The sequence below is a fragment of the Desulfovibrio desulfuricans DSM 642 genome (genome assembly GCF_000420465.1).
GTDB lineage: Bacteria > Desulfobacterota > Desulfovibrionia > Desulfovibrionales > Desulfovibrionaceae > Desulfovibrio > Desulfovibrio desulfuricans.
The window spans coordinates 570,184-626,027 of the sequence record NZ_ATUZ01000011.1 but is presented as its reverse complement, the minus strand read 5'-3'; the positions used below and the strand labels follow the sequence as shown (position 1 = coordinate 626,027).

Annotated in this window: 59 protein-coding genes and 1 tRNA gene (2 of these 60 only partly in view); 36 read left to right on the top strand and 24 right to left on the bottom strand. The window is 60.6% G+C overall.

All coding sequences use genetic code 11. The features are described 5' to 3' along the window. On the top strand, positions 1–209 hold the 3' portion of the coding sequence (locus G449_RS0104505) for a hypothetical protein (protein ID WP_027180708.1). It extends 37 nt beyond the left edge of the window; only the last 209 of its 246 coding nucleotides appear in the window; its start codon lies off the left edge, out of view; the stop codon is at positions 207–209. A gap of 174 nt (positions 210–383) precedes the next feature. Here the strand turns inward: G449_RS0104505 and G449_RS0104500 are convergent, their stop codons facing one another. Then, positions 384–1,058, bottom strand: coding sequence for a S24 family peptidase (locus G449_RS0104500; RefSeq protein WP_022658120.1), 675 nt, complete (start codon positions 1,056–1,058; stop codon positions 384–386). A 329-nt stretch (positions 1,059–1,387) separates the two neighbouring features. Between G449_RS0104500 and G449_RS0104495 the strand changes: the two genes are divergently transcribed. From G449_RS0104495 to clpB, 22 genes are all read left to right on the top strand, one after another. After that, positions 1,388–1,642, top strand: a complete 255-nt coding sequence (locus G449_RS0104495) for a hypothetical protein (protein WP_022658119.1) — start codon at positions 1,388–1,390, stop codon at positions 1,640–1,642. Then, the gene (locus tag G449_RS17710; RefSeq protein WP_022658118.1) at positions 1,632–2,264 is read left to right on the top strand and encodes a Mor transcription activator family protein; all 633 of its coding nucleotides are present in this window, start codon (positions 1,632–1,634) and stop codon (positions 2,262–2,264) included. The genes G449_RS0104495 and G449_RS17710 overlap by 11 nt, the downstream gene beginning before the upstream one ends. Before the next feature lie 224 nt (positions 2,265–2,488). After that, positions 2,489–3,172, top strand: a complete 684-nt coding sequence (locus G449_RS0104485) for a glycoside hydrolase family 108 protein (RefSeq protein ID WP_022658117.1) — start codon at positions 2,489–2,491, stop codon at positions 3,170–3,172. A 1-nt stretch (position 3,173) separates the two neighbouring features. Further along, a complete protein-coding gene (locus G449_RS0104480) occupies positions 3,174–3,485 on the top strand; it encodes a hypothetical protein (RefSeq protein ID WP_022658116.1) in 312 nt (103 codons plus the stop codon). Between the two features lie 81 nt (positions 3,486–3,566). After that, a complete protein-coding gene (locus G449_RS0104475; RefSeq protein WP_022658115.1) occupies positions 3,567–3,980 on the top strand; it encodes a DUF2730 family protein in 414 nt (137 codons plus the stop codon). Then, entirely contained in the window at positions 3,980–4,336 is a 357-nt protein-coding gene (locus G449_RS0104470) for a hypothetical protein (protein WP_022658114.1), read from the top strand. The genes G449_RS0104475 and G449_RS0104470 overlap by 1 nt, the downstream gene beginning before the upstream one ends. 29 nt (positions 4,337–4,365) lie before the next feature. Beyond that, a complete protein-coding gene (locus tag G449_RS0104465; RefSeq protein ID WP_022658113.1) occupies positions 4,366–5,742 on the top strand; it encodes a terminase large subunit domain-containing protein in 1,377 nt (458 codons plus the stop codon). Continuing rightward, entirely contained in the window at positions 5,742–6,524 is a 783-nt protein-coding gene (locus tag G449_RS0104460) for a GNAT family N-acetyltransferase (RefSeq protein WP_022658112.1), read from the top strand. The genes G449_RS0104465 and G449_RS0104460 overlap by 1 nt, the downstream gene beginning before the upstream one ends. Before the next feature lies 1 nt (position 6,525). Next, complete coding sequence (locus G449_RS15985) at positions 6,526–8,406, top strand: portal protein (RefSeq protein ID WP_022658111.1); 1,881 nt, start codon at positions 6,526–6,528, stop codon at positions 8,404–8,406. Further along, positions 8,406–8,771, top strand: coding sequence for a hypothetical protein (locus G449_RS0104450; protein WP_022658110.1), 366 nt, complete (start codon positions 8,406–8,408; stop codon positions 8,769–8,771). Before G449_RS15985 ends, G449_RS0104450 begins: the two co-directional genes overlap by 1 nt. After that, on the top strand, positions 8,752–9,306 hold the full coding sequence (locus G449_RS18575; protein WP_022658109.1) for a hypothetical protein: 555 nt from the start codon (positions 8,752–8,754) through the stop codon (positions 9,304–9,306). Before G449_RS0104450 ends, G449_RS18575 begins: the two co-directional genes overlap by 20 nt. 71 nt (positions 9,307–9,377) lie before the next feature. Further along, entirely contained in the window at positions 9,378–10,370 is a 993-nt protein-coding gene (locus G449_RS0104440) for a major capsid protein (protein ID WP_027180707.1), read from the top strand. A gap of 101 nt (positions 10,371–10,471) precedes the next feature. Continuing rightward, positions 10,472–10,915, top strand: a complete 444-nt coding sequence (locus G449_RS0104435; RefSeq protein ID WP_022658107.1) for a hypothetical protein — start codon at positions 10,472–10,474, stop codon at positions 10,913–10,915. Positions 10,916–10,997: 82 nt separating this feature from the next. Then, on the top strand, positions 10,998–11,588 hold the full coding sequence (locus G449_RS0104430; protein WP_022658106.1) for a phage connector family protein: 591 nt from the start codon (positions 10,998–11,000) through the stop codon (positions 11,586–11,588). Between the two features lie 41 nt (positions 11,589–11,629). Next, positions 11,630–13,300, top strand: coding sequence for a hypothetical protein (locus G449_RS0104425; RefSeq protein ID WP_022658105.1), 1,671 nt, complete (start codon positions 11,630–11,632; stop codon positions 13,298–13,300). Continuing rightward, the gene (locus G449_RS15975; protein ID WP_022658104.1) at positions 13,300–13,683 is read left to right on the top strand and encodes a phage tail assembly chaperone; all 384 of its coding nucleotides are present in this window, start codon (positions 13,300–13,302) and stop codon (positions 13,681–13,683) included. The genes G449_RS0104425 and G449_RS15975 overlap by 1 nt, the downstream gene beginning before the upstream one ends. After that, positions 13,674–15,716, top strand: coding sequence for a phage tail protein (locus G449_RS0104415; protein WP_022658103.1), 2,043 nt, complete (start codon positions 13,674–13,676; stop codon positions 15,714–15,716). Before G449_RS15975 ends, G449_RS0104415 begins: the two co-directional genes overlap by 10 nt. A gap of 20 nt (positions 15,717–15,736) precedes the next feature. Then, positions 15,737–16,273, top strand: coding sequence for an N-acetyltransferase (locus tag G449_RS15970; RefSeq protein WP_022658102.1), 537 nt, complete (start codon positions 15,737–15,739; stop codon positions 16,271–16,273). Then, positions 16,273–16,848, top strand: coding sequence for a flotillin family protein (locus G449_RS0104405; protein WP_022658101.1), 576 nt, complete (start codon positions 16,273–16,275; stop codon positions 16,846–16,848). Before G449_RS15970 ends, G449_RS0104405 begins: the two co-directional genes overlap by 1 nt. A 222-nt stretch (positions 16,849–17,070) precedes the next feature. Next, a complete protein-coding gene (locus G449_RS0104400) occupies positions 17,071–18,045 on the top strand; it encodes a DnaJ C-terminal domain-containing protein (RefSeq protein ID WP_022658100.1) in 975 nt (324 codons plus the stop codon). 115 nt (positions 18,046–18,160) lie between these two features. Then, a complete protein-coding gene (locus G449_RS0104395; protein WP_022658099.1) occupies positions 18,161–18,478 on the top strand; it encodes a chaperone modulator CbpM in 318 nt (105 codons plus the stop codon). Positions 18,479–18,559: 81 nt separating this feature from the next. Further along, entirely contained in the window at positions 18,560–21,163 is a 2,604-nt protein-coding gene (clpB, locus tag G449_RS0104390) for an ATP-dependent chaperone ClpB (RefSeq protein WP_022658098.1), read from the top strand. 105 nt (positions 21,164–21,268) lie between these two features. Here clpB and G449_RS0104385 read toward each other — a convergent pair whose 3' ends face one another. The 5 genes from G449_RS0104385 to queF form a co-directional block, all read right to left on the bottom strand. After that, complete coding sequence (locus tag G449_RS0104385; protein WP_027180706.1) at positions 21,269–22,393, bottom strand: glycerol dehydrogenase; 1,125 nt, start codon at positions 22,391–22,393, stop codon at positions 21,269–21,271. Positions 22,394–22,450: 57 nt separating this feature from the next. Then, a complete protein-coding gene (gene ftsY / locus G449_RS0104380) occupies positions 22,451–23,830 on the bottom strand; it encodes a signal recognition particle-docking protein FtsY (protein ID WP_022658096.1) in 1,380 nt (459 codons plus the stop codon). Between the two features lie 9 nt (positions 23,831–23,839). Further along, on the bottom strand, positions 23,840–24,985 hold the full coding sequence (locus tag G449_RS15965) for a hypothetical protein (protein ID WP_022658095.1): 1,146 nt from the start codon (positions 24,983–24,985) through the stop codon (positions 23,840–23,842). Between the two features lie 34 nt (positions 24,986–25,019). Further along, positions 25,020–26,783 (bottom strand): lipid II flippase MurJ, encoded by a 1,764-nt coding sequence (locus G449_RS15960; RefSeq protein ID WP_022658094.1) that lies wholly within the window; start codon positions 26,781–26,783, stop codon positions 25,020–25,022. A 171-nt stretch (positions 26,784–26,954) separates the two neighbouring features. Beyond that, positions 26,955–27,458, bottom strand: coding sequence for a preQ(1) synthase (gene queF / locus G449_RS0104365; protein WP_022658093.1), 504 nt, complete (start codon positions 27,456–27,458; stop codon positions 26,955–26,957). Positions 27,459–27,671: 213 nt separating this feature from the next. On the opposite strand from queF, the gene G449_RS18045 reads away from it, so the two are divergent. The 4 genes from G449_RS18045 to G449_RS0104345 all read left to right on the top strand — a co-directional run bounded on the left by G449_RS18045 (position 27,672) and on the right by G449_RS0104345 (position 30,199). Continuing rightward, positions 27,672–28,505 carry a MogA/MoaB family molybdenum cofactor biosynthesis protein gene (locus G449_RS18045; RefSeq protein WP_022658092.1) on the top strand — a complete coding sequence of 278 codons (834 nt, stop codon included), beginning with the start codon at positions 27,672–27,674 and terminating at the stop codon, positions 28,503–28,505. 9 nt (positions 28,506–28,514) lie between these two features. Beyond that, positions 28,515–29,408 (top strand): UbiA-like polyprenyltransferase, encoded by an 894-nt coding sequence (locus G449_RS0104355; RefSeq protein ID WP_022658091.1) that lies wholly within the window; start codon positions 28,515–28,517, stop codon positions 29,406–29,408. Between the two features lie 10 nt (positions 29,409–29,418). Beyond that, a complete protein-coding gene (yjgA, locus tag G449_RS15950; RefSeq protein ID WP_022658090.1) occupies positions 29,419–30,012 on the top strand; it encodes a ribosome biogenesis factor YjgA in 594 nt (197 codons plus the stop codon). A 111-nt stretch (positions 30,013–30,123) separates the two neighbouring features. Further along, positions 30,124–30,199, top strand: a tRNA-Thr gene (locus G449_RS0104345). 120 nt (positions 30,200–30,319) lie between these two features. On the opposite strand, the gene G449_RS0104340 is transcribed toward G449_RS0104345, so the two are convergent. Further along, positions 30,320–30,811, bottom strand: coding sequence for a hypothetical protein (locus tag G449_RS0104340; protein WP_245559812.1), 492 nt, complete (start codon positions 30,809–30,811; stop codon positions 30,320–30,322). Between the two features lie 152 nt (positions 30,812–30,963). On the opposite strand from G449_RS0104340, the gene G449_RS0104335 reads away from it, so the two are divergent. Then, positions 30,964–31,707 (top strand): potassium channel family protein, encoded by a 744-nt coding sequence (locus tag G449_RS0104335; RefSeq protein WP_022658088.1) that lies wholly within the window; start codon positions 30,964–30,966, stop codon positions 31,705–31,707. 79 nt (positions 31,708–31,786) lie between these two features. Here the strand turns inward: G449_RS0104335 and G449_RS0104330 are convergent, their stop codons facing one another. The 4 genes from G449_RS0104330 to G449_RS0104315 all read right to left on the bottom strand — a co-directional run bounded on the left by G449_RS0104330 (position 31,787) and on the right by G449_RS0104315 (position 36,968). Further along, positions 31,787–32,944: an ABC transporter permease gene (locus G449_RS0104330; RefSeq protein WP_022658087.1), complete on the bottom strand. Its 1,158-nt coding sequence runs from the start codon at positions 32,942–32,944 to the stop codon at positions 31,787–31,789. Further along, positions 32,944–34,071 (bottom strand): ABC transporter permease, encoded by a 1,128-nt coding sequence (locus G449_RS0104325; protein ID WP_022658086.1) that lies wholly within the window; start codon positions 34,069–34,071, stop codon positions 32,944–32,946. Before G449_RS0104325 ends, G449_RS0104330 begins: the two co-directional genes overlap by 1 nt. Positions 34,072–34,134: 63 nt before the next feature. Beyond that, on the bottom strand, positions 34,135–35,976 hold the full coding sequence (locus tag G449_RS0104320) for an ATP-binding cassette domain-containing protein (RefSeq protein WP_022658085.1): 1,842 nt from the start codon (positions 35,974–35,976) through the stop codon (positions 34,135–34,137). After that, positions 35,973–36,968: an HlyD family secretion protein gene (locus G449_RS0104315; protein ID WP_022658084.1), complete on the bottom strand. Its 996-nt coding sequence runs from the start codon at positions 36,966–36,968 to the stop codon at positions 35,973–35,975. Before G449_RS0104315 ends, G449_RS0104320 begins: the two co-directional genes overlap by 4 nt. Before the next feature lie 108 nt (positions 36,969–37,076). Here G449_RS0104315 and G449_RS15945 point away from each other — a divergent pair, with 108 nt between their 5' ends. Together G449_RS15945 and G449_RS0104305 are read left to right on the top strand one after the other, a co-directional pair. Then, a complete protein-coding gene (locus G449_RS15945; protein ID WP_022658083.1) occupies positions 37,077–38,645 on the top strand; it encodes a DUF1254 domain-containing protein in 1,569 nt (522 codons plus the stop codon). 22 nt (positions 38,646–38,667) lie between these two features. Continuing rightward, positions 38,668–39,210 carry a hypothetical protein gene (locus G449_RS0104305; RefSeq protein WP_022658082.1) on the top strand — a complete coding sequence of 181 codons (543 nt, stop codon included), beginning with the start codon at positions 38,668–38,670 and terminating at the stop codon, positions 39,208–39,210. Between the two features lie 34 nt (positions 39,211–39,244). Here the strand turns inward: G449_RS0104305 and G449_RS0104300 are convergent, their stop codons facing one another. After that, the gene (locus G449_RS0104300; protein WP_022658081.1) at positions 39,245–40,012 is read right to left on the bottom strand and encodes an SPOR domain-containing protein; all 768 of its coding nucleotides are present in this window, start codon (positions 40,010–40,012) and stop codon (positions 39,245–39,247) included. 242 nt (positions 40,013–40,254) lie between these two features. On the opposite strand from G449_RS0104300, the gene G449_RS15940 reads away from it, so the two are divergent. Further along, positions 40,255–41,250: a hypothetical protein gene (locus G449_RS15940; protein ID WP_022658080.1), complete on the top strand. Its 996-nt coding sequence runs from the start codon at positions 40,255–40,257 to the stop codon at positions 41,248–41,250. Positions 41,251–41,364: 114 nt separating this feature from the next. Here G449_RS15940 and hypB read toward each other — a convergent pair whose 3' ends face one another. Then, on the bottom strand, positions 41,365–42,030 hold the full coding sequence (gene hypB / locus G449_RS0104290) for a hydrogenase nickel incorporation protein HypB (protein ID WP_022658079.1): 666 nt from the start codon (positions 42,028–42,030) through the stop codon (positions 41,365–41,367). A 118-nt stretch (positions 42,031–42,148) separates the two neighbouring features. Beyond that, the gene (locus G449_RS0104285; RefSeq protein WP_022658078.1) at positions 42,149–42,502 is read right to left on the bottom strand and encodes a hydrogenase maturation nickel metallochaperone HypA/HybF; all 354 of its coding nucleotides are present in this window, start codon (positions 42,500–42,502) and stop codon (positions 42,149–42,151) included. A gap of 192 nt (positions 42,503–42,694) precedes the next feature. On the opposite strand from G449_RS0104285, the gene G449_RS0104280 reads away from it, so the two are divergent. After that, the gene (locus tag G449_RS0104280) at positions 42,695–43,543 is read left to right on the top strand and encodes a tetratricopeptide repeat protein (RefSeq protein ID WP_159060428.1); all 849 of its coding nucleotides are present in this window, start codon (positions 42,695–42,697) and stop codon (positions 43,541–43,543) included. A 40-nt stretch (positions 43,544–43,583) separates the two neighbouring features. After that, positions 43,584–44,324, top strand: coding sequence for an AMIN domain-containing protein (locus G449_RS0104275; protein WP_022658076.1), 741 nt, complete (start codon positions 43,584–43,586; stop codon positions 44,322–44,324). Between the two features lie 143 nt (positions 44,325–44,467). On the opposite strand, the gene proC is transcribed toward G449_RS0104275, so the two are convergent. From proC to G449_RS15930, 5 genes are all read right to left on the bottom strand, one after another. Next, positions 44,468–45,265, bottom strand: a complete 798-nt coding sequence (gene proC / locus G449_RS0104270) for a pyrroline-5-carboxylate reductase (RefSeq protein WP_022658075.1) — start codon at positions 45,263–45,265, stop codon at positions 44,468–44,470. A 4-nt stretch (positions 45,266–45,269) separates the two neighbouring features. After that, on the bottom strand, positions 45,270–45,686 hold the full coding sequence (ndk, locus tag G449_RS0104265) for a nucleoside-diphosphate kinase (protein ID WP_022658074.1): 417 nt from the start codon (positions 45,684–45,686) through the stop codon (positions 45,270–45,272). 2 nt (positions 45,687–45,688) lie between these two features. Then, a complete protein-coding gene (locus G449_RS15935; protein WP_051135385.1) occupies positions 45,689–47,104 on the bottom strand; it encodes a divergent polysaccharide deacetylase family protein in 1,416 nt (471 codons plus the stop codon). Positions 47,105–47,153: 49 nt separating this feature from the next. Beyond that, positions 47,154–48,482, bottom strand: a complete 1,329-nt coding sequence (locus G449_RS0104255) for a S41 family peptidase (protein ID WP_027180701.1) — start codon at positions 48,480–48,482, stop codon at positions 47,154–47,156. A gap of 329 nt (positions 48,483–48,811) precedes the next feature. After that, positions 48,812–49,330: a rubrerythrin family protein gene (locus G449_RS15930; RefSeq protein ID WP_022658071.1), complete on the bottom strand. Its 519-nt coding sequence runs from the start codon at positions 49,328–49,330 to the stop codon at positions 48,812–48,814. Between the two features lie 165 nt (positions 49,331–49,495). Here G449_RS15930 and G449_RS15925 point away from each other — a divergent pair, with 165 nt between their 5' ends. Next, positions 49,496–50,044: a cupin domain-containing protein gene (locus G449_RS15925; RefSeq protein ID WP_022658070.1), complete on the top strand. Its 549-nt coding sequence runs from the start codon at positions 49,496–49,498 to the stop codon at positions 50,042–50,044. Beyond that, a complete protein-coding gene (locus G449_RS0104240) occupies positions 50,041–50,679 on the top strand; it encodes a YigZ family protein (protein ID WP_022658069.1) in 639 nt (212 codons plus the stop codon). The genes G449_RS15925 and G449_RS0104240 overlap by 4 nt, the downstream gene beginning before the upstream one ends. Positions 50,680–50,838: 159 nt before the next feature. Here the strand turns inward: G449_RS0104240 and G449_RS0104235 are convergent, their stop codons facing one another. The 5 genes from G449_RS0104235 to G449_RS0104215 all read right to left on the bottom strand — a co-directional run bounded on the left by G449_RS0104235 (position 50,839) and on the right by G449_RS0104215 (position 54,695). Next, positions 50,839–51,465: a tetratricopeptide repeat protein gene (locus tag G449_RS0104235; protein ID WP_022658068.1), complete on the bottom strand. Its 627-nt coding sequence runs from the start codon at positions 51,463–51,465 to the stop codon at positions 50,839–50,841. Continuing rightward, positions 51,462–51,854 (bottom strand): hypothetical protein, encoded by a 393-nt coding sequence (locus G449_RS0104230; protein WP_022658067.1) that lies wholly within the window; start codon positions 51,852–51,854, stop codon positions 51,462–51,464. Before G449_RS0104230 ends, G449_RS0104235 begins: the two co-directional genes overlap by 4 nt. Positions 51,855–51,876: 22 nt before the next feature. Next, on the bottom strand, positions 51,877–52,548 hold the full coding sequence (locus tag G449_RS0104225) for a hypothetical protein (protein ID WP_022658066.1): 672 nt from the start codon (positions 52,546–52,548) through the stop codon (positions 51,877–51,879). A gap of 300 nt (positions 52,549–52,848) precedes the next feature. Further along, positions 52,849–53,037, bottom strand: coding sequence for a ferredoxin (locus G449_RS0104220; protein WP_022658065.1), 189 nt, complete (start codon positions 53,035–53,037; stop codon positions 52,849–52,851). A 218-nt stretch (positions 53,038–53,255) separates the two neighbouring features. Next, complete coding sequence (locus tag G449_RS0104215; RefSeq protein WP_022658064.1) at positions 53,256–54,695, bottom strand: trypsin-like peptidase domain-containing protein; 1,440 nt, start codon at positions 54,693–54,695, stop codon at positions 53,256–53,258. Positions 54,696–54,826: 131 nt separating this feature from the next. Between G449_RS0104215 and cobT the strand changes: the two genes are divergently transcribed. After that, on the top strand, positions 54,827–55,844 hold the 5' portion of the coding sequence (gene cobT, locus G449_RS0104210) for a nicotinate-nucleotide--dimethylbenzimidazole phosphoribosyltransferase (protein WP_022658063.1). It continues 89 nt past the right edge of the window; 1,018 of the gene's 1,107 nt are visible here — the first part of the coding sequence; its start codon is at positions 54,827–54,829; its stop codon lies off the right edge, out of view.

The window sequence follows — 55,844 nt, the reverse complement described above, 5'->3', positions numbered from 1 at the left end:
TTGCATGCGGCGGCACCAATGTCCATCTGGAATCCATGCTTCCCCCTGGTCGCAGGCAAGAGGTATGGCGCGTTGTCTGTTCTTGCGGGCAAACCTCGCAGCAGTGGTCGGTATCGCAGGGAGCAGCCATCCGCGCATGGAACCGCAACCTTGCCAGCGAACACGACATGGATAAAATCGCCGCCCCAGGCGTAGCCCTCAAGAACTGATAGCAGGCGGCCCTGTGGCTACCCCGTAGTTGCCCCGCCCTAAGGCTCAGGCTTTGTTTTGCCAGGCTGTGTTGGTGGGGCAGATATTTGTCGGGCAGCGCATGGCCGTGCGGTATGCCAGCCGAGGTCAAAGCCCTACGTGCGCCTGCCGTGATCGCATGTGGGCTGATTGGCTCAGTCCAGCTCCCGCCCCACCCATACGGCCCTGCCGATGATACGCACCAGCCCGCCCAGTTGCTCGCTGGTGTCGGCTTCGATAGGGGCGAAATCCGGGTTTATGCTCGTAAGTATAAGCTTGCCCGGCATGGCATCCAGCACCTTGAGATAGACCATATCTTCCACGCCCACTGCGTATATGCGCCCCGGCACAGGCTCACGCTGGCTCTGGTCTATCAGCACCACGTCATTGTTCACAATACGGGGCTGCATGCTGTCGCCAGAGACGCGTAACAGCACCATTTGCGCAGGGTTGCCCTTACGCCGCAAAAAATCCCACCTGAACGCATAGTGCCGCAGCACCTCGCCGCCAGTTTCAAAACTTCCTGTCCCGGCAGAGAGCCGGGCCTCGGCCATGGGAACCATCATAAGCCGCGCTTCAGGCGTGTGTACCATACCGTTGCCGCAATCGCCGCGCCCGGCCAGCAGCCAGTCCAGCGAACACTCAAGGGCATCGGCAAGCCGCACGGCATGGCTGCCCTTGGGCATCTGCCCGTTCTCATACTGCTGAATTGTCGTCAGGCTCAGCCCTACCGTGTCTGCCAGTACCTGCTTGTGCAAACCCAAGTTTTCTCTGCGCTGACGCATACGCGCGCCAAATGCTGATACCAGGGGCGCTTGTGCTTTCTTCATGTTTTTCCCTTGTTGTTTGCTGCCCTGAAGTGCCGGGGCCGTAGATGGCCGACCAGCACGGACCATATTTTTCATAAAAAAAACGAGCTGTTTGTACACATCTATATTTGTTTTTAGGTAATTTCAAGTTTTCCTTGAAGTTCAAAGAAAACTTTTAAATCTATGTTAAAAAATGGCATTATTTTCTGTAAATTTTTAAATTTATGTAAATAAATTCATATTGTTAAAACTTTTCTTATAAATAAAACTTTTCCTTGACTATCCTCGCGAATAGTGATTTTTCTATTTTACGGCCCGTTAAATTAAATTTCCTATTTCTGGAGCATAGCATGTCCGCATTTCCTGACGACATCCGTAACTTGAGCGCTGTGCTGGATTCCTTACACTCTGGCGAGTGCGCCATCCAGCAGCCCATACTGCGCCTCGTCATCGAACACCTGCATCTTCTGGCCTGCCAGATGGATCAGGAATTCCCCGCACAGTTCCGCAGCACCTCGCAAATATCGCCCGCAACGCCAGAATCGCCCGCAATCAACATATCCGCGCGTGCCTGCCAAACAGTGGAGACGCGCCATGACCAATAGGCTCATTGACCCGGCAAAGCCCGACAACAATCAACCAGAACTTGCCAAATCTTCGGCAAAAGCCTCTGCCCCAGAGGGTGATTCGCGTATAGGCCGCAAAAATAATCCCGCATGGGGCCATGCCCTGCATATGGCCGAAACAGAAGAACAATGGCGCGAACTTATCAACCACTTGCCCGACAATGCCCGTCAGATATGGAGGGCCCTGAACGATATGAAACAATTCTGGGGGGTGCTGCACGCGTTTGGTGGGCAATGCATACGCGTACCGCGCAATGTGCCCAAGGACAGAACGCATCCGTTGCGCAAAACTCTTGGCCTTAAATGCCTGCGCAAGCTCATGGCGACCTTTGGCGGCACAAGCCTGTATGTACCTCGCTGCACAGCGATTATGACCCGCCTCCGGCAGCATGAGATCGTCAAAGGTTTCTCACGCAGCACAGGGCGCGGTTCAAGCAGTACATCTGCGGTGTCCAGCCTGGCGCGCCGCCACGGCATATCAGACCGCCGCGTATGGCAAATTCTGAAAAAAGAAAGTTCCGTCCCCTCGCAGGCCAGACTGCTGCTGATGCTTGGCGATTCCGCGCAAATTTCTGCCCAGAAGCGCGATAATGCGCTGTAAATTAAGCCAAAAACGGCAGACTGCCTGCCCTTAAAAAATTTAAGCCAGCGTTTATGCTGGCTTTTTTTGCCACAATCTCCTCATTTTCCGCTAAAATTCTGCAAAAATAACGCATCCTGCGCTTTTGACACTACTGAATCCTTTCAGTCTTACGTGCGCCCGACTTTTTGGCATGTTCTCCTCACGCCGCTGATTGCGGTCACATCATGCCAAGGAGCCTCATCATGCCCAATCTGTTTGATACTGCCCACGCCTTCACCGCCAGATGGGAAGGCGGCCTCACTGACCATCCCGCTGATCCAGGCGGTCTGACCAAGTACGGAGTTTCCCTGCGCTGGGTGCAGGATCTTGCCCATCAGGCCCGGCAGGAATGCCTGCGCCAGCACAAAAGCTGCGATGGTTGCTCTGCTGCACGCACCCCCCATTGTACGTACAACGGCCTTGATCTGGATATGGACGGCGATGTGGACGCTGACGACATCCGCGCCTGCACCATGCAGCAGGCCGCCGCGCTGTTCAAAAAACACTTCTGGGATGCCCTTGGCTGCGCCGCTCTGCCTCTGCCCCTTGCCGTGGCCCTGTATGATGGCGCGGTCAACATGGGCCCAGCCAGATCCGTGCGCCAGTTGCAGCAGGGCATGAACGCCGTTGGCGAAGCCCAGCTCGACCACTACCGGCCCATTGCCGAGGACGGCATCTCCGGCCCGCGCACGGCAGAACTGGCCGAAGCCTTGGAATCGGCCAACCTCCAGTGGTTTGCCGCCCGGCAGATACTGCGCCTGCGCGATGCCTTTTACCGTGATCTGGCTGCCCGCCGCCCGTCCCTCAAAGTGTTTCTTGAAGGCTGGCGCAACAGGGTAAAGGCCCTGGCCCAGTATCTTGCTGAACTTGAACGGGAGGCAAACTGACATGTGGGCACTGCTAGGGAATCTGCTGGGCGGTATCACCGGCGCTGTGGGCAAAATTCTGCCCGACCGCAACCGGCAGAACGATGCGCAAAGCCGCATCAACGAGGCTGAGGTGGGCGGCGCGCCCGCAAGCATGTTGCGGCTGTGGCGCTCCTTCCTCGGTTGGATGCTCTCCCTGTTGTTCTGCTGGGAGGTTGCGGGGAGGCTCATCATTATTCCCCTGCTTTTTCCGGGCTGGTGCGACCACCTGCCACCCTCGGCCCTGAACCAGATTATGACCCTGCTGTTGGGCATGCTGGGGCTGGGATTTTAGGCCGGTCATACTCGCAGCTTTCTGCCAACACGCTGAGCCAATTTATTTTTGAGCAGGTCAACTGACCTGGAGGTTACTGTAATGATGGACATTTTCTCTTCCACAGGGGCAAGCCTGCTTGTTTTGCTTGTGCAGGGGCTGTTTGCCTGGGCCTTGTGGAGCCTGCGCCGGGCCTTTGTGCGGCAGGAGGACTACCTGCTGCACGTACAGCGCGATACCCGGCGTGAGGCCGCAACCACCCGCAGGCTTAGCGCCATAGAAGACAACCTGCGGCTCGCCCCCGATACCGCAGACATGGCAGGCCTGCACAACGAGCTGGCGGCCCTGCGCGGTGAAATTCAGGCGCTCAATGTGCGCATTTCTGGTCTGGACAGGCTGCTTGAACGGCTTGAACACAGCTTTGAGCGGCAGGAAGACCGCCTCCGCCTTGTGCCTCAGGGTGGTGCGGCTTTCGCCTGCCGCACCGGCGCCGATGCTGCGGGAGGCTGCAACTGATGCCCCCTGCAAAACGTAAAGGCACTTGTCGCAACTCCACCTTGCTCGACAGCCTTGGGCAGCGGCTTGACCTGCTCACCAGCACCCTCAGCGCAGCTGATATTGCGGAGAAAAGCATCGATATTGTCAAAGAAATAAAAGAACTGCACGCCATCCTGCGCTCCCTCCGCGATGAAGCCTCGCCCGATGCCCCGCCCAGGATGGTGGTTGTGTGGGGCGGTCCCCCAAGCGCGGCATCCGGCAGACTGCCCGCAGATTTATCCGGAGCATCGCCCCGGTCATCATCCAAGGCGTCGGGCGCATCCGGCAAAGCGCTCGCGCAGAAAATTTTGCCGCAGTACAGTTCAAGCAACTAACGTTTACCCAAAAAGCAAGGATATTTTCCATGTCCCAGCCTGCCCCCCACGTCATCCCCTACTGCCCCCGCCCTTTGCAGTGGCGCTTTCACGAGGAGCGCACCCGCTTCTGCGTGCTGCTCTGCCACAGGCGCTTCGGCAAAACGGTGGCGGCGGTCAATGATCTGGTGCGTCAGGCACTGCGCGTGGGCAAGCACGACTGGCGGGCAGCCTATGCCGCGCCCTTTCTGGGGCAGGCCAAGGCGGTCGCATGGGACTACTGCAAACAGTTTGCCGGGGCCGTGCCCGGTACGCGATTTCTGGAAAGCGAGCTTGTCTGCGTGCTGCCCACCGGGGGCCGCATCCGTCTGCTGGGAACGGAAAACGCGCAAGCCCTGCGCGGCCTGTATCTGGATGATCTGGTGCTGGACGAACCGGCGGACATGCCCCGCGAGGTATGGACGCAGGTGCTGCGCCCCATGCTGGCCGACCGTCAGGGACGCGCGCTTTTCTGCGGCACGCCTCAAGGCACGGACAACCTGCTCTATGACGTATGGCAGCAGGCAGGCGCTGATGAAGAAGGCGTCTGGTCGCGCTTTCGCTTTCCCGCCTCAGAAACCGGTTATCTGCCGCAGCAGGAGCTGGCAGCGGCGCGCCGGGGCATGGACGAGGCCGAATATCTTCAGGAGTTTGAATGCTCGTTTGCAGCGGCAGTGCGCGGTGCTTATTACGCGCCTCTGCTGGATACAGCAGAACGCGAGGGGCGCATCCGCCCCCTGCCCCACGCGCCGGAGCTTCCCGTGCATACAGCCTGGGATCTGGGCATGGATGACGCCACGGCCATCTGGTTTTTTCAGGTGGAGCCCTCGGGCTGCTGGCGCATCCTCGACTACTACGAAGCTTCCGGCGAGGGGCTGGCGCATTATGCGCAGGTGCTGGCCGCCAAGGCCCGCCCTGCTGAAACTGCGGAAGCCGCCGCTCATAATGTCCATGATGGAACCATTGCCGGACGCGGATTTGTTTACGGCACCCACATTGCCCCGCACGACATCCGCGTACGCGAACTGGGCACCGGGCTGAGCCGCTGGGAAAGCGCCGCCCAACTTGGCATACGTTTTACCCTGGCCCCGGCTCTGTCGCTGGCTGACGGCATAGATGCCCTGCGCCGCCAGTTGCCGCGCTTCTGGTTTGATGCGGCAGCCTGCGCCCAGGGCGTAAAGGCCCTGCGGGCCTACAGGCGGCGCTGGAAGGCTGGCTCCGGGCAAGGCTCGCAGGCCGCGCAGGCCGGTTCCGGCCCCTTGCACGACTGGGCAAGCCACGCGGCAGACGCCCTGCGGTACGCAGTCACGGGTTTTCACCCACAGCAGGAAACAGCCTCTGGCGCGCGCCGCGCCCTCACCGACTACGACTTTTTTGGAGGCCGCTGATGCGCTTTACCTACGCCCCCATTGTGGATCAACACGCCCGCGATGCCGTTTTTGAACGCATGGAAGCCGAAGGCCTCACAGCCAGCGCCATGAGTTCTCTGCTCAAGCCCGCGCTGGCCCAGTGGCAAGCGATCACCGCGCCGGAAAGAGGCGTCTTGCTGGGCTGTTACGGCCCGCCGCCGACGTCCGCCTCTGCTTGCGCTTCCAGCCCGGCCCCATTGCTGGCCTGCGCCATGTTCAGCCCCCGCAGGGGGCGGGTGTGGGAGTTTGATTTCACCACCTTTCGTCAATGGGCGCGGCTGGCGGTGCCCATGGCGCACGGGGGCTTGAGCTGGGCTTTTGCAAACCTCGACTGTTCCGCTGTTATGGGGCTTTGCCCAACCCCCAACCGGCATGCCTGGAGGCTGGCCGAAGCCTGCGGATTCCGCGTGCTCGGGCGCTTGCCCGGCGCATGTCTGCATATCCGTAAAAAGACATGGGTGGACGGCGTACTGGTGCTCTGCACACCGCAGGACTTGTCAGCAATCATACAGCAGCAACCAACAGCAACCATTCAACATGAGGAGGACGGCATGGGATTTGGAGGAGGCGGCACGCCCGATGTGCCCGCAGTTGCGCCCGTTCCCAAGCAGGAAGTGGAAAAACCCGTAACCGAGGCCGCCACCGCAGCGCGCCAGAACCAGAAAGACAAAGCCGCCAAAGCGGCGGGCATCAACGGCTCTGTGTACACCAGCCCGTTTAACCGCGCCGATGCCACGCGCAAAACCCTGCTGGGGCAGTAGCGTGACCGCACACATCCAGAACAGCATTGCGCCTGCGGGGCAGCCCGCCCCTCAGAGTTCCGTGCAGAACGCCGCGCAATACGCTGTGGACGTACAGGCCCTTTCCCGGCGGCATGATGCCCTGTTGCGCCGCCGCGCCCCATGGGACGCGGCATGGCAAAGCCTGGCTGATCATTTTTTGCCCACGCGCTGCCGCCTGAATCCGCAGGTGGACGCGGCGGAAGAAGGCCCCATGCTCAACCGGGGGCTTGTGGACGCCACCGGCATTCTGGCCATGCGCACGCTGGCGGCGGGCCTTCAGGGCGGGCTGACCAGCCCGGCAAGGCCGTGGTTTCGGCTGAGCCTTGACGATGCCGATCTGGCCCGCAGTCGTCCCGGTCAGGCATGGCTGGACGAAGTCGCCAACCGGATGCGCACCGTGTTTCAGCGGTCAAACTTCTACAATGCCATGCACACCATGTATGGCGAACTGGGCACCTTTGGCACGGCCTTTGTGTTTGAGCTGGCTGATCCGCAGCACGGGTTCCGCTTTATCCCCCTTTGCGCGGGGGAATATGCGCTGGACTGCGATGCAACGCGGCGGGTGGACACGGTGTTCCGCCGCAGCGGCATGACCCTGCGCCAGATCATTCAGGCTTTCGGCCCTTCGGCCCTGCCCGAAACCCTGCGCGAGGCGGCGCGCCGCAATCCCGAGGAGCGGCGCAACGTCATTCAGGCTGTGTACCCGCGTGAAAACGCGCAGCACGGGCTGGTTGACGCAATCCGTATGCCTGTGGCTTCCGTCTACTGGCTGGAAGGACGCGACGGCAATCGCCATGCCCTCAAGGTTTCGGGCTTTCGCTCCTTTCCGGGCTTTGGCCCGCGCTGGGATGTGGCGGGCAACGATGTGTACGGGCGCTCGCCCGCCATGGACGCCCTGCCCGACTGCCGCATGCTGCAACAGATGGGCGTCACCACGCTCAAGGCCATCCACAAGGCGGTTGACCCGCCCATGAGCGTGGCTGCGGGCCTGCGCTCCGTGGGGCTTGATCTCACCCCCGGCGGCGTCAACTACGTGGACAGCGCACCGGGTCAAAGCCCACAGGCGGCAACGCCACTGTTGCAGATAAACCCCGACCTCGCCACGGCGCGCAAAGCCATGGAGTCGGTTCAGGATCAGATACGCAAAGGACTCTACAACGACCTGTTCAAGCTCATCCTTGACGGCCGCAGCGGCGTGACAGCCAGTGAAATCGCGGCGCGGGAGGAGGAAAAGCTGGTGCTTGTTGGCCCGGTGCTGGAACGGCTGCACGATGAGCTGTTCATTCCGCTCATGGATCGCACCTTCGAGTGCATGCGCGAGCTGGACATGCTGCCCCCCTGCCCGCCCGAGCTGGCGGGCCGCCGCCTGCGCGTGGAGTTTGTATCCCTGCTGGCGCAAGCCCAGAAGCTGGTGGGCATCAATGCGGCAGACCAGTACATGGCCCTGACCCTCAAGGCTTCCAGCGCGTGGCCCGAAGCCCTGGACACCCTCAATGTGGATCATCTGCTCGATAATTATGCGGAAAGCCTGGGCCTGCCCGTGAGCCTCACGCGCTCGCCGGAGGAACGCCAGCAGTTGCGCGCCGCCAGGGCTGATGCCGCCCATACGCAGGCTCTCACAGAGGCCCTTGGCAAAGGGGTGGATATGGTGCGCCAGCTCTCGCAAAGCCCGCTTTCCGGCCCGGACGGCAAACAGGGAAGCGTTCTGGACGGCATCACGCGTCTGCTACGCAACGCCCTGCCGGGGGGCCTTGCCCGCGCTGAACATACGAAAAAGGCACAGGCGACAGGACAGGCGACAATGGCGCAAGCGGAGCAGCATGATGAACCACAGGGCGCAAAGCCGGAGGGACATCGCTAATGGATGTTTTTGCCCCATACGAACAGGCGGAGCAGCGGGAACAAACCAAGCAGCAGGCGCAGCAGCATGCCGCCCACCGCGCCCCAACGTTTGATGCCGCCATGCGGGCCGCAGTGGACGGACTGATGGCCCAGCCTCAGGGCCGCGTATTGCTGCGCTGGCTGCTGCATCTGTGCCGCAACTTCAGTGCCGAGGATGTGGGCAATGCGCCCGAATCCTGCCAAAGCTCACGCCTTTTCTACGCCGAGGGCCAACGCATGATCGGCATGCGCCTTATGCGCCTCATGCAACAGGCAAACCCAGGGCATTTGCCCAGACTGCTGCAAACCAAGGAGAACGACGCTCATGATCTCGACACATTCTGAGGCTTCCTCCACTGCCGAAAACGCCTTTTCCTCTGCGAGCGGCTTTTCCGGCGCAGACCAGAGCAATGGAGGAACCGGCCGTGCCGCCCCTGCCGCCGCAGCGCCCCAGGCTGCCGCTGGCGCAGAAAATTCCGCTCGAGCGAATGAACAGGCCAATTCGCAGGCTGATCCGCAGGCTGACCCATTTGTCCAGCGCTTGCGCGAGCATGAGGCAGGCCAGCGCCTCCAGTGGCAGGAGCAGGTCAACAAATGGCGCAAGGAGGCCACGGAAGACCCGCAGATCGGCGGTGCAAACCTGCCCGCCACTGTTGCCCGCGCCCAGCTTGCCCTTGACCGGTTTGATGAAAGCAAGTGCATCGGCCAACTGCTGGAACAGACCGGCTACGGCAACAACCCTGACGTGCTGCGCTTTTTCAACCGCCTTGCCGATGCCCTCATGGAGGACGGGCTAGTGCAGGGACAGGCTGGAGGTTCCATGCCGCCGCTTGAAGAGCGCATGTACGCAGGCTGGAGTTCGCGCAGCGGAAGCATCTGATTTACGCCCCTGCAAATCACAGGGCATAGCAACAAAATTTCTTGAGCAACCTGCAAACAGACGAGGGTATTATGGCTAATTCCATGGGTTTGGTGGTGTCCCTGGCCGAGATGGAACAGTTCTACCGTGGCGACAAGGCCGGGCAGATCATCGAACTGATGAACAAAACCAACGACATCATGGACGATGTGCTCTGGATGGAATCCAACCAGAGCGACGGCCACCTCACCCGCATCCGCACCGGGCTGCCCGAGGTTTACTGGCGCAGACTCTATCAGGGTACGCCGCCCTCCAAATCGCAGTGGAGCCAGGTCAAGGAAGGCTGCGGCATCCTTGAAGCCATCATGGAACTGGACGTGGAAGAACTGCGCCTCTATGGCAGCCGCGACAAAGCCTTTCGCATGAGCGAAGGCGTGGCCTTTGCCGAGGCCATGCGCCAGAAGGTGGCCGCAACCCTCTTTTACGGCAACAGCAATCTGAACCCCGACGAATTCAACGGCCTTGCCATGCGCTACCCCGCGCTGGACGCCAAAAACGTACTCGATGCGGGCGGGCGCGACGAGGACGGCTGCACCTCCCTGTGGCTTGTTTCGTGGGGCGCGCAGTCGGTGCACGGCGTCTACCCCAAGGAAAGCAACGGGGGCCTCTCGCACGAAGACCTCAAAACTTACATGGCTCAGGACCCGGACGGCCGCAAATATCAGGTGGTGGGCGACAAATACAACTGGCGCTGCGGCCTTGCCGTGCGCGACTGGCGCGGCATCGTTCGCATCGCCAACCTGCCCGTGGCCTCTCTCGGCAAACGCAAGGGGCAGAGCGGCTTTGTGGATATGCAGAAGCTGACCATCGAGGCCAAGAACCTCATGCCCCAGCACCTGCGCCAGAAGGCCGTGTGGTACGCCAATGCCGATGTGCTCACCGCCCTTGAATTGCAGAATTCCGATGCGGGCAACGTGCAGTTGCAGTACGGCGAGTTCTTTGACTCCAAGGCCGTGCCGGTGCTGCATGGTCGCCCTGTGCGCCAATGCGATGCCATACTCTCCAGCGAAGGCGTGGTGGCCTAACCACAATCCTTTGCAACGTGTGGAAGCCCTTGCCGGGGCTTCCACACCGTACCCATCCTGTTTTTTCGCGGTTCTTCCACCATTCTGCCAAAGGAGTTTTCATGGCTATTATTGACCGCAACTCCGTGTTTTTTGAAGGCCCCCTTACCGCCAACACCACGGGGCAACCTGTTCCCCTTACCGGACTGAAACTTCCCGGGCGCATGGAACCCATGCCTCTACGGCTTTCCGTAACCGAGGCCTTTGCCCCGGCTGAAACGCAAAGCCTCACCATCTGCATGGAGGAGGCGGACCGCGCCGATGGCCCCTGGACTGCCGTTCCCGGCGCTTCAGTGACTGTGCCTAACCCGGTGGAAGCTCCCGGCCTTGGCCTTGGCGCACGCCCCTATCTGCGTTTTTTGCCCCAGGGAGTGCGCAAAAGCTGGCTGCGGCTGACCTTTGCCGTCACGCCCGTTGACGGCAAAACCGTGAGCAAGGGGCGCATCTTTGCCGCCCTCACGCGGGAGGAAGACCTGCCTTACGAACCCGCCATCATGGCTGGCTAAACCACACCCTGCCACCTTACAGCCTCCGGCCACCTGCGGGGCAGGCCGGAGGCTTTTTCTCCCCTTCATCACAGGAACTGCCATGACCATCAGCCAGATAAGCGTGTGGAACCGCGCGCTGGGCTTTCTGGGGACGCGCAGTGTCGCCTCGGAGCAGGAAAACACGCCAGAGGCCCTGCAATGCCGCCTGTATTGGGATTCCGCCCGGCGACAGGTGCTGCGCGATTTTCCCTGGAGCTTTGCCCAGCGTAGAACATGGATGGCCCTTGTGCCGCTGCCCGAAGGCTACGCGCCGGAATTCCGCTTTGCCTACGCCCTGCCCGATGACTGCCTCAAGGTGCACGCGGTGCGCCACGAGGGCATTACGGCCCGGCCCTTCTGCCTTGCGCAGAACGCGGCGGGCGATGGCTCGCTGCTGCTCACCGATGCGGCGCGCGCCCTTGCCCTATACACGGAAGACGTGCGCAACAGCCGCCTTTTTGATGACCTCTTCGCGCACATGCTGGCCCGCAAGCTGGCCGCCCTCATTGCCGCCCCTCTGCTTAAAGGCAGCAGTCAAAAGGCGATGGAGCTTGAGCAGCTCTATGCCGCCAGTCTGCCGCCAGCCCGCAGCGCCGCAGCGTCTGAACGCAGCGACCGTCCGGTGGAAGACCCCTGGCTTGCCGTGCGCTGAGTGCACCCGCGATCACAGCAAAAACCCGCAAGGAGCGAGGCATGACCCTGCCCTACAGCCCCAGCCGCGCCGTGTATGAAGGCAATGGCGCAGCAACGGCCTTTCCCTTTGCCTTCAAGGTCTGGAGCACAAACCAGCTTAACATCAGCATCACATCGCCCAAGGGAGAGACCTCTCCCGCGCAGGGCTGGACAGCCAGTATCGGCGAGAGCGGAGGCACTGTCACCTATCTGCACGATGGAGCGCCCCTGCCCGCAGGCTGGCGGCTCGCCATTGTGCGCAACATGCCCTTTGAGCAGGGCATAGACCTCATATCCGCTTCGCGATTTGATCCGCAGGTCATAGAAGACGGGCTTGATCAGGCCACTGCGGAACTTCAGCAACTGAACGAAAAACTCGCACGCGCCGTCATCATGCCCGCCACCAGCGACAAGTCGCCGGAAGAAGTGGTTGCATCCATCTATTCCAGCCGTGATGCAGCAGCTCAAAACGCCACCGCCGCCGCGCATTCTGCCGCTGCTGCAGCGGCCAGCGCAGCCACAGCAGCACAAACGGTGGCAGAAGCGGCAGAAGCAAGCGTAAGCGCCGCCACTGCGCAGGCTGATATTGCAGCGGCAAACGCCCAGACAGCCCAAACTGCCGCCCACGCGGCGCAACAGGCCGTGCCGGACAACCTGCTCAGCCGCATGGTCGATGCGGAAGTAAAAAACACCCAGCAGGATACGCGGCTGAACGGGGTTGAGAGTGGCATCACAGCCGTCAGCACAACTCTGATCGGCAGCATTATGAGCGTGATGGCGGCAGAGGGTTACGTGCCCAACGGCACAGTCCCGGCTGACGCTGCGGAATACACGCGTGAACAATTCAGGGAGTTTTACGACACGTATCTTGCGGGCGGCAAACTGCTCACCTGCACCTATGCCGCCTTTGCCGCCCAGGTTGCCTTGACGGGCAACTGTGCCAAGTTCGCATTGGACACCACCGCCCAGAAGTTCAAAGTGCCGCTGCTGAAAAACGGCGATTCCATCACGCAGGCCGCAAGTGCCTCAGAGCTGGGCAAGAGTTATAAGGCCGGGTTGCCGAACATCACAGGTAACTCTTTAGGGGTGCAAGCTGTAGGCGGCCCTTCCTATGGAGGAGCGTTATATTCATTCGGGTCAGGCGGGGCAACTTTCGGACAGAGCGGCGGCGGTGGCTGGAACTCTATCGGGATTGACGCGAGTCGCAGCAGCCCCATCTACGGAAATTCCAACACAGTCACTACTGAGGGCATACGCCTGCGGCATTTTGTGGTTCTGGCATCTGCGCAGAACAGCGCCAGCGTGTTCGACTGGTCAAATTACATGGCAGGCCTGGCGGGCAAGGCAAATCTGGATATGGATAACCTGACGCCAGCAGGCTCCGGCAAGGTGGCGAACTACGCCATGCCCAGCCAGAGGGTGGTGGCTGTGGCCGTTCCCGCTTCTGGGGGGTACACAGTACCAGCACCATCCGCAGGTTGGTTCAAGCTTGCTGGTGTATCCACAGCAGCAGGCCAGTACATACGTTTGTCCACAGCTAGCTATGTAGTAGATATCCTCGACTGGTCTTCGGGGCCGGGGCAATCACTGGGGATAATGGTGCCCGTCCGCAAGGGGGACGCAGTGTGGGCCAGTTATAGTTCCCTAAGTGCAATGTATATGCACTTTGTTATTACAGAAGGAGGCAACTGATGCCTTGCCATATACTGTGCAATGCCGCTGGTGATATTGAGATGTGGGACGCGCAACCATTCCCCGGCAGTGTCGAGGTTGATTATGAGGTGGTGCGCGGATGGGACGGCAGGCCGTATAAAGCCGGGGCGATTCCTGCGCGCCCCAGAGATTACGTATTTGAAGTTCTGCGCGCCTCCCGTGACGTGCGGCTTGCAGCTACGGACAAGTATCTGCTGGCCGACTACCCCATCAGCGAGGGCGATCTGGCGCTGGTCAAGACATACCGGGCCGCACTTCGCGCCCTGCCCGAACAGCCCGGCGCACCGTGGGATGGCGGCGGTGATGAAACACCCTGGCCCGATGCTCCTGGCATTTTGCAGACGGAACAGCCATGCGCATAGCCCTGCAAAACTTTACCGGCGGCGAAATATCACCCACACTCTCGGCCCGGTACGACCTTTCCCGTTACCGCAACTGCGTTGCCTGCATGGAAAACATGCTCCCCGGCCTGCATGGCGACGTGGCCCGGCGGCCCGGCACCCGCTTTCTGGCGGAGCTTGGAGCATATTCCGTGTTGCTCCCCTTCACCTTCAGCGCGCATCCAAGCCAGAATTTTCTTCTGGTTTTTGGCGAAAAAACATTACGCGTTGCTACAGTTGCCGGATTCACCACGGCACCTGTCATGGCGACCCCCTATGCGGCGGAAGACCTGCTTTCGCTCTGCCACGCGCAGGTGGGCGATGTGGTCTATCTGGCCCACCAGAAATATCCGCTGCACAAAATAGTGCGGCGCGACGCACCGGGTGGAAACTATACCTGGAGCCTGGAGCAGGTAAAACTGAACACATCCCTGCCCGCCCCCGCCGCACCCACGCTGGCCTTTACCGGCAGCGGCGGTTCCTACACCCTGGGGTACAAGGTGGCGGCGGTAGATGCCAACGGCAGGCAGTCCCTCGCTTCGCCAGCAGGGGAATGCAAAGGGGCGCGGCACCCCTCCGACTGGGTGGTGGGCAACAGCACAACCATAAGCTGGCCTGCCGTTCAAGGCGCTGCGGAATATAACGTTTACCGCGAGGAAGCGGGCTACTTCGGCTTTATCGGCGTTGCCTCCGGCACCAGTTTCAGCGACCAGAACTACAAGGCCGACACCACAGACACGCCTCGCGAAGACTGGAATCCTTTTGCTGACGGCAACAATCCCGGCGTGGTGGCCTTTCACCAGCAGCGCATGGTGCTTGCGGCCACCCCCGGCACGCCACAGGCATTTTACATGTCGCGCACGGGCGATTTTGAATCCTTCCGCAAGTCGCGCCCCTTGCAGGATGACGACCCGGTGGAATACCTCATCGCCTCCGGCTCCATAGACTCCGTAACCTGGGTTGCCAGCTTCGGCGATCTTCTGGTGGGCACCTCCGGCAGCGAATACAAGGCCAGCGGCGGCGATGGATCGGCCATCACGCCCCAAAAGGTCAGCATCACCGCCCAGTCGTACTGGGGCAGCGCGGGGCTTGCGCCCATCATCATCGGCAATTCGGTGCTGCATGTGCAGCGCCACGGCTCGCGTGTGCGCGATCTTTTCTATTCGCTGGAAAAAGACGGATATTCGGGAAATGACCTTTCCATTCTTGCGCCGCACCAGTTTGAGGGGCACACCATCAAACAGTGGGCCTATCAGCAGACCCCCGGCTCAACCATCTGGTGCGTGCGCGATGACGGCCTGCTACTGGGTTTTACCTACATGAAGGAGCACGACATCTGGGGATGGTCGCGCCATGTGACAGACGGCGAAGTTATTTCTGCCGCAACAGTGGCTGATCAGGACGGCGATGCGCTGGCCCTTGTGGTGCGCCGCACCATTGCGGGCCGGACGCGCTATTTTCTCGAACGGCTGGCCCCGGTCTGGGCGGACAGCCAGCCCATTGCCGAAGCCTGTTTTGTGGATTGCGGCCTTGGCATCCGCACGGATACGCCAACGTCGACCGTGGAAGGGCTGGACCATCTGGAAGGCTGCGCGCTTTCCGTACTGGCGGACGGCAGCCCTGTGGAGGGCTGCGTGGTGCGTGGTGGGCGCATAGAGCTGCCCTATGCGGCCTCTGTGGTGCAGGCAGGCCTGCCGTATGCATCAGTGCTCTCCCCCCTGCCGGTGGAGGGCGACTTCAATTCCGGCACGACACTGGCGCAGGGGCGGGCCTACGGTTCCTGCTCGCTCCGCCTGTACCGCAGCGTAGGCGGGCAATACGGCCCCAGCCGCAACGAACTGTACGACCTGCCCTTTATGCCGGAGCACTGGGGCGAGGCCGTGCAGCCCTTTTCTGGCGACATCACGTGCGCTCCCAGCGGCGGTTGGGACAATCAGACGAGCATCTGGCTGGTGCAGCAGCGGCCCCTGCCCTTTCGCATTCTCGCGCTCACGCTGGACATAACCTTTGCCTGATGCGGCAAGAGGAGCAATCCATGCTGACCATAACAACAGAAACATTTTCGCAGGTAGCCGCAGAAGCGGAACAACTCGCCGCCGCCCACTGGGATGAGGTGGAAGCCGCCCTGCACGGTGAACAGCACTACCGCCTTGACCATGAGCGCTATGCCAGTCTTGAACGGCTGGGCATGCTGCACATCAGCGCCGCGCGCGGATTGCCTGAGGCCGACCAATGCCCCGCCTCCGCTACATCCAACGCACCGCTGGCAGGTTATGCCGCCTTTACTCTGGTGGCCTGCCCGCACTGCCCGCAAACCATGCTGGCGGCTCTGGATGGGCTGTATCTTGCCCCCCGGGCACGCGGGGGCCTGTTTGCCCTGCGCCTGCTGCGCCATGCGGAGGCGGCCCTTGCCGTGCGCGGCGTAAGCCTTGTGCAGTACAGTTCGCCAGCGTCCCGACCCTGCCATGCGCTCTACCGCCGCCTTGGGGCGCGGCCCACGGAGACCATCTGGCACAAATCCCTGCCGCCAGCGCCAGCCAGGGCCGCAGGAACCATCAAGGAGGACAGCTAATGGCCATAGCAACCAGCACCGCCGCCATGATCAGCGCCGCCGTGGCCCTTGCCGGGGCCGCCGCCGGAACCGTGAGTGCCGTGCAGCAGGCAGAAAACCGCCGCCAGCAGACGGAATACCAGTCCGACCTCGCGGCCCGCAACGCCCAGCAGGCGGAACTGAGCGCACAGGCAGCAGACGAGGCCGCACGGCAGGAACGCCGGGCGGGTTACGAAGCGGCGCAGGCCAAAAGGCAGGAGGCGGCCCGCATCATCGGTGCGCAACGCGCTCAGGCTGGGGCATCAGGAGCGCAGACCGATGCAGGCTCTACGCTGGATAAAACCCTGGACACCGCCGAAAAAGGCGAACTGGACGCCCTCGCTGCCGAACAGCAGGGGCAAAGCAGAGCACACGCGCAAGACATGCAGGCCTGGAGCCTGCGCAACCAGTCGGCGGAGTCGGCATCCAACGCCGATTTTGCTGGCTCGCGTGCCGAAACGGACTATCTGGGGCTGAGCAGCACCCTGCTCAACGGAGCCTCCCGCGTGGGCCGCAACTTTTACACCATCGGCTCACGCGGCCCGCTGCTGCCGTAGGCCTCCCTTTTATTGTCATGCCCGGAAGCCCCCTGCCGTCCTCTTTCGGGCGGCAGGGGGCTTTTGTTGTTATTTATGGAAAGCCCCGCGTAATGCCAGACAAAAACACGGCTTTTGCCTATTGACGATGCGCTGGCTGACCTTACTTTTTATGGGCAGACGGCGCGAACAGGTGTAATCTGGACGCACGTCAAGGAAACGACCCGACGGGGAGCACGCATCATGGCAGTATCGTACAAGGATTATTACAAACTTCTGGGAGTAGAGCGCGCAGCGTCAGCCGAGGAGGTTTCCAAGGCTTACAAAAAGCTGGCCCGCAAATACCACCCTGACCTCAATCCCGGCGACAAGCAGGCAGAGGAGAAGTTTAAGGAAATCAACGAAGCCTATGAAGTGCTCAAAGACCCGGAAAAGCGCAAACTGTACGACCAGCTTGGCCCCAACTGGCAGCACGGCCAGCAGTTTCAGGGCGAACCGGGCTTTGAGAATGTGCATTTCACGTTCAACGGCAAAAATTTTGACGGTTCGGGCTTTTCAGACTTTTTTGAAACCCTGTTTGGCGGCGGTGGCCAGTTTGGCGGCCCCTTTGGCGGCCAGATGGGTGGACAGGCTGGCGGGCGCGGGGCCAATTTCGGCCCTGACCCCTTCGGCGGTTTTTCGTCCCGGCAGCGGCGTGGCCGCGATGTGGAGGCGGAGCTGGCCCTGAGCCTTGAAGAAGTGCTGCGCGGCGGCCCGCGCTCCGTATCCATCAACATGCCCGCAGGTTCAAAGACCCTTGAGGTCAACGTGCCCGCCGGCATCCGCGAGGGGGCAAAACTGCGCCTCGCCGGGCAGGGCGACCCTGCGCCGGGCGGCACGCCGGGCGACCTTTTTTTGCGGGTGCGCTATCTGCCCCACCATGTTTTCAAGGTGGACGGCGACAACCTGCAATGCGATCTGGCTCTGGCCCCGTGGGAAGCAGCCCTTGGGGCGCGGGTTGAAGTGCCCACCCTTGAAGGCAGCGTGGAAATGCAGATTCCCGCAGGCTCCAGCTCCGGGCGCAAGTTCCGCCTGCGCGGCAAGGGCCTGGGCGCTGGCGACAAGCGGGGCGACCTGCTGGCAAAGATCATGATTCGGGTTCCCGCGCAGATCACGGACGAAGAGCGCGATCTGTGGAGCAAGCTGGCCGAGATATCAACATTCAAGGCCCGCGCGTAGGGAACAATCAGGCAGCCGCCAGCGGACACCCCCGGCGGCTGCGCAGGGTTTGCATGCATGTTCCAGCGGCGCCGCCGCAGGCGGCAACCGATACGGTTACTGGTGGAGGACACAAATGAGCATGACCCCGAAAAAACCTTCACTGCCCGTGCCTTCAACGGTCATGGTCTGGCAGGAATTCATTGAAGCCACAGGCATTGCGCCGGAGCGGCTTCAGGAACTGATGGGCCTTGGCTGGATTGAAGCCCGCACCAGCGCGGCGCAGGATTTCCTTTTTCGCGATGTAGACATCTACCGTGTACGCAAGCTTGAGCGCATCTGTTGCGACTTTGAGCTGCCCGTGCTCGGCGGCACTATTATTGTGGATCTTCTGGAGCGCATAGATTCTCTGCAACGCAGGTTGCAACGCTTACAGCATTTTGAAGACGAATAGCCGGTTTGAGAGCATGCAGCCTCCCGGCCAGAAATAACAAAATTTTGCCCGCCGCAGCGCGGGCGCGTGTGGAGGAAGCTTATGGACATCAACAAATTTACGGATAAAGCCCGCGAGGCTGTGGGGCAGGCCCAGAGCATTGCCGCAGGCATGGGCCATCAGGAGACGGATGCCGAGCATCTGGCCCTGGCCCTTGTACAGCAGGAAAACGGCATCGTGCCGCGCATTCTGGAACAGATGGGCGTGCAGCCCAAGGCCCTCAGCGTTGCAATCGAGGGCGCGCTGCGCAAGCGGCCTTCTGTTTCCGGCGGCGGCATGGATCCCAGCAAGATCATGATTACCCAGCGGCTGGCAAAAATTCTGGGCGATGCGCAGAACGAAGCCAACCGAATGAAGGACGAATACGTAAGCGTTGACCACCTGTTTGCCGCGCTTACGGATGTTGCGCCCTCCTCGCCTCTTGGCGAAGTGTTCAAGGAATACAAGATCGCCCGCGCCCGTTTTGTGGCAGCCATGGAAGAGCTGCGCGGCGGCGCGCGTGTGACCAGCGCCACCCCCGAAGACACCTTTGAAGCGCTGACCAAGTACGCCCGCGATCTCGTGGAAGCAGCCCGTCAGGGCAAGATGGACCCGGTCATTGGCCGCGATTCCGAAATCCGCCGCGTTATCCGCATTCTCTCGCGCCGCACCAAGAACAACCCGGTGCTCATAGGCGAGGCGGGCGTGGGCAAAACCGCCATTGTGGAAGGCCTGGCCTTCCGCATCGTCAAGGGGGACGTGCCGGAGGGCCTCAAGGGCCGCAAGCTTTTTGCCCTTGATATGGGCGCGCTCATCGCAGGCGCAAAGTACCGCGGCGAGTTTGAGGAACGCCTCAAAGCCGTGCTCAACGAGGTGCAAAAGAGCGAGGGACAGATCATTCTGTTCATCGACGAACTGCACACCATCGTGGGCGCGGGCAAAACAGAAGGGGCCATGGATGCGGGCAATCTGCTCAAGCCTATGCTGGCGCGCGGCGAGCTGCACTGCATTGGCGCGACCACGGTGGACGAGTACCGCAAATATATTGAAAAAGACCCGGCTCTGGAACGCCGCTTCCAGCCCGTCATGGTTGAAGAACCCACGGTGGAAGACGCCATCTCCATCCTGCGCGGGCTGAAAGAACGCTTCGAGGTGCACCACGGCGTACGGATCAGCGACTCTGCCATTGTTGAAGCGGTGGTTCTGTCACACCGCTACATCACCGATCGTCAGCTGCCGGACAAGGCCATTGACCTCATTGACGAGGCCGCAGCCATGATCCGCACCGAGATCGACTCGCTGCCCGCGGATCTGGACGAAGTGAACCGCAAGGTCATGCAGCTTGAAATCGAGCGCGAAGCCCTGCGCCGTGAAACAGACGCCGCTTCGCGCGAGCGCCTTGAAAAACTTGAGAACGAACTGGCCGATCTGCGCGCCCAGCAGGCCAACATGCGCAAGCAGTGGGAGAGCGAAAAAGGCTCCATCGACCACGTGCGTGAAATCAAGGAGCAGATCGAGCAGACCAAGCTTGCCATTGAGCAGGCCGAGCGCGCCTACGACCTCAACAAGGCCGCCGAGCTCAAGTACTCCAAACTGCTTGAGCTGGAAAAGAAGCTGGCCGCCGCTTCCGGCGCTGGTTCGGAACACGAAGGCCCGCGTCTGCTCAAGGAAGAAGTGCGGCCCGACGATGTAGCCGAAATTGTGGGCAAGTGGACGGGCATCCCGGTAACGCGCCTGCTTGAATCCGAACGCGAAAAGCTTCTGCGCCTGGGCGACCAGCTGCACGAGCGCGTGGTCGGTCAGGACGAGGCCGTTACAGCCGTGGCCGATGCCGTACTGCGCGCCCGCGCGGGGCTTTCCGACCCGGCGCGGCCCACAGGTTCGTTCATTTTCCTTGGCCCCACGGGCGTGGGCAAGACCGAGCTTTCCAAGGCTTTGGCCGAGGCGCTCTTTGATACGGAAGACAACATGGTGCGGCTCGACATGAGCGAATACATGGAGAAGCACTCCGTTTCGCGGCTCATCGGCGCGCCTCCAGGATACGTGGGCTATGACGAAGGCGGTCAGCTTACCGAAGCCGTACGCCGCAAGCCCTACTCCGTCATTCTGTTTGACGAGATTGAAAAGGCGCACCCGGATGTGTTCAACACCCTGCTGCAACTGCTGGACGATGGACGCCTTACGGACAGCCAGGGACGCACGGTGGACTTTCGCAACTGCATAGTCATCATGACCTCCAACATCGGCTCCATGCACCTGCTGGAGGGCATCTCTGCCGATGGCTCGCTCAAGGAGGGCGCGCGGGAAAGGGTCATGGAGGATCTGCGGGCGCACTTCCGCCCCGAGTTCCTCAACCGCGTGGACGAAACCGTGGTCTTTCTGCCCCTGCGGCGCGACCAGATTGCCCGCATTGTGGATCTTCAGGTCGACCGGCTGCGCAAGCGGCTTGAAGACCGCAAGATCAGGCTTGAGCTTACTGATGCGGCCCGCAAGTTTATTGGCGATGCCGGTTACGACCCTGTGTACGGCGCGCGGCCCCTCAAGCGCTACGTGCAGCAGGCGGTGGAAACCCCGCTTGCCAAGGAACTGGTGGGCGGCAAAATCCGCGACGGACAGTGCGTCACTGTGGATGCTGCGGACGACAAGCTCACCTTCCGGGCCGAGTAAACGGCGCAAGGCTGATACCCAACCCGAATACAAGGGGGATTCCGAACAGGAATCCCCCTTTTTTTGAGCACACTATCGTCTTGCAGATTTGATCCGCAAATGCGTTCAACTTCTGAATGCGTTGCCCAGCGCGTCCGCCGCCATAATAGCCGCAGCTACGCTCTCTTCCGTGATGGGGAAGGGCATGGCGTGGATGGATTCTTCGGGCAGGCAGGCCTTGCGGGCCACCTTGCGCAGGGCTTCGGGGCTGATGTCCGTAATGCCGATATCGCTCAGGCACACGGGCAGGCCCACTGAGGTGCAAAAGCCCAACACTTCGTCCAGTTCTTCCGTGGGGGCGTTTTCCAGCACCAGTTGCACCAGCGTGCCAAAGGCGACCTTTTCGCCGTGCAGATAGGTGTGGGTTTCTTCCAGCGCGGTCAGGCCATCGTGAACGGCGTGGGCTGCCGCAAGACCGCCGCTCTCAAAGCCCAGGCCGGAAAGCAGGGAGTTGGCTTCAATGATGTTTTCCAGCGCAGGCGTCGCCATCTTGGCCTGACAGGCCAGCACGGCCTTGTAGCCGTCTTCCAGCAGGGTGCGGTAGCAGGTGGCGGCAAGGGCTTGCGCTGCAAGGGTGCCTCTGGCCGGGGGGCAGTCGCCCGTGCGCGCGCCGCAGGGCAGCCCAGCGTTGACGGGAGCGCACGAACGCACGTTGGCCCGGGCCTCAAAATAGGTGGAAAGGGCATCGCCCATGCCCGACACCAGATAGCGCACGGGCGAGGCGGCAATTATGGAAACATCCATCAGCACCACATCGGGATTGCGGGGAAAATAGGCGTAGTCTTCCATTTCGCCGTCTGGCGTATAGATCACCGCGGAGTGGCTCGTGGGCGCGTCTGTAGCCGCAGTGGTGGGCACCACAATGACTCCCTGCCCCGCCGCAACGCAACGCGCCGTGTCCAGCGCCTTGCCGCCGCCAAGCCCCACGGTGCACTGGCAGGAATGCTTACGCGCCAGCTCGCCAAGGCGGGCGATTTCAACGCGTGAACATTCGCCCTGAAATTCCGTTTCCACAAAGGTCACGCCAAATTTGGCCGCTGTGGCGTCCAGTGTCTGGCGCACCCTGTTCACGCTGCTTTCCGTGGCTACCAGCAAGGCCTTTGTGCCGTACTGCCGCACAAAATACCCAAGGTTGAGCAGTTCGTTCTCGCCCTGCACGTACTTGGACGGACAGATAAACGCTCTTCTCATGGCATGCTCCGCTTCCGGCAATCGCGCCGGCATTGCAGGTTTGAATCCTGAAGGGGCCTACGCGTCTTCCTTCACGCCCAGCAGGGCGCGGGCATAATCCTCGCCGCTGAAGGGGCGCAGGTCTTCCATTTTTTCGCCAAGGCCCACATAGGTGATGGGCAGGTGGTGCTGCATGGCAACGGCAATGGCTACGCCGCCCTTTGCCGTGCCGTCGAGCTTGGTGATGATGAGTTCATCAATGCCCGCCGCTTCCTTGAACAGTTTGGTCTGCGAAAGGGCGTTCTGCCCGGTGGTGGCGTCAATCACCAGAATGGTGCGGTGCGGCGCTCCCGCATGCTTTTTGCCCAGCACCTGACGGATCTTGCTCAGTTCTTCCATCAGGTTGACCTTGGTCTGCAGGCGGCCTGCAGTGTCCACATAGAGCACATCCACGCCTTCCTGAAGCGCGCGATCCATAGCCTCGTAAGCCACGGCGGCAGGGTCGGAACCAGCGGTGCGCGCATGGAACAGCGCGCCAACGCGCCCGGCCCAGACCTGCAACTGCTCAATAGCGGCAGCGCGGAAGGTATCGGCGGCGGCAATCATGACCTTTTTGCCCTGCATGCGGTCGCGGTGGGCCAGCTTGGCAATGGTGGTGGTTTTACCCACGCCGTTGACGCCAATCATCAGCACGACTTCGGGCTGGTTAACGGCTGCAATGCGGCGCGGCGCGCGAAAGATTTCTTCCACTTCGGCCATGAGCAGTTGGCGCACCTTGGTGGATTCCGTAACCTTTTCCTTGCGAGCGCGCTCTTTCAGACGCTCCACCAGTTCAACGGAGGGTTCGTAGCCAAGATCGGCCATGATAAAAAGTTCTTCCAGTTCTTCCCAGAAGGCGTCGTCCAGTTCGCCATGTCCGGCAAACAATGCGTCCAGCCCCTTGGAAAACTGCTCGCGGGTGCGCGAAAGGCCCTGGCTGATCTTGAGGAACAAACGGTTGCGCTCGTCCTCTTCGTCTTCCATATCAAGGGCGAGAGCCAGACGGTACTGCAATTCAGAACGAAATTCCTCCACCTGCCGATAATCCATGCGGGCGAGCCATTCCTGAAAATCACGCACAAAGTTCTGCGCTTCGGCCTCCGGGGCATCAAGGGCGCGCAGCAAAAAAAACAAACGCTGCCACAGCAGGTCGCCCGCCTCGTCCACGCCCTCAAGCACAATGCCAAGCCATACGGAAAGCCGAGGCTCGGCCTCGCGCAGCCGCAGGGTCAGGGCCTCATCAGCGGCAAATGCCGCAAAGGGCTGGGCAGTGACTTCTGCCGCAGATTTCGCAGCAGGTTCTGCAAGAGCTTCAGTTGCGGCAGCACCTGCGCCAACTTCTGCGGGCGCTTCCTGCGCCGCATTTGCCGCATCTTCCGCGCCGCCGAACATCTTTTTTATGGCAGAGAAAAACCCCATATGATCTCCTTATCTTCCGCCCTCTTGCACCGAGGGATTACTTTCCTTGCCGGCCGTTTGCCCTTCCAGCGCGCCCAGCACTTCGCGCAGCGCCAGCACGCATTCTTCCACGGCCTGAGCCGCAGAAGCGGCGTCCGAATCATTCACGGCCCACTGCATTGCATGCGCGGCAGAGACCAGCCGCTCCGCGCCCACGCAGGGCGCTGCTTTTTCAAGAATCCGCCCCAGGCGGCACAGGTTGTCCGCGTCTTCCAGCGCATAGAGGCGCAACAGCAGATCAGGGGCCGGGGCAAACGTTCTGCCGAACATTCCCGCCGTAACGCGCCATGCTTCTGGGCGGCGCAGCAAAAAGGCCCGCCCAAGTTCGGCGCTCACAACAGCCCCGGCTGCGATATCTTCGCTCAAGGGTGCGGCGTTCCCGCCCTGCGCTTCGGCGGCTGGCTGCGATGATGCCTCATGACTGCGGGCTGTATTATCCCCAGTCGAGCCTGATTCAAAAATATCTGCAAGGCCGGGTTCCGATGGTGCCGCAGGAGCCGAATCAGCAACAGGTTCAGTGCCGGACGCCGCAGTCCCGCGCGGTGCTGTACGCTCCAGCAGCAAGGCTTTCAGCCGGGCCAGATCGCCCCAGTGCCAGAGCAGGGCCAACAAGACCAAAGTTGAAAACAGGGCGGAAAGACAAAAACGCGCCACTTCCCGGCGGGCCTTCTGGGCCAGATCTTCATCAGTAATGCGGGGCGAAAGGTACACTTCCACCGAGCCCACGAGGCGGCCTTCCATCTTGAGCGGGTTCATCCCCTGCACACTGTTTTCCGCAATTTCATCGTCCCAGGGGATGGGTTCCCACTGGTAGTTGCGCCGCTGCCCTTCCAGCATGCCACGCGGTGTCTGCACCTTGATGGCGTAAATGGATTCATCGGTCATGGCCGCCATAACGATTGCGCGCGCGGTCAGTTCGTCCAGCTCCCAGGCGGGCAGGGAAAGCAGAGCCGCCAGTTGCGCTGCGGTACGTCCGGCCTCGCTGCCAAGGCGGTTTTCCGCCTCCTGCCTGTCCTCGTTGACGTTCCAGACGCCAAGCAGCAGGAACAGCAGCAAAGCCGCAACCCATACGGCGAGGGCAAGCCTGCGGCGCAGAACATGAGAGATATTGGGCATATGCTTTGCCGCGAGAGCCACGCTCCCGCTCTCCTTACTGTTGGTGTGGTCTGCCATGCAGACGGTGCGCCAGTGCGCGGGCAGCCGCAAGGGCGTCAGCATCGCGCAGAACAAACAGACAAAAAGCCCAGACTGTTGCGCCGCCAATGATGGCAAGGGCAAGCCCCAGCCACATACTGCGCCCGTCCAACAGTTCCAGCAATTGCCATGCGGCAAAGGCCGTGGCCGCCGCAGCGGCGAGTTGCCGCAGCACCGCCCCCGCCGGGGGCAGGCAAACGCTGGCAGATGACGTGCCAGCGGAACTTTTTTTCAACGCCCTACCCAGAATGCACAGCAAAAAGCCGCATTGCAGCCACATGCCAAGGCTCACGGCCAGCGCCGGGGCCATGACGCCAAGACTGCCCGAAAGACTATGAACCAGTGCGGCCCCGACCGCAAGCGTAGCAACCACGGCCCATACGGCGCTGACCGCTGTGCGCCGCACCTCGCCCAGCGCGTTGCAGGCCGCCAGCAAGGAACGGTTGACGGCAAAGGCGGGCAAGCCCGGCAAATAGGCCCACAGGGCAAGGCCTGTTTCGTAAGAGGCGTTGTCGCCAAAGGCTCCGTGGCGCAGCAGACCTTCCACAAGGCGCGGCCCCACGGCCCACAATCCTGCGGCTGCGGGCAGGCTCAACAGCAGGGTCAAACGCAGGGCCGTGCGCAGCTGCTCTGAAAAAAGCGAAAATTCTCTGGCAGCGGCAAGACGGCTCAGTGTGGGCAGGCTAGCCATGCCCAGACACACGCCTACCAGTCCAAGGGGCAGTTCGAGCAGCCGTTCGGCATAGTAGAGGGCAGCCACCTGCCCCCGGCCCAGACTGGACGCCAGCGACATGGCAGCCAGCATGGCAAGCTGCGGGGCGGATGCCCCAAGCAGGCCCGCGGGCAGACGGCCAAGGCAGTTCCAGGCGAGGGATGCCGCGCGGCTGCGCAGCGTGGCCCCATCCCGGCTCTCGCTGCCCGGCGCTGCATCCGGCCCATCGACAGGCCCGGCATTATGCAGCGGCAACAACCGACGCACGGCCAGCCACTGCACCAGCCACTGTGCAATACCGCCGCAAAGCATGCCCACGGCCAGAGCCGGAGCCGCAGGCAGCAGGCCCAGAGCAGCCGCCCCTGCAAAACACAAAATGACAATATTGAACAGGGCAGGAGAAACAGCGGGCAGCCAGAACACGCCAAGGCTGTGCAAAAGAGCCATGCCCAGAGCCGCCATACCCGCCGCCAGCGTGTAAGGCAGGCAGATACGCAGCAGGTATATGGCCTCCTGCCGTTCCGGCCCATAAAAACCGGGAGCCAGAATATCAGTAAGCCAGGGGGCGGCCACCAGCCCAAGCACCGTGAGCAGGGTCAGCACAAGGCCAAGCCTCACAGCCAGAGCGCGGGCCAACAGGCGCATGCTGCGACTGCGCTCCGCCGCCACGGCATGGTCGGGCGATGCGCCCATGCGCTCCAGATGCACAAGGCTTGCCGTCAGCGTCATGGAAAGCGAGCCTTCGCCCAGCATGCGGCGCAGCACATGGGGCAGCCGCATGGCAGCTACCAGCGCATCGGCGGCAGCGCCGCCGCCCACAAGCCAGGCCATGCTCATGTCGCGCAAAAGGCCAAGCACACGCGAAACAAGGGCAAAGCCGCCCAAAAGAGCCGCCGTGCGCGCAATGCCGCCAGAATGCCCGGGGCCGTGCTCGGCAGGGCCGGAAGCGCAAGATGAGGGGGATTCCCCTCCCTTGCCATGCGCGCAGCCGCTTTCAGAAGCGATCATTATTCCTCGTTTCAGCCATGCAAAAAAATCAGGGCAGCGCGCCGCTGGGCAGTTCTGGGCGCGCTCACGTCAAAACAAGTGGCCTGCAAGCTGTTTGCAACAAAGATATTCCACTTCCGGCGGCATTATTTTGCTAGCAATACAATGCTGCCGGAAGCAAAAGTCTTGCAATTACGGGCGGTGCGGATCGGGTTCGGACTTCCACGCAGCCACGGCTTCACGCACAAGGCGGTTCTGCTCTTCGGGCAGGGTGTCCTTGAAAGTTTCGGCAAACACGTGGATGCGCGTGCCGCCGCGCGGCGCAAACAGCCCCTTGACCCGGCACCAGCAGGGATTGAGCAGGGTGCGCAGGTCTTCCAGCACGTTGTTGGTGATGGTTTCCATAAACGACTGGTGATTGCGGAAGGCGAACATATAGAGCTTGAAGCTCTTGGATTCCACGCACAGCTCATCGGGAATGTACTCCACCGTGATGGTGCCGCAGTCGGGCTGGCCGGTCACCGGGCAGAGCGAGGTAAATTCGGGAAAGCTGATGCTGATCACATAGGGGCGCTGGGGAAAGCAGTTGGGAAAGGCCTCCAGCAGGGCTACGCTGGGGCCGCCCTCCGGGGACTGAAGGCGGCCTGTGCCAAGAACCTTCAGGTCCTGGGTCTGATCCTGGCTGCGGGTACTCATGGGGATACTCCTTAAAATACACGGAAATGACGCTGCCGTGCAGCGCTGGGGGGCCGCCGGGGCGACGGACGCGGCATGCGCGGGCGAAAGGCCTCACTGGCTGCGCAAACGCAGGCGCGTATCGGACTTGTAACCCATTGCGCTTGCGGCTACAATAATCTATTGCCCACTCCAATCCGATACCATCCATCGGCCAGTTCCCCGGAGCAACGTATGAATATCCTGCTGCACGTACACGCCTGCAAGCGGGGCCAATGTCTGCCCCTGCTGCCTGTTGCCGCCACGGATTCCGATTTTTGCCGCAGTCACGGCCTCATGACGCCCGAGCCGTGGGCAATGCCCCACCTGCGGGTGGGCACATGCTTTTGCGGGGCCTGCGGCACAGCCCTGCTCAAGGTTACGGGGCGCGCATGGATTCCCCTGCTGCCCAACGTGGCAAACCCCGGCGGCAACGGGGAGAAACCGTGGCAGGCAAGCCACGCGGTGCAGTGCCTGCTGTTGACTGCCCTGACGGATCTGCCCGAAGGCCCGCTGGAAGTAACCGCCAGAAAAACCGGCTACAGCCTTGCCTGGATAACCCTGTCGGACAAAGGCGCGCGCGGCCAGCGGCTGGATTTGAGCGGCCCCGCCATTGCCGAAATGGTCGGCTCCGCCATGCCGCTGAGCCACAGCCAGGGATTTTTGCTGCCGGATGAAGCCGCGCAACTGCGCGCCCTGCTGACGGAGCTTGCCCTGAGCCAGGGTTTTGACCTTATCTGCACCACCGGCGGCACCGGGCTTTCGGCGCGAGATATCACGCCGCAAACCACTGCCGCCCTGCTCGATACGCCCTTGCCGGGCTTTACTCAGGCCATGCTGGCCGCCAGCCTTGCCAAAACGCCCCACGCGGTTATTTCGCGGGCGGCAGCGGGCACGCTGGGGCAAAGCATCATCATTAACCTGCCGGGCAGCCGCAAGGCCGTTGTGGAAAACCTTGCCGCCGTACTGCCCGCCCTGCCCCACGCCCTTGCCAAATTGCAGGGCGACCCCGCCGACTGCGGCGGTTAAGGAGAACACATGGGCTTTTTTCCGCGTTCCGGCATGAGGCTTTCCACGCCTTTTGGCCAGTTTGGCGACATTTGCCGGATGATCAAGATTGAGCATTCCATTTTTGCGCTGCCCTACGCCTGGGCAGGGGCGGTATTGGCAGCACGCGGCCTGCCCTCTGCGCGCAGCCTGATTTTTCTGACCATCGGCATGATCGCGGCGCGCTCATTCGCCATGGCCTTCAACCGGCTGGCCGATCTGCCCTTTGACCGCGACAACCCGCGCACACAGGGGCGCCCCCTGGTAACGGGCGTTATCAGCAAGGGGCAGACATGGGCCTTCTGCACGCTCATGGCAGTTATCTTTATTGGCTCCTGCGCGGCGCTGAACACAGTCTGCCTGTGGCTTTCCGTGCCTGCGCTGCTGTTTGCGGCCATCTACAGCCTGCTCAAGCGCTTTACGGCCCTGTGCCACTTCTGGCTGGGCGCGACGCTGGGGCTGGCTCCGCTGGCTGGCTGGCTCTCGGTCAATCCCGCAAGCCTTGGCCTTGCGCCTGTGCTGCTGTTCTGGGCCGTCACTTTCTGGGTCGCGGCATTTGACATCTATTATGCTTTTCAGGACATGGATTTTGACGTGGCCTTTGAGCTGCATTCCGTGCCTGCTTCTTTCGGGCCGGACACGGCCCTGACGCTGGCCGCGTTTTCGCATGCCATGACGTCCATCTTTCTGCTGCTGGCGGGCTTTGCCGCCGGGCTTTCCTGGCCCTGGTACGTGGTGTGGTTCGGCATCAGCGTCATGCTGCTTGTGGAACACAGGCTCATGAAACCGCAGGATCTGCGCCACGTGAATACGGCCTTTTTTACCATCAACGGCATCATTTCGCCGGTCGTACTGGCTGGCGTGTTGCTGGGCATCTATATCTGACGGAGAGGCAATGCCGCGCAAAAAACAGTACCAATGGAAATCCAGCGATGAGGCGGAAGGCTTTGACTTGCCGCCCAGCCGCTCTGAAAAAAAACGCCAGAGCCTTGCCCTGCAAAACATGGGCGAAGAACTGACGCGCCTTGGCCCGCAGGAAGTCAAAAACCTTGACCTGCCCGCAGACCTCAGGGAAGCGCTGCAACTTTACGCCCGCATAGGCGACCACGAAGGCCGCCGCCGCCAGATGCAGTTTATTGGCCGCGTCATGCGCGAGATTGACCCCGCGCCCATCCGCGCCATGCTGGATGCCCGCCGCGAGGTCTCCGCAGCCGCCACCGCAGCCCTGCATCAGGCAGAGCAGTGGCGCGACCGCCTGCTGGGTGCTGACCAGGGAGAACTTGCGGACCTGGTGGCAACATTGCTGACCGCAAGGGCACTGCCGGAGCAGGACGCAGAAGAGCCAGAGGCCACGGGCAAGGCCGCTCTGCCAAGCCAGGAAGAACTTCTGGCCATGACCCTTGCCGCCCGCAAGGAAACTGCGGAGAACACCTCTCCGCAGGCCCGCCGCGCGCTTTTTCGCGCCATCCACGGCATGCTGAAAGCGTAATCCCGGTGATTTTGGCCTCCCAACCCTGTGCTTTTTCATAAAAATAAAAAAATTGCGCAGGAATGCTTGACGATCAGCTACGGTTAGGATAGAAGCTTTCTTCGTTGCTACGCCCTTGTAGCTCAGTCGGTAGAGTGCATCCTTGGTAAGGATGAGGTCAGCAGTTCAATCCTGCTCAAGGGCTCCACAAAAAATCAAAGGACTTACGGAGTAATCCGCAAGTCCTTTTTTTGTATCCTCGTCTGACTGGGATTTCAGACAAAAAAAGCCGCCCATACGGACGGCCCAAAATCATAAAAATTGCGCATCAGGGAAGCTGCGTCGGTTGCGGCACCAAGGCCCGGTACGGGCCGCGCATGCTGTACACAAAGTTTGCCATGCGCGCATCGCCGCTGATCACGAGCATTAGCAAAAGCTTGGACTGCGCATCTTCGCGCACAATGCCGTAGCCCTTCACGCCCTTTTGCTCAAAGGTAAATTCCCACTGGCCATTGCTGCGAAAAACAGGCGTTGAACCCTGCAAGCGTTTGGCATTGCCCCTGGCGGCCTGCTCGGCCTCGCCAGCATTGGCAGGCCCCACAATAATGAGCGCAGAACTTTTGTGATCCTTCTGCCCCATCACAACCTGCACGGCTTCCTGCACCTTGGTAGGGCCATTCACCACCACCCAGTCCGCGGGCAGATCAAGGCTGTAATATTTTGTTGTCAGGGGCGCGGCCTGCGCCTGCGCTGCAAGCAGAACCGTCAGCACAAGCAGGGGCAAGCTCCGCATAACAAGCCGGATAAATTTTTGGGGCATGGCAGTCTCCATTGCATTCCTAGGATGCCGGAGTGTACGGCTCTCCTTCCCGCCTGTCCACACGCCATGCGGCGGTTATCTGCATCGATAAGAGCGCGCGCCCTCTTGCCGGGGAAGATTCATGCCTGTAGTATGCGCGAAATGAGGATAGTATGCTGAAACTACGAGCACTGCGCGCCCGGCTTTACGAAAATCGTTTTGAACTGCTCATGCTTTCGCTGTGGTGCGTGTTCATCCTGAACATAGTATTTCCGGACAACATATACCGGGGCATAGCGCAGGCAATCTATCTGCCCATACAGTTGCTCGCGGCTCTTGTGCTTTTTGAATTCAAACCGCGCATTCTGCGGCTCGCCCTGTTTTTCGGCGCGATGCTCATTGTGGGCCGGGCCATGGATCTGTTTTTTATCAAGACCATGAAAGAGGAATTGCTGCTGCTCTATCTGTGTTTTTTCGGCAGCATCATGTTTGAGGTATTCCGGCAGATATCCCACGCGCAAATGTTTACGACCAAAATCGTTTACGCTGCGGTGTGCGGCCTGTTGCTCATTGGCTATTGCGGCTATTTTCTGTTTCTGTCCATCGAGTTCCATCAGCCGGGTTCTTTCAATGGGCTGGGCGCGGGCGACCAAGCGGCCAACGACCTGTTTTACTTCAGCTACGTGACCATCCTCACCATCGGCTACGGAGATATCACGCCTAAAACCTGGATTGCCAAAAATGCCACAGTGCTTGTGGGTTTTACCGGCTATCTCTATTCCATTGTCGTTATTGCCCTTATCGTGGGCAGGGCCCACCGCACGCCGCGCAGCGCCGTTGCCCCCACAAAAAAGCCTGCCCCGCTGCCTGCGCGCTCTCCGCAATCATCTTCCGCCAAAAAACCGCCGGAAGCCTGACCCCCTCCTGATTCCGCAACAGCTTCACGCCAGAGGTCATCAGCACAGTACCCCCTATGAGGGGCATCAGGCCACCCGCTCAGGCCTTGCGCTTGAACATCCACACGGCAACGCCCACCGCCACCGCGCTGATGCAGGCAATCTTGCCAAGGCTTACCGCTGCCGCAGCCACGGTTATATCTTTGAGAAAAACCCCCTGCACAATGGTGGTGAAATGCCGCATGGGGTTCAACTGGCTGGCGTATTGCAAAAATGGCGGCATGTTGATGACGGGCGTAACCGCACCGGAAATAAGAATGCACGGCACCCCTACGGTAAAGGCCCCCAGAAAGGCCTGCTGCTGCGTGGCCGAAAGCGATGACACCATCAGCCCCACCCCGCCCGAAGCCATGGCAAAAACCAGCATGGCCACATAGAGCAGCACCAGAGAGCCGGTAAATGGTACCCCGAAACCGAAAATGGATATGAGCAAAAAAATTGTGCCGTGCACCAGCCCCACCAGACAACCCGGCACTAGTTTGGCAAGGGCGATCTCCGTAGGGGTGGCCGGAGAAACCAGCAACTGGTCAAAGGTGCCCACCTCGCGCTCCCGCGCTACGGAAAGCCCCGTCACCACCAGCCCCAGCATAAAGCCCAGCATGCCTATAAGGTTGGGCAAAAAGAACCACTGAAATTCCAGATTGGGGTTGAACCAGCAGCGCACGCGCACATCCAGCTTGGGCGCGCCGCCTGCGTCAGTTGCAGCGCCGAGCGCCATTTGCCCCCGTGGCGTGGATTCCCCAATGCCGCGCACAATGGTTTCAAGATAATAGGAGGCAATCTGCGCCGCATTGGAGCGCCTGCCGTCAAGTATCACCTGCATCTGCGCTGGCGCACCTGCATCGACCCTGCGGGAAAATTCATCATCAAACACCATGACAAACAGGGCTTTTTGCCGCTCGATGGTCGGGCGAATATCCGCCTCGCCATCCAGAAATGTCACGCTGCGGAAGGTATGCGACCCCTGTAGCCTGCGTACGATCTCGCGGCTCCAGTTGCCGCTGTCCTGGTTGAGCACGGCCACATCCACATTGCGCACTTCCATGGTGGCCGCCCAGCCAAACACCACAATCTGCATGAGCGGCGGCACAATAATGAGCATGCGCGAAACCTTGTTGCACAGCAGTACCAGCAGTTCCTTGCGCACAATGATCGCCATGCGCCGCAGGTTCAGACGGGGCAGCGTTATCCTTGCCATCACGCATCCAGCCTTTTGACAAGATTGCGGTACACCAGCCCCAGCAATACCGAGGCTAGCAGCCCCATGAACAGCAGGCTGGGGCCAAACACGCCCCACACGTCCCCGGTCAGGAAAATGGTGCGCAAACAGGTATTGAAATAGCTGGCGGGCAAAAGCCGCGTCAGGGACTGAAGCACGGGCGGCATGCTGTTGATGTCAAACACAAAGCCCGAGAGCAGCAATGCGGGCAAAAAGCCGGAGAAAAGCCCCGCTTCAGCCGCCACCAGTTGCCCGCGCAGGGTTACGGAAATCAGCAGCCCCTGCCCCAGCGCGCTCAGCATGAATACGGACGCCAACAACACAAGCACCCACAGGGAGCCGCGAAAGGGCACGGCAAAAAGCGTCACCGCCGCCACCGCGCACAGGGCCATGCTGAACATGCCCATGCAGAAATACGGGATCAGCTTGCCCAGCAGCAGTTGCATGCGGCTCACGGGCGTTGCGAACATGGCCTCCATGGTGCCGCGCTCCCACTCTCGCGCAAATACCAGGGAGGTCAGCAGGGTGCCGATAAGGGTCATGATGACCGTGATGGCCCCCGGCACAAGGAACTGCACGCTCTTGGCGGCAGGGTTGTACCAGAAGCGGAGCTGGATATTGATGGGCAGCGCTGCTGCAACGCCATCCGGCAAGGCCGTGCGCTGCCAGGACATAATCAGCCCCTGGCTGTAGCTCTGGATGTATTGGGCGGTATTGGGCTCTGACCCGTCCACAAGCACCTGTACGGCCCCGGCGCTGCCCCGCTCAAGCTGCTCGTCAAAATCCTGCTGGATCACCAGTATGCCCTGCACCACAGAATCGCGCATCATGCGCCCTGCATCAGCCATGGTGCCCACTGGCCGCGTGGCAAACCACGGGGAATGGGCAAAATCCGCTGCGAGGCTCAGCGAATGCCGCCCGCCGCTCTGATTCAGCACGCCCAGCCGCAGCACGCCCGCATCCAGCGTGATGCCGTAGCCAAAGAGCAGCAGAAAAATGAACGGCAAAACTCCGGCCACTAGATAGGACGAAGGATCGCGCATGATCTGCTGAAATTCCTTGCCCACAAGGGCAAATAACTGTCGTAACCAGATGTTGCGTAGCATAGGGCCTGATTCTTGGTTGTATATCCCGGCAGCAGCGGTTTGCAAAAAAATCGCGCAAGGCGGCTACTGCGGATGCTCCCTGTCGTATCTTTCAATGTTGGCAATAAAGGCTTCTTCCAGCGTGGGGTCTTCCACCTCTGTGCAGGATGCCTTGAGTTCGTCCGGCGTCCCCATGCTGATCATGGCTCCGCGATAGATCAGCGCGATGCGGTCGCAGTATTCCGCCTCTTCCATGAAGTGGGTCGTCACCAGCACAGCGGCCCCGGCTGTGGTCATGGCGGAAATGTGCTTCCAGAAATCCCGGCGGGTGCGCGCGTCCACGCCAGAGGTCGGCTCGTCAAGAAACAGCACGGGCGGCTCGTGCAGGGTGGCACACAGCAGGGCCAGCCGCTGCTTTTGCCCCAGCGGCAATGATCCTGTGCGACTGCGCAGATAGGGCTGCAATTCCAGTGCCTCGGCCAGTTCGGGCAAAAGGGCGTTGCGCCGCTCCCTGGACAGGCCGTATAACTCGGCAAAAATGGTGATGTTTTCACGCACGGGAATATCCGGGTACAAAGAGAACTTCTGCGCCATGTAGCCCAAGCGTGAGCGGGCCTCGCTGCCCGCGCTCAACAGATCTACCCCGTCCACGGCGCAACTGCCGGATGTGGGGCGCGAAAGCCCGCAGAGCATACGGAATGTGGTGGACTTGCCCGCCCCGTTTGGCCCGAGCAGGCCAAAAATTTCGCCGGGCCGCACATCAAAGGAAATATCGCGGGCCGCCACAAATGCGCCAAACCGTTTGGTGAGGTTGCGGGCCGAGATGGAAAAAAGCGGGCCGGAAGCAGTGGGAGAAGCGGACAAAACTACATCTGGCGAAGCCGCCGCCGAGGGCGCAAGATCGATACGGCCATCATCGCTGTCCTGAATGCCGGAGTGGTTGCCGCCGTTGTGGGCCACATGCAGTTTGCCGTAGGGCGAAGGACTCTGGTTGATGCCCCCTACTGCGCTCATATAGGCGTCTTCCAGCCGTGGGGACACGGCCTCGCCGCCACGGGCCAGCACCTCGCGCCGCAGATCGTCAGGGGCATTTGCCGCCAGCACCAGCCGGATGCGGCTGCCCTGAATAAGGGCATCTTCAATGCCAGGGCGCATGGTCCAGAGGGTCAATTCCTTTTTATGCGTCCCCGCATCAGCCCGCAGCAGAAAAACCCGCCCTTCGGCCCGCGCGGTGAGTTCCTCCGGCGGCCCGGCAAACAGTACGCGGCCACTGTCCAGCATGACCACGCCGGGGCAGCGCTCGGCCTCGTCCAGATAGGCGGTGGACCACACAACAGTCATGCCCCCCTGACTCAGATCCTGCACCATGCGCCAGAGTTCGCGGCGCGACTGCGGGTCAACGCCCACGCCGGGCTCGTCAAGAAGCAGCAGGCGTGGCGAACCCAGCAGGGCGCAGGCAATGCCCAGTTTCTGCTTCATGCCGCCAGACAATCTGCCCGCAAGGCGCTCGGTAAAAGGGGCCAGGCTGGTGAATCCCAACAGCTTTTCAAACACGCGGTCGCGCTCTGCCCCTTCAAGCCCGCGCAGGCTGGCATGCAGCCGCATGTTGGCCATGACGGAAATATCCTCATACAGGCCAAAGCGCTGCGGCATGTAGCCAATGCTGTTGGGCTGGCTGCGCATTAGCTCTGCCGGGCTTTGCCCAAAGAGGTTTGCGCGCCCCTCGCTTGGCGGCATAAGGCCCGCCATGATGCGCATGAGCGTGGTTTTGCCCGCCGCGTCAGGCCCCACCAGTCCGGTGATGCGCCCGGCGGGGATGACCGCGTTCACGCCGTCCAGAGCGGTGACGGCCTCGCGCCCCTTGCCGAAGCGCATGACCAGCCCCTCCAGACAGACGGCCTGGGCATCGGGGGCGCTGCCGCTCATGGCGCGGGCGTATCCTGCAAAATGATGGTCACGGGCATGCCCTGCCGCATGACGTTTTCCGGATCCTGCGCCTGCACGCGCAGCCGGTAGACCAGAGCCGTGCGCACCTCGCGCGTTTCAACGGTCTTGGGGGTAAATTCCGCCGTGGGCGAAATAAAGCCCACCGTGCCGGAAAAGCTTTTTCCCGGCGCCGCGTCCACCAGAATCTTAACAGGCATGCCGGGTTTGACGCGTCCCAGATTGGGTTCGTCCACATAGGCCCGCAGCCACAGGGGGTCGGTAAGGGTGAGGGTGTACACGGTCTGCCCGGCCTGCACTATGGCCCCGGCCTCGCGGGCGCGGGTGAGTACAATGCCCTTTTGCGGCGCGGCAAGCACGGCATCGCGCAACTGGATTTCCGCATGATTGAGGGCTGCGGCGGCAGCGGCCACCGCCGCCTTTTGCGCCAGCACTTCCTCTTCCCGGTAGCCGGAGAGCAGCATGTCCAGCTGGTCCTGATTGGAACGCAGCTTGGCGCTGGCCTCGCTGTACTGGGCGCGGGCGTTGTCCAGATCTTTTTGCGAAATGGCGTTGGAAACGCGCATGGCCGCCACGCGATTCAGGTTGATCTGCGCGTTTTCAGCCAGGGCGGCAGAGCCGCTCACCGCAGCGCGGGCCTGAGCGATTTCTTCCACGCGGTAGCCTCGCTCAAGACGCAACAGGGAGGCCTGCTGCCTTTCAAGCTCGGCGGCGGCCTGATCGCGCTGCTGGGTCAGCAGATCATCATCAATCCTGGCCAGTGCCTGACCGGGGACAACGGCATCGCCTTCGTCAACAAGCACACTTGCAATGCGCCCGTTAACTCGAAAGCTCAGGTCAACCTGCCGTATGTCCACATTGCCGTACAGCACAAGCTGATCGCCATCGTGCCGCAGCCACTGCCACAACAAAAAAACAGCCAGCAGCACAGCCAAAGCCGCGCCAAGGCCCAAAACCTTACGGGGGACAGTCATATTCCTCCCAGCTTGCATCCACCGCAAGCAGTACCGCGCCAGATAGTTTTATGCCGGGGCCATGCGCCCCGCCGACAGCCAGAATAGCTAGTGGAGGAGGCCTTGTCCATGCTGCGCAGCACATGCAATAGAATAGTTGATTTCAGCGGGTTTGTGGTGCAAGCAAAAAGAGCGGCACTGCAATGCAGCGCTCAGGCCTTTAACAATACCGGGGGCATCATGACAAACCATTCGCCTGTTTTCAGCATCGCCAGGGTTATGAGGGTTACAGCGATGCTTGCACTCACCTTGATCCTGTGCGCTCCGGTCAGCCCCGCCGCGCAACAGCCGAAAGAATTTCCCGATGCCGCTACGGTAGAAAACATCGCCGCTCAAGGCTTTGTTTACGGCCTGCCTATAGTAATGCACTACGCAGTTACCTATGAATACTCCGTTGACACAAAGTCCCCGCAGTACAAAGCGCCCTTCAACGCCCTGCGCAACGGGGCGCGGGTGTTCACCTACAAGGATACCGTGGTCATCACGCCCAACAGCGACACGCCCTACTCCTTTGCCTGCCTTGACCTAAGAGCCGAACCGGTGGTCATTACCGTGCCGAAGGACACGGACGGACGGTATTTCAGCGTGCAGCTTGTGGACGCCAATACTTTCAACTTTGGCTACATCGGCAGCAGAACAACGGGCAACGGCGGGGGCAGCTATCTTGTCGCAGGGCCGGAATGGAAGGGCACAGCGCCTGCGGGCATGCAAGTGTTCCGCTCCAATGCGCAGTTTGCCATGGCCCTGTTCCGCACCCAGCTGTTCAATCCCGCAGATATTGAAAATGTGCTGAAATTCCAGACAGGTTACGCCGTAAAACCCCTCTCGGCCTTTTTGGGGCAAACACCGCCCCCGGCGCTTCCCATGCCGCCCTTCCCCAATATCGGGCAGGATTTTGTAAAGCCGGAATTTTTTGATTATCTGGCCTTTGCGCTGCAATTTGCCCCGGCCGGGCCGGAAGAAACCTCTCTCCGCGCCCAGCTTGCCAGTATTGGCGTCGTTGCGGGCAAACCTTTTGTGTTTGATGCCCTGCCCAAGGATGCGCAGGCAGCACTGCTGCGCGGCCTGCAAAAAGGCGCGGGCATGGTCGATGCCGCCGTCACAAGGCCGGGTATTCGCGTGAACGGCTGGAAGATGAGTTCTCCCTTTGGCAACAGGGAGTACTTTCACGGTAATTGGTTGATCCGGGCAGCCGGGGCCAAGGCGGGCATTTACGGCAATGATGCCGAAGAAGCCGTTTATCCCATGACCAAAACTCTGGCCGATGGCAGCCCGCTTGACGGAAGCAAGCACAAGTACCGCATGACCATTCCCGCCGGGCAGTACCCTCCGGCCAAGGCTTTCTGGTCTGTGACCATGTACGACGGCAATACCCAGTTGCTCATAAAGAATCCCATCGACCGCTATCTGATCAATTCCCCCATGCTGCCGGACATGAAAAAGAATCCCGATGGCTCGCTTACCATCTTGATCCAGCGCGATTCTCCTGGCAAAGCGCACGAGAGCAACTGGCTGCCAGCGCCGGACGGCCCGATCTTTCTTGTAATGCGCCTGTACTGGCCTGAAACCGAAGGGCTCTCCGTGCTGCCGCTGGGCAAGGGAACCTGGCAGCCCCCCAAGGTGGAATTGAACGACTGAGCACGCAGCGCAAAAGGATCATATGACGTTTCATTTCACAGTGCGCCCTGCAATATGGGCGGTCATGCATGCTGCCATCTGGCTGGCCCTGATGGCAGCAGCGCAGACCGCAAGGGCCGAAAACTACGGCTGGTTTTCACTTGAAGCACCCCAGGGCTGGCAGGCCGAAGCCCCGTCAACCCTGGCGGGAGCGTGGGTGCTTGCGCTCACCGGGCCGGAAGAGGCCGTCCATGTGCGCATCATGGTAGGCAAAACCGCAGGGCCGCCGGATGCGGCTGACGTGGCAGGATTGCTGCGCGCCGCCGCCGGGGTGCGGGAGCCTGTGCGCAGGGCTGATGCCCAGTATGTTTTCAGAGGGAAAGACGCAATGGGAGTGGACACGGCCTGTATTGTGGGAGCGGATCAGCAGGCGGGCGTATACATGGCCGTGCTGTGCAGCGGCGATGTTGACCGGGCAGAAGACCTGCTGGCCGCACTGCGCGGAGGGTCAAACCCCGGCATGCTGCCCGTACGGCATGCCGTGCGCGGCAGTATTGAACCCCGTTTTCTGCCCGTTGCGCAATAAACGGCAACGGGTAGGCCGGGGAAAAGACAAAAAATTACTGTTGCAGCACTGGTTTACGGCTGCGCTGTATGGGCTTGCCCAGCCCCATGCCTTCTGTGGAGCGCAGCACCTCTGCGGCTCTGGCCTCATCGCCGCGCAACAACACCAGCACCACATAGAGTTTGCCCGAGCGCTCCATCTTTGTACGCATTCCCCTGCCCTCCAGACGCTGACGCAAAGAGTCCACAGCATCCGCATCCTTGAATGCTCCCACCTGAAACACATAATCGTACATTCCAGATGTCTGCGGCCTTGCAATGCCCCCCGGGGCCGCCTGCTGCCCTGCCGCGCCGCCCTGCGCGGCCCCTTGCGGTGCTGGCGCAACCCCGGCCTGAGCCACGCCGGCAGGTTTGGGCTGCACCGGCGTCATGGGCGGCAAGGGTTTGAGCGGGGCATCGCCCGTGGCGGCATCGTTGCGCAGCACTCTGGCAAAGCGCAGTTCCTCGGCGGCCAGCACCTTTTGCTTGGGTTCGCTTGTTCCCTCATCTGCGCCGGGGGCTTGATCGCCGCCCAGGGCATGCGGGTCATCGTCCGGCGCGGTTGCGGACGAAGGGGCGCTTGCCCCAGACATGCCCGACCTGGCCGCAATGGGTTGCGGATGCGCCTTCCAGTAGGCCCTGCCGCTCATAACCCCGCCAAGGTATGCCAGCACCACTGCCGCCACCACCAGGAAGCCCGCCGCCAGCAAGGATGAAGGGCGCAGGCACAGGCATTTCTTATCATTTGCCTGATCCGATGAAGGCTGACGGGTAGCAGGAGGCATGGAATCTCCGGATGTTGGGGTTTGCTGCGATAATCGTGCGCAGGGAGGGACAGAAAGAACGTTGGCGCGGGCAACCATATCAATGCATGCCGCTGGCGTAAAGTACACCAGTAATCTGGCCGACAGATCACCGCAAATGCTGCCCTATATAGTCTTTTGCAACCCGAGCTGCCGTTGCCGCTTGCGGGCCTGCCCTGCGCTCTGCTATCATGCAGACACAAGTTGCAAACATGGAGTACGCCATGACCAAGGATGTATGGTTTCTTCGCATATACGCGGCCATCTGTCTTGTGCTGGCCGGAGCGCTCTTTACTGGCGCGGCCTCTGCCGCCCATATAGCAAAACCCGGCCCTGAACCGCAAATCCTCACCATCGTCAACGCCACTGGCGAGGATATTCTGAGCATGGGCTTTCAGACTGGACGCAGTATGCATTTTGTGCGGTTTGACATGCCCCCCGCTGGGCGGGACGACATTGAAAACCCCGGCGCGGTTGCCTACCTGCGCGTGGACACAGGCCTTGCCTTGTGGATCTTCAAGGATGTGCCGCTGGCCAAGGCGCAAAGCGTGACCCTGCGCATGGGCGAAAAACCCTTGCTGGAGCTCGCTTTTTCCAAGGGTGAACAGCAACGCCTGACCGGCGAAACGCAAAGCCTGCTGCCGGGGCCGGATGCCGGCCCGGTCTGCGCACTTGACCGTTTTCGCCCCGGTATGCCCATGAAGGACGTTTGCACCCTGCTGAGCGCCACGCCGCAACGTGACGACAACGATGCCGTGCTTGCCAGCCTTGGCTTTGCGGGCATGGTCTGGGCCGCGCGGCTTGAGCCTGCCCAGCGCGGGGAAAAGCCTTCAAGCAAGACTCCCCTTGTGCTTGACCACATGGAACTGCGCCGCAAGCTGGATCAGGAAACCCTGGACAAACTGCTGAGCGCCCTTTACGAGCAAAAATACAGCCCATGGCAGGCCGAATTGCCGGGGCTGGATATCAACTTTACCCAAATGCCGTCCATGGATCTGAACAAGCAAAAGGACATGCTGCGGCAGGTGCTTGAGTATTTCATGTCTGCCAGCAAGGGCGAAGCCACCATCATGCTCGCGCCTACAGAAATGCTGCCCAAGCTTGCGGATGCCGATGCCCCGAGCAGCGATGTGCAGCTGTTCACCATCACCCTGCGCCCGGCTTCAAAAAATCTTGTGGTTGATGTTGCCGCCTATCAGGAAAGCGAAGAATCAAGATAAATTATCGATAGAATATTCCAGAGCCTGTCAACCGGACGGTCTGAACGTAAAAAGGCATCCTCAGCCAAGAGCCGGGGATGCCTTTTTGAATTTTCAGTATCAGGCTGGGGCTGTTTAAAGCCTGCCTTCCTTCTTGGCGGCGCGCATGCTCCGCAGCCAGTTGTACCAGCCTTCAAGGCCATCGCCCTTGCGGCACGAAACCTCAAAGATATCCAGCTCTTTATTGAGCTTTGTGGCAAAATTGCGGGCGCGTGCAAGGTCAAAATCCACGTAGGGCAGCAGGTCGACCTTGTTGAGCACCATTGCCTTGGCAAGGTTGAACAGCAGGGGGTATTTTTCCGGCTTGTCGTCACCTTCGGCAACGCTCAGCAGGGCGACCTTGGCGTCTTCGCCGCAGTCAAATTCCACTGGGCACACCAGATTGCCCACGTTTTCAATAAAAAGAATATCCACGCCGGTAAGGTCAAGGCTTTCCAGCGAGGTCAGAATCATGTTGCTGTCGAGGTGGCAGCCGCCGTCTGTATTGATCTGCACGGCCTGCGCGCCTGTGGCGGCAACGCGGCGGGCATCGTTATCTGTCTGGAGGTCGCCTTCCACCACCGCCATGCGGAATTCTCCGGCCAGATCGCTCAGGGTGCGTTCCAGCAGGGTGGTTTTGCCCGCGCCGGGCGAGCTGATGAGATTCAGCGACAATATTCCTTTTTCGGTAAGCAGCCGACGCACGTTATCGGCCATTTTTTCGTTGGCTTCCAATACATTGCGAACCACAGGAATTTGCATTCAATTCTCCTTGCTTGCCGTTGGTACGGCGTGGTCATGAGCCAGAAAGATAAGACAAAGGCAAAGACGGCAGTGAAAGGAGCAAACCGGCCCCCTGGAGAGCCAGAGGGCAAAAGGGTTAGCTGGCTTCCAGACGGTTGAGATACAGTTCCCTGCCCTGCTCAACCACATGCCCGAACTGCTCGCCGCAATCGGGGCACGGCAGCCAGAGTGCATCCTGCCCCTCCCCGCCAAAAACTTTACCGCATGCGGAGCAGCGCAGCCGTAGCGGAAGCTCGGTAAGCTCCAGGCGCGCGCCTTCGTGCGGGGTACCCTGCACCATGACTTCAAAACAGAATTGCAGCGACTCGGGCACAACACCTGAAAGTGAGCCGTACGTGACGTTCACAACTTCCAGACGAGTGCAACCCTGACGGGCTATTTCATCCTCAGCCATCTGCAACAGGCTTTGTGCTATGGACATTTCGTGCATGGGGTCATGCTAGCCCAAACACCCGGCCCCGTAAAGGCCAGAAGCGAATCTTGCTATTCGGCGCAAATAATGTACATTTTGCACATGCGTCGCTCAAAATTTTCTGGCGTCTTCTCATTCTCTGCCGATTGGACAGAGAGCCGCAGCAAAACGCACTACTTCGTCTGGGAGCTTCCAGACGGAGCCTTTGCGGTGCAGGAACTCAACGCCGCGTTCCAGCCTGTGGCAGAGGTGGAACGCATAAACGCAAAAACCTTTTCCCAGTCATTCAAGGCAGAGCACAATATTTTGGCTATGCCTGTGATCACGCCGGATCTCAGCCATTTTGAATCCGCCCCGCCCGCGCCAGCGCCCCACCAACCGGATGCTGCGGCAGAACAACCTGTCCTCAAGGCAGGCGCGCCCAAGGCCAAAACAGGGAGCGCGCCGCTCCAGACGCTTTCAAAGGCTAAACTGCCCGAATCTGTTGAAGTTGCCCCCGAGCAGCCCGATATGGGTCTTATTCCCTTTCCTTCCCGCACCGCCACCGGCGTCACCGCTGTTCACTATGACGAAGGCCCAGCGCCAGCTGCCGCTGCCGCGCCCAAGAGGGCCTACGACCTTGAAGCCGCCCGCAAGGCCAAGATGGTGGAGTCAAAGCTGCGGGAGACTTTTCGCCAGACATTGCTGCGCCTCAAACGCCCGCGCGAGCGCAAGGCAGCACTGCTTGCCCTTGAGCAGCTGGCGCAGACCAAGGACGGCATCATACCCGCCCACAAGCATATGTTCCGTGATTTTGGCGTACGTCTGCGCCAGAATTCCCAGCCCGACCTCGCCCTGCTTTTTTCACGCAAGGCAGTGGAACTGGCCCCCGAGGACGATCACGCCCACTTCAACCTGGCGCGCATTCTCTGTTCGCTTGGCCTGTATGACGAAGCCGCCACCCACATCGGCACGGCTTTGAGCATGTCCAGCGGAGAGCCTCTCTACTTCAAGCTGTTGGAACACATCCGCGAACTCAAACGGACGCGCAGCGCTGGCAAGCCCACGCCCCAGCGCTGAGCGCTGTTCCAACCCAAGTCATTGGCAGGAGCCTTTTGGCATGAACAAAGTAATTCTCGGTCTTCTTGTGGCAGTGTGTGTTCTGGGCATGGCGCTTATCATGCTCAATGAACGCATGCGCAAGCCTGAACCAGCAAACCCCGCAGGCATTATCGCGCCTGTCACCTCCCCGGATGCGGCCCCGCCCGCCGATGCTGGCAACCAGTCCGCCACGTCTCCTTCCCTGCATCTGCCCCCGCAGACCCAGAGCGGCATTCCTGATCTCAACGCCAGCAGCGAAGCCCCGGCCCGCGCGCCCATCCCCAGCCTTAAACCGGAGGAAAAGAGCGCCCCGGCGAGTAGCGCCGCCACTGCCGAACCCCAGCCAGCCGTTGCCAAGCCAGTGGTGCAGCCCAAACCTGTGACCCCTGTCACGGAAAAGACATCGCCAGCGGCAGAACCCGCGAAGGAGAAAGCCGCCAAGGCCGCGCCGCAGCACAAGAACATCACCAAGTTTGTGGTTCTTGCACGCGACAAGGGCGCAACAGTGCGCCTCGTGGGTGCTGCGCCCATTGTCTACAAAAATATGCAGCTCAGCGGCCCTGAACGTCTGGTTATTGATCTGGACGGCAAGTGGCAGGTCAAGGCGCCCGGCGTACCCAAGAACCCTGCGGTGACCAACGTGCGCATTGGCAAGAGCGATGACAAAACACGCATTGTCATTGACCTGACGGGCAAGATTCAGCCCAAGTTCACGCTTTCAAAGGATGGGCACACCCTGGACATCCGCCTGGATCACTAGGGCACTCCAGGGCGGCCCACGCCGCCCCGGCATCATCAGATATCTCCCAGACAGAGAAACCGGCTGTTGTTAACAACAGCCGGTTTTTATTTTCATGCCCTGTCAGGCGCAACCGTAAGCATCAGGCCAACAGCAGCAGGTGCTCAGCTTTCCATTTCCTTGCCGCGCGCGTTGGCGGCCAGCACGGATTCCACCAGCAGGCCTGCAAGGCCTGCGCGGTCAAGCACGTTCACGCCCGCGATAGTCACCCCGCCGGGGGAGCAGACATCGTCACGCAACTGCATGATGGGCGAGGTGCTCTGCTCGGCCATTTTGGCGCATCCGCCAAAAAGGGCAGTAACCATCTCGCGCGATTCTTTATGCTGAAAACCAAGGGTAACGCCAGCCTGCACCAGCCCCTGCATCATGGCAAACACATAGGCAGGCCCTGCCCCGATAAGAGCTGTGAACGCCGTGAACTTGCTTTCCGGCAGTTCCACGCACACGCCCAACGCGCCGAACAAAGCCTGAATGTCGGCCTTGCTGGTATCGGGCAGGTCAGGATCGTCAAAGCAGAGGGCGAACACACCCATACCCACAAGGGCCGGGGTGTTGGGCATGCAGCGCACCACGGGGCAACGCCCTTCAACCGCCTCGGCGAGGCGCTGAAGGCTCACGCCAGCAGCTACGGAGACCAGGGTTTTCCCGGCTGTCAGCTCTGGGCGCATCTGCGCAAGCACCTCTGCCGCCTGATAGGGTTTAACGCCCAGCACCAGCACGTCGGCGGCCTGCGCCACGGCCTGGGGGCTTTCCATAACACGCACGCCAAGCTCTTCAAGCGGGCGCATGCGTGAAGCGGTTCTGTTGAAACCGCACAGTTCGTAGCCGCCCTTGCGGGCAAGCCCGGCCATGATGGCCCCGCCCATGTTGCCGCATCCGACACAGCCGATTTTGAGCGCCATAATATTACTCCGTTATTTCCAGGCCGCTGAAGAAGTAGCCTATTTCAAAAGCCGCGGTTTCAGCGGCGTCCGAGCCGTGAACAGCATTGGCTTCCAGGCTTTGGCCATACTTGTGACGCAGGGTGCCGGGCTCCGCCTGAGCCGGATTGGTGGCCCCCATGAGGGCGCGCCAGCGGGGCACCGCGTCTTCGCCGCGCAATACAACGCAAACCACCGGGCCGGAAGACATGTAGTCGGTCAGGCTGTCAAAAAAGGGGCGCTCGCTGTGGACGGCATAAAAGCCCGCAACCTGGGCCTTGGAAAGGCGCAAGCGCTTGAGAGCCACTATTTTGAGGCCGGAAGCTTCCATGGCAGCCAGAATTTCCCCGGTCAGATTGCGCGAAACTGCGTCAGGCTTGATAATGGCGAAAGTGGATTGCATGCTTACTCCTTTTCCATGTTGTTGTTAGCAGGACAAGAACGCGCCGCAACGGCGGCTCCGTCCTGGGCCAGTTTCCAGAGTATGCGCCGCAAGGGCACCACCGCCACGCCGTCCTTGTCCTGCCAGTCGCGCAGAGCGCGCAGGGTTTCAGGATAAGGATGGCCAATGGCCACAGCCATGCCTTGAGCGCGGGCGCGGGCTGCCGCCGCGTCCAGCGCAGACAGAATAGCCGCAGTGTCGCGGCGCGTATCCAGAAAAACATCGCGTGCAAGGCCGACCAGCCCCGCCTCTCTGGCCGCAAGTGCCAGCTGGGGGTCTGGGCGCGTCACACTGTCGAGCACGGCGAGCCCTCGCCCGCCAAGCATGCTGCACAGTGCTCTGCACAGCGAAATATCGCCAGTAAAAGCTGACCCCATGTGGTTGTTGAGGCCAATCACCGAGGGCAAAATCCGCAGATTTTCCTCAAGCACGGTCTGCACCTCCTGCGCGCTCATACTGGTGAGCAGCGCTCCGGGGCCAGGGTCCGGCCTGCCATGCAAGGCCCGAGGCAGGGCCTCCATGGGCTGGTGCAACAGGCAATCAAGCCGACGGGTTAACGCTATCCCGGCTGTTTCCTGCGCATGCGGCGACCTCGGCCAGATGGCCAGAGTCACCGGAAACGGCAACGAGGCAAGAGCTTCTGCGGATTCGAGCCTCTGGCCCATGTCATCAATGACAATAGCCAGGGCCTCCGGCGGCAGTGGTTGGGCCAAATCTGAAAGCTGCCCCTCCCGACCAGGAAAGCTAACAACATAGTATACCAGATGATTGAGTAGGACTTCAAGCGTTCCTTGCGGCGTCCAGTGCACCTCGGCGCGCACTCCTGCCCTTTCCAGAACAGAATTTTGATCGCGCAGCCCCTGAAGCAGAGCCAGCCCAAGGCGCAGTGGCGCGCATGGACCGCTGACGATGAACTGCCGCAGATCCGCCGCGCTGGCATATGTAGCGGCATATGCCGCCTGCCCTGCGGAAGTGGTGGGAATGGGAGGAATGGTTGCCCCGGAGGGCAATTGCGATGTTTCGACAGACAAATTTTCTTGCAAAGCGAGCTGCTGCCACTGCGCCTGAGGTAAGGCCAGCGGGAGTGTACGCGCAAGCAACGCGTCCACACTTTCCAGAGCCAGCGCCCTGTCAAAACCCGGCCCGCTGTCATGCGCGCCTGCGGATTTGTGGGCAACAGCAAAGGGCAAAGCCGCGCCCGACGCAGCCTCCTGCTTCTGGGCCGGGGCTTCCAGTTGCCAATAAACCCAGCAGGATATGGCCAGGCTACATATAAGCCACAGCAGGCCGCCCACGGCAAGCTGCGCAGACGCAGACAGCCCCCCGGCGAACCGCAAGGATCCGGCCAGAAGGCTGTCTGATAACTTTGTGTCGCGCAAAGGCAACACCCTGTTTATTCCTGCCCGCCCGCCTTACGCGGTTACGGGGTTAATTCCTGATTTCCCGCATCTTGGGGAGGCTCTTGACCATTTGCAGGGCCATGCGCAACTGGTTGTCGCGCGCGAGCTGCTCGGCGGCATCTTCCTTGCTGTTCTTGGCCTTGGAAGATTTTTTATCCTTGCCGTTTTCAATGTGACGGTTCAGATCCTGCTCGCGCACCATAAGGCGGGAGTTATCCTTGTCGTCCGTGCGGGGGGCTTCAAACGGCACTTCCACATCAGGCACAACGCCTTCGGCCTGAATGGAGCTGCCGCTGGGCGTGTAGTACAGGGCAACAGTAAGCTTGAGGCCGGAGCCGTCAGAGAGCGGGATGATGTTCTGCACGGATCCCTTGCCGAATGAACGCTCACCCACTGTGAGGGCGCGCTTCTGGTCGCGCAGGGCGCCAGCCACGATTTCAGAGGCGGAGGCGGAACCGGCGTTGATCAGCACAACCATGGGGGCGTGGATATCATCGCCCTGCTTTTTGGCTTCGTACACACGGTCAGTATTGTCGCGCCGTCCCTTGATGGAAACGACGACGCCCTTGTCGAGGAACGTGTCAGAAACGCTCACGGCCTGATCAAGCAGCCCGCCGGGGTTATTGCGCAGGTCAAGCACAATACCCTTGATGCCGCCGGAATTCTTGGTTTCCTTTTCTGCCGCCTTAAGAGCGTCGCGCAGTTCTTCGGTGGTGCGCTCAGAAAAACGCGTGAGGCGAATCCAGTAATACCCGTCCTCGAGCTTCTTGGACTTCACGCTGATAAGCGGAATGGCATCGCGCACAAGGCGGACAGTCTGCGGAGCCTTGGCATCGCTGTGCAGGATGGCAAGCTCCACCTCCGAACCCTTGGGGCCACGAATGCGGGAAACAACTTCCTGCAACGAGAGTTCCTGCGCGGGCTGCCCGTTGATGGACAGAATAATATCGCCAGATTTGAGCCCGGCCCGGTACGCAGGGGTGTCCTCAATGGGAGTCACCACTGTAACCTGACCGTTCTCCATGGAAATTTCTATGCCAATACCAAAGAATTCGCCGGAGGTGGTCTCCTGCATTTCTTTGTATTCTTCGGCGTTCATAAAGGTGGAGTGCGGGTCAAGGCCCTGGAGCATGCCTTTGACCGCGCCATTGATAAGGTCGCCCTGCGTCACATCACGCACGTAATAACGCTCCACCAGATCAAGAACCTGACTGAAGCGCTTGAGCGCATCAAACTTACTGGGGGCTTCCTTGGACGTTTCCTTTTTTTCGGCGCACTGGGGTGCGCCCGGCAGGGCGACCACGCCGCCCACGGCAAGCAGAAGCACAAGAAGGCTAAGACGGACAAGAAGACGCATAACAACGATCTCCACGCGGACGTAATGAACGAACACAGCGCCGCAAGCCCAAAAAGCCGCAACGCAGGGGGTGCTGCAACGCCAGCCAATGGAGGGGCCGCGCACCAGCCGGATAGTGCCCCTTTTCATGCTAAATTGCAAATCAAAAAGGCGCGTGTTGCGCCTTGCAGGCCACTCCGCCAAGGTGCGGACGCGCACCTTTCCGTATGCGCCGAAGTCCTGCCCACTCTCCATGCAACATGCGCCGGGGAAACTGCTGCATCAACATATCAGTTTCATCCGGCGCATATCGAGCGCATCAAGGCATGCCAGGCCTTCAGGCAGGACGGCTATTGCCAGTCTGCGTCAAGCCCGGTCATGCGGATTTTATCCGCGATATGCCGCCAGGCGCCGCACACAGGACACGCGTCGCAGGGGCCTTCATGGGTATAGCCGCAAACCTTGCACACGTAATAATCGGTGGCGGGCAGAGCGGCGGGATTTTCCAGAGCCTTTTTGTAGAGCTTGGCGTGGATTTCTTCCACCTGATTGGCAAAATCAAAATACTTGGCAACGGCGCTCTGGCCTTCGGCCTGGGCCTGCTTGATCATGTCGGGGTACATGGTGGTGAATTCGTAGGTTTCACCTTCGATGGCCGACTTGAGGTTGGCCATGGTGTTGCCGATTTTGCCAGCATTCTTGAGGTGGGCATGAGCGTGAACGGTTTCAGCAGCCGCAGCAGCGCGGAACAGCTTGGCAACCTGGTGCATGCCTTCCTTGTCGGCAGCGACAGCAAAGGCAAGGTACTTGCGGTTGGCCTGGGATTCGCCGGCAAAGGCCGCCATCAAATTTTCTTGTGTGGTGCTCATGGGTATTCTCCTTGGTGAAGTTGTTGTTTTTATCAGGAACAGTTCCTGATTAAAGAATTCTTGCTGCCTTGTAAAGCAGTTTTTTACAAAAAATTATTTTTACAGGCCCGCCCTTTAGCCCTTGATACCGTTGCGCAGAACGCTATGACAAGCTAAAAGGAACCTATGAACGCCCAAGAAATCATATCCTATTTCGGCATGCGGCCCCACCCCGAAGGGGGGTTCTATCACCGCACATACGAAGCTCCGCAAATTCTTACGGCGGATGAAATGCCCTGTGGTTTTATAGGGCCAAGACCCGTATCAACAGCCATTCTTTTTCTGCTTGAGCAGGGGCAATATTCGCGTTTGCACCGCATCAGGCAGGATGAACTGTGGCATTTCCACCTTGGCGGCCCCTTGCGCCTGGCCTGTATTGATACCCACGGGCAACCGCGCGAAGTGATCCTTGGCCCGAATATTATGGCGGGGCAACACGTGCAGTTTACCATTCCCGGCGGCTGCTGGTTTGGCGCAACGCCTGCGCCAGGCAGCGAGTTTGCGCTTGTGGGCTGCACGGTTTCACCGGGCTTTGACATGGAAGACCTGCGCCTCGGCCAGCCGGAAGAGCTGACCCTGCGCTACCCCAATGCAAAAGACTGCATACGCGAATTCTGCCCGCCTCTGAACGACGCCCAGCGCGCCGCCTGTAGAAGATGCGGTGACGACGAATGACGCGCTATGCCGTGCCTGATGTTGCGCCGCAACACCCGCACTGCACAGAAATCGTTATCCGCCGCAGCCGCTTTCTGGCCCAGTGCGCCCATACGCCGGATGCGGCAACAGCGCGGGCCTTTGTGGAACAGGTACGCCGGCAGCGCGCCGATGCAACGCACAACTGCTGGGCATATGCCGCTGGCGCGCCGGGAAATACTGCGCAGATCGGCTCGTCAGATGATGGAGAACCCCACGGCACTGCTGGCAGGCCCATGCTGCAAATTGTGCTGCACAGCGGCATCGGCGAATTGTGCGTGGTGGTGAGCCGCTGGTTTGGCGGGGTCAAGCTTGGCACAGGCGGTCTTGTGCGGGCCTATCAGGACAGTGTGCGCGAAAATCTGGCCGACCTGCCCGTGAGGCAGCGCGTGCCGGAAACCAGTTTGCAGCTTACCGTTGCCTACGCGCACCTTGATGCCCTGCGCCGCATGTTGCCAACCTACGAAGCCCGCCTTGAAAGTGAAGACTATCAGGCTGAGGCCAGATTGCAACTGCGATTGCCCGCCGAACACGTGGAGGCCTTTCAGATCGCGCTGGCGGGCGTGAGCAATGGCGCGGCCCGGTGCAGTAATCTTACGGACAGCGACACCGCCTGAGACAATATTTTTGTGCGTTCAAAGGCCCGCTGGCATATGCCCGGTGGGCTTTTTGTTTTGCATTGCCGACGTTATCCCTTACCAGGCCCCCCAAAAAACAGTCAGGGCCGCCGGATTTCTCCAGCGGCCCTGACTGACATTTATTGCACAGGGTGCGAGTTAGACGCCCTTGGCCTTAAGCTCTTCAAGAAAGCCTTCCGGCACTTCAAAGCCCAGAGCCTGCGCCTTTTTGGCGGATTCTGCGGCGTCGGCATACTGTTCCATTTCAAACTGCGCCAGCGCCAGATTGTTCCAGGCCGGGGCAAAACCGGGCTGCTGCTTGATCACTTCCTTGCAGGCTGTTTCGCAAGCCGCAAAGTCGCCCTTCATATAATAGGCGGTGGAAAGCGCATTCCGGGCCTGCACAAAGGTGGGATCCCACTTGAGGGCCTTGTTCAGGGCCGTGATGGCCTTGTCCGGTTCGCCGCGTTGCAGGTGCACAAAGGCAATGTTGCCCCACGGCACTGGGAATTTGGCGCGGCAGTTGGCAGCTTCCTCATTGTAGCGCAGGCAGCCGTCAAGGTCGCCGCGTTCAAGGCAGATGCCGCCCAGCTGCACATAGGCTTCCGCCAGATGCGGCGAATTGCGCACCGCGTTCAGCAGGGCTTCTTCAGCAGCCACAAAGTCGCGCTTGGTCAGCAGGGCCAGACCAAGATTGTAGTAATGGGTAGCGCACTGCTCGTTCTGGGCAATTTCCGCCTTCAGATCGGCAATGTATTCATCCAGGTCATCGTAGCGAGCTTTCATGCTATGTGCCCCTCTTTTTTCAAAAGATCATGGTACCATCGGCAAAAATCAAAAATGCCCATGTACTTTTCGTCCTTATTGACCACGCCAAGGGCGCATTCGGTAGCGCCCTTGCTGTAGGCCTTGCCATACGGCCCTTTTTTGGCCGCGTCTTTCAGAAATTCGTTGACCAGCTGCTGCGTGGTGCGCTTGGACACATCTGTCCGCATATCAAGCGGTTCGTTGGGCTTCTGGAAAGGATCCCAGTTTTCATAGCCGATGCGGTCCACAAATTTACGACGGCGCGGATTCATGCGCTCATAAATTTCGCGCTTGAGACCTTCCTGCTCATCCGTAAGCTGCTGCGGCGTTCCATCGCGAAAGACGGTGGCGGGAATGCTGCCGTACATTTCAAACTCCTTTCACGCCCGATCAGGCCTCTTCTTTCTTGGCCGGGCCAATACCCAGATAGGCCTCATCGTAGCGGGTTAGCAGAGCCATGGACAAAGGCACATACACGTCATGCAGTTCTTTAAAGCGGCTCTGCACTGTTGTGGCCACATCCCTGCTCAGGTCTTCAAGCCTGTTCTGGATCTTGTCCATATGGATGGTGGGGTATGGCTTGCCCTTTTCAAAGGCGGAAAAACCGCACACATGCCCCTGCCCGGCAATGGCCGTAGGCACGCCGTACACGCGGCAGGTAATGGGCCGGGCGTGGTACAGCAGGCATTCGTTATTGTCGTCCAGCAGAGGGCAGCGCAGCTTGATCTGAGCCGCGCGTTCCATGATGGCCTCGGGGCTTTCGCCGTCTTTTTCCGCCCGGTACAGCTCGCGCTTGATGCGCGTGGCGCGGCGGTCCAGATCAGAAGCGCGCTCAAGAATGGCGGAGCGCTGCGGCCCGTAACCAAAGGCGGCCTCAAATGCCTTGTTGATGTACATGGCTTCAACAAGGGAAAGATCAAAAAGTGCGTGGCAACAATCGCTACAGCCTTCCTTGCAGACTACGCACTGGGGAAAGGCCCCGCGCACCCTGCCGAAAAGGTCGTCAACTTCGGCCCGCAATGTTTCATAGCGGGTAAAAATAGAGCTCAGATCAGGGATCATGGTTATCCTGCGGTAGTGCGGAAGACATGAGGGAGAACAGGCGATTTCACACAGAAATCGCCCTGGCGGCTGCGTGAGCAGACGTCCGCCACAGAGGCGTGAGCGCGGTTTGTATGCGCTGATAAGCGCCTTAGCGGGCGTCTTGAAACTTTAAGAATGCACATTCTCAAAGTCAGGATGCTCTGGCGGCAAAGCGGCCTGTACCTTATGAAAATGCCGCCTGGCGCGTGCGCGCCGGGCGGCACAATGAAAACTCGGCAGAATCAGCAAGGGAATGCCGCTTGGGCACCCCTGCAATTCCTAGTTTTCTTCAACGGTGATAGCGCTGACTTCGCAAACTTCCACACAGGATTCACAGCCCAGGCATTCTTCGGCGTTTACGGCTTCGGACTTGCCGTCCTTGATTTCGTAAACTTCAACGGGGCACACGTCCACGCATTCGCCACAGCCCACGCACTTGTCAACGTCAACATTAACATTATAACCCATGGTGTCCTCCAAATTTGCATTGACTTGCTTGATTTTTCAAGCGGCTAAATTCCGCTTGTGCAATGGATAGCTTTAGGCACCCACCCTGTCAAGTGTCGGCTGGAAAATAGCCAACCGGACAACAACTACAGGAATATCAAGCCCCGCTCCAGTGCAGGCGGAAAAGTTTTTAAAAAAATATTTTGCCTCAACAACAGGTTACAAAACGCCTATGAGCCTTATGGCACAAGACGCGCGTAATAGCCTTTGCCGTTGCGCACAACCTGCAACAAAATCTGCCCGGACATGCGCTCTCTTCTGAAAGCCTGTAAAAAATCTTCCATGGTTCTGGTTTCGGCAGAGCCCACCGCTGTTATGTGGTCGCCTTGGCGCAAAAATGATGCCGGGCCGTCTGCCCTGGCCTGACGCACCACCACGCCCTGCGCGGTTTGGGCTGCGCTGAATCCCCAGCGGCGCTCCAGCAGGGCGCGTGCATCCGCATCGCCAAAGGGTTCGGGGATGGCCTCGATCTTCAACGCCCCGCCCTCACGCAGCAGTTGCAGCCGCAAGGGGGTTCCGGCAGTCTGGTTGCGCAAAATATCCAGATAATCGCGCCTGTCGCGCACAGGTGAAGAATTTATGGTTTCAAGTATGTCGCCGGGCGCTATGCCCACCTTGGCAGCGGGAGAACCGGGAAACACCGCCGTAACCAGCACGCCGCCGGCATCCTTGAGGCCCAGGGCCATGGCCGTGCGCCCGTCCACATCCTGCAAATCAAGGCCCAGCCAGAGCGGGGCCACGCGGCCTGCGCTCATGAGGTCGTGCATGACGCGGCGGGCCTTGTTGATGGGGATTGCAAAGCCGATGCCCTCGGCGCGTGCGTCCACGGCCGTATTGATGCCTATGAGCACCCCCTCGATGTTCAGCAGCGGGCCGCCGCTGTTGCCGGGGTTAATGGCTGCGTCAGTCTGCACAAGGTCGGTGAACGCGCCGTCCTTGTTGCGGATAGTGCGCCCAAGGGCAGAAACCACGCCCGTGGTGACGGTATGGTTGAAACCAAAGGGATTGCCGATGGTGATGACGGTCTCGCCCGGCATGATGTCGCCTGAATCGCCGAGCTTTACGGCAGGCAGCTTTGACGCTCCCTTGATCTGGAGCACGGCAATGTCAAAATCCGGGTCAGCCCCTTTGACGGCGGCGGGAAATTCCCTGCCGTCCAGCAGATGCACCATGACTTCGTCCCCACCCGCGATAACATGCGCGTTGGTGAGCACAAGGCCTTTTTCTCCGTCTACAATGACGCCAGAACCAAGGCTGACGCGCTTTTGTCGCACTTTACGCCCGCCGGGCATGTCAAACCCCGGCAAGCCGGGAAAGCCCGGGCCGAAAAACTGCTCAAGTGGCGAAAGCCGCTGCCCTTCAACTATATGGGTGCTCGTTATGTTCACAACCGCCGGGGCAACGGCCTGCACTGCGCGCACCACAGGCGTCATGCGGGGGCTGTCCGCCGCTACTGCTCCAGCCCGGGAAGGAGTACACAGCAGCAGAGCTGCCGCCAGCATCAAAAAAAACAGGCGCACGGCAAAAGTTCCCTCAACTGCCGCCGCTTCTACCCGCCCTGGGCGCGAACGCCCACGGCAAGGCAGATTTCTTTGTATATAGATGGGTCTGGTTTTCATATAAATTCCTTACCTCGACGCTAACATAAGCACGTTGACGCGATCGTAAAGTCCCCCCAAATGGATTTACCCCGCTCGGCGGCGAGGCGTCCCGTCTTGCGCACGCCCCTTGTTAAGGATAAACAAACGGCATGAAAACCACCCAATCCGACCTGTTGGAACTGATTTTGCCCGGCCTGCGCATTGCGCCCCTGCTTCAGAAAGACCTGGACGATGCCCAGGCCCATCTGGACGACCTGACCAAACCGCAAGGCAGCCTTGGCCGCCTTGAAGACCTCGCCCAGCGGCTCTATGCCATGAGCGGCGGGCAAGCGCCTATCAGCGTCAGCCCTGCCATCATGCTTACGGTTGCTGGCGACCACGGCGTTGCCGATCAGGGCGTTTCGCCTTTTCCCAAGGCCGTGACGCGCCAGATGGTGCAAAACTTTTTCAACAACGGCGCGGCGGTCAATGTTCTGTGCAAGACCTCGGGCATGGATCTGCGCGTGGTGGACGCAGGCTGCGATGGCGGCCCCTATGAGCCGCACTCCATCCTCATTGAGCGCCGTCTGGGCGACGGCACCGCAGACATGAGCCAGGGCCCGGCCATGAGCCGCGAAACCTGCCTCAAGGGACTGCGCATGGGCGTAGAGCTGGCGCACCAGCTTGCGGATAATGGCTATCGCTGCCTCGGCGTGGGCGAAATGGGCATTGCCAACAGCACGGCAGGCACTGCCCTGTACTGCGCCCTGCTGCACTTTGACCCCGAGCAGATGACAGGCCCCGGCGCTGGCGCGGACCCCGACATGGTGCGCCACAAGACCGAAATCGTGCGCCGCGCGCTGGCAGTCAATGCTTACATGCTGGAAGACGACGACCCCATCAATATTCTGGCCGCCTTGGGCGGATTTGAAATTGTTCTCATGGCCGGGCTGATGCTTGGCGCAGCCTCGCGCCGCCTGCCCGTGCTGGTTGACGGTTTTATATGCAGCGCGGCCTATGTGGCGGCCCTGCACATCTGCCCCCAGCTTGCCGACTACGCCGTGCTTTCCCACGCCTCGGCAGAGCCGGGCCACGTACGCGCCCTGTCCAAGCTGACCGGCGGCGAAACCCGCAACAATCCGCTGCTGCACCTGAGCATGCGCCTTGGCGAAGGCACGGGAGGCGCGG

Coding starts and splice junctions, on each gene's coding strand:
- G449_RS0104225 (WP_022658066.1), bottom strand. CDS start 52,548: ATGATCCCTGATCTGAGCTCTATTTTTACCCGCTATGAAACATTGCGG.
- G449_RS0104330 (WP_022658087.1), bottom strand. CDS start 32,944: ATGGCAAGGATAACGCTGCCCCGTCTGAACCTGCGGCGCATGGCGATC.
- hypB (WP_022658079.1), bottom strand. CDS start 42,030: ATGCAAATTCCTGTGGTTCGCAATGTATTGGAAGCCAACGAAAAAATG.
- G449_RS0104415 (WP_022658103.1), top strand. CDS start 13,674: ATGCGCATAGCCCTGCAAAACTTTACCGGCGGCGAAATATCACCCACA.
- G449_RS0104220 (WP_022658065.1), bottom strand. CDS start 53,037: ATGGGTTATAATGTTAATGTTGACGTTGACAAGTGCGTGGGCTGTGGC.
- G449_RS18045 (WP_022658092.1), top strand. CDS start 27,672: ATGAATATCCTGCTGCACGTACACGCCTGCAAGCGGGGCCAATGTCTG.
- G449_RS15975 (WP_022658104.1), top strand. CDS start 13,300: ATGCCTTGCCATATACTGTGCAATGCCGCTGGTGATATTGAGATGTGG.
- G449_RS0104405 (WP_022658101.1), top strand. CDS start 16,273: ATGGCCATAGCAACCAGCACCGCCGCCATGATCAGCGCCGCCGTGGCC.
- G449_RS0104430 (WP_022658106.1), top strand. CDS start 10,998: ATGACCATCAGCCAGATAAGCGTGTGGAACCGCGCGCTGGGCTTTCTG.
- G449_RS15925 (WP_022658070.1), top strand. CDS start 49,496: ATGAACGCCCAAGAAATCATATCCTATTTCGGCATGCGGCCCCACCCC.
- G449_RS15945 (WP_022658083.1), top strand. CDS start 37,077: ATGCTGCGCAGCACATGCAATAGAATAGTTGATTTCAGCGGGTTTGTG.
- G449_RS0104475 (WP_022658115.1), top strand. CDS start 3,567: ATGATGGACATTTTCTCTTCCACAGGGGCAAGCCTGCTTGTTTTGCTT.
- G449_RS0104320 (WP_022658085.1), bottom strand. CDS start 35,976: ATGAGCGGCAGCGCCCCCGATGCCCAGGCCGTCTGTCTGGAGGGGCTG.
- G449_RS0104425 (WP_022658105.1), top strand. CDS start 11,630: ATGACCCTGCCCTACAGCCCCAGCCGCGCCGTGTATGAAGGCAATGGC.
- clpB (WP_022658098.1), top strand. CDS start 18,560: ATGGACATCAACAAATTTACGGATAAAGCCCGCGAGGCTGTGGGGCAG.
- G449_RS0104255 (WP_027180701.1), bottom strand. CDS start 48,482: ATGCGTCTTCTTGTCCGTCTTAGCCTTCTTGTGCTTCTGCTTGCCGTG.
- ftsY (WP_022658096.1), bottom strand. CDS start 23,830: ATGGGGTTTTTCTCTGCCATAAAAAAGATGTTCGGCGGCGCGGAAGAT.
- G449_RS15930 (WP_022658071.1), bottom strand. CDS start 49,330: ATGAGCACCACACAAGAAAATTTGATGGCGGCCTTTGCCGGCGAATCC.
- G449_RS0104485 (WP_022658117.1), top strand. CDS start 2,489: ATGCCCAATCTGTTTGATACTGCCCACGCCTTCACCGCCAGATGGGAA.
- G449_RS0104335 (WP_022658088.1), top strand. CDS start 30,964: ATGCTGAAACTACGAGCACTGCGCGCCCGGCTTTACGAAAATCGTTTT.
- ndk (WP_022658074.1), bottom strand. CDS start 45,686: ATGCAATCCACTTTCGCCATTATCAAGCCTGACGCAGTTTCGCGCAAT.
- G449_RS0104340 (WP_245559812.1), bottom strand. CDS start 30,811: ATGCCCCAAAAATTTATCCGGCTTGTTATGCGGAGCTTGCCCCTGCTT.
- G449_RS0104450 (WP_022658110.1), top strand. CDS start 8,406: ATGGATGTTTTTGCCCCATACGAACAGGCGGAGCAGCGGGAACAAACC.
- G449_RS0104300 (WP_022658081.1), bottom strand. CDS start 40,012: ATGCCTCCTGCTACCCGTCAGCCTTCATCGGATCAGGCAAATGATAAG.
- G449_RS15940 (WP_022658080.1), top strand. CDS start 40,255: ATGACCAAGGATGTATGGTTTCTTCGCATATACGCGGCCATCTGTCTT.
- G449_RS0104470 (WP_022658114.1), top strand. CDS start 3,980: ATGCCCCCTGCAAAACGTAAAGGCACTTGTCGCAACTCCACCTTGCTC.
- G449_RS0104235 (WP_022658068.1), bottom strand. CDS start 51,465: ATGAAAGCTCGCTACGATGACCTGGATGAATACATTGCCGATCTGAAG.
- G449_RS0104315 (WP_022658084.1), bottom strand. CDS start 36,968: ATGACTGTCCCCCGTAAGGTTTTGGGCCTTGGCGCGGCTTTGGCTGTG.
- G449_RS15965 (WP_022658095.1), bottom strand. CDS start 24,985: ATGCCCAATATCTCTCATGTTCTGCGCCGCAGGCTTGCCCTCGCCGTA.
- G449_RS0104215 (WP_022658064.1), bottom strand. CDS start 54,695: ATGAAAACCAGACCCATCTATATACAAAGAAATCTGCCTTGCCGTGGG.
- G449_RS0104275 (WP_022658076.1), top strand. CDS start 43,584: ATGAACAAAGTAATTCTCGGTCTTCTTGTGGCAGTGTGTGTTCTGGGC.
- G449_RS17710 (WP_022658118.1), top strand. CDS start 1,632: ATGACCAATAGGCTCATTGACCCGGCAAAGCCCGACAACAATCAACCA.
- queF (WP_022658093.1), bottom strand. CDS start 27,458: ATGAGTACCCGCAGCCAGGATCAGACCCAGGACCTGAAGGTTCTTGGC.
- G449_RS0104230 (WP_022658067.1), bottom strand. CDS start 51,854: ATGTACGGCAGCATTCCCGCCACCGTCTTTCGCGATGGAACGCCGCAG.
- G449_RS0104460 (WP_022658112.1), top strand. CDS start 5,742: ATGCGCTTTACCTACGCCCCCATTGTGGATCAACACGCCCGCGATGCC.
- G449_RS0104400 (WP_022658100.1), top strand. CDS start 17,071: ATGGCAGTATCGTACAAGGATTATTACAAACTTCTGGGAGTAGAGCGC.
- G449_RS15970 (WP_022658102.1), top strand. CDS start 15,737: ATGCTGACCATAACAACAGAAACATTTTCGCAGGTAGCCGCAGAAGCG.
- proC (WP_022658075.1), bottom strand. CDS start 45,265: ATGGCGCTCAAAATCGGCTGTGTCGGATGCGGCAACATGGGCGGGGCC.
- G449_RS0104480 (WP_022658116.1), top strand. CDS start 3,174: ATGTGGGCACTGCTAGGGAATCTGCTGGGCGGTATCACCGGCGCTGTG.
- G449_RS18575 (WP_022658109.1), top strand. CDS start 8,752: ATGATCTCGACACATTCTGAGGCTTCCTCCACTGCCGAAAACGCCTTT.
- G449_RS0104395 (WP_022658099.1), top strand. CDS start 18,161: ATGAGCATGACCCCGAAAAAACCTTCACTGCCCGTGCCTTCAACGGTC.
- G449_RS0104240 (WP_022658069.1), top strand. CDS start 50,041: ATGACGCGCTATGCCGTGCCTGATGTTGCGCCGCAACACCCGCACTGC.
- G449_RS0104355 (WP_022658091.1), top strand. CDS start 28,515: ATGGGCTTTTTTCCGCGTTCCGGCATGAGGCTTTCCACGCCTTTTGGC.
- G449_RS15960 (WP_022658094.1), bottom strand. CDS start 26,783: ATGATCGCTTCTGAAAGCGGCTGCGCGCATGGCAAGGGAGGGGAATCC.
- G449_RS0104465 (WP_022658113.1), top strand. CDS start 4,366: ATGTCCCAGCCTGCCCCCCACGTCATCCCCTACTGCCCCCGCCCTTTG.
- G449_RS0104435 (WP_022658107.1), top strand. CDS start 10,472: ATGGCTATTATTGACCGCAACTCCGTGTTTTTTGAAGGCCCCCTTACC.
- G449_RS0104440 (WP_027180707.1), top strand. CDS start 9,378: ATGGCTAATTCCATGGGTTTGGTGGTGTCCCTGGCCGAGATGGAACAG.
- G449_RS0104305 (WP_022658082.1), top strand. CDS start 38,668: ATGACGTTTCATTTCACAGTGCGCCCTGCAATATGGGCGGTCATGCAT.
- G449_RS0104500 (WP_022658120.1), bottom strand. CDS start 1,058: ATGAAGAAAGCACAAGCGCCCCTGGTATCAGCATTTGGCGCGCGTATG.
- G449_RS0104325 (WP_022658086.1), bottom strand. CDS start 34,071: ATGCTACGCAACATCTGGTTACGACAGTTATTTGCCCTTGTGGGCAAG.
- G449_RS0104385 (WP_027180706.1), bottom strand. CDS start 22,393: ATGAGAAGAGCGTTTATCTGTCCGTCCAAGTACGTGCAGGGCGAGAAC.
- yjgA (WP_022658090.1), top strand. CDS start 29,419: ATGCCGCGCAAAAAACAGTACCAATGGAAATCCAGCGATGAGGCGGAA.
- G449_RS0104285 (WP_022658078.1), bottom strand. CDS start 42,502: ATGCACGAAATGTCCATAGCACAAAGCCTGTTGCAGATGGCTGAGGAT.
- G449_RS0104495 (WP_022658119.1), top strand. CDS start 1,388: ATGTCCGCATTTCCTGACGACATCCGTAACTTGAGCGCTGTGCTGGAT.